We start from the raw sequence: 45,818 nt of genomic DNA, 5'->3' as shown, positions 1-45,818 counted from the left end.
ACCAGTCCGCCCGCCCCGCCGCTACCACCCGCCAGACCGGAACCGGTCGGTTCGGAAAATCCGTTGCCGCCGTTGCCCAACAACCCGGCGTTGCCGCCTCGGCCGCCGGATAGCCCCGGCGCGCCGGACCCACCGGCACCGCCGGACCCGAACAACAACCCGCCGGGCCCGCCGGGCTGCCCGGTCCCCGGCGCACCATTGATTCCGTTGCCGATCAACGGGGCGCCCAATAACAATTCCGTGGGCGCGTTGATCGCCCCCCGCACGTCCTGCCAAACGGTTTGCAACGGTGAAGCATTCGCCGCCTCGGTTCCCCGATAGGCACCCGCCGCCCCGCGCAAGGTCTGCGTGAAGTGGTCATGGAACGCCACCGCCTGCGCACCGAGTCCCTGAAAATACCGGCCGTGGGCCGAGAACAGCGCCGCGATGGCCGCGGACACCTCATCCTCCGCCGCGGCCAGCACCCCCGTCGTCGAGACCGCCGCCGCGCGGGCCGCGCCGAGCGCCGACTCGATACCGGCCAAATCCGACGCGGCCGCCGCCACCATGTCCGGGGCCGCGATGACAAACGACATGTCGGTCCACCTACCCGCTAGCCCCGGTTGTCACTAGCCCGGCGGTCCTCCACCCGTCAGGTGCATGCAACGTAGCAGGAGGCCCGAGGGCAAGTTCGAGGTTTAGCTCAGGGTCGGCACCGCAACGACGCGGGCGGCAGCGCCCCCGCGACGAAGTAGCGCACCACGGCGGTGTCCACGCACTGGTCACCGTTGAACACCGCGGTGTGCTGGGTTCCGTCGTAGGTGATCAGCGGGGCGCCCAATTGGCGGGCCAGGTTCACGCCGGCCTGATACGGGGTGGCCGGGTCGTGCGTCGTGGAGACGACGACGACCTTGCCGGGCGCGGCGGGCGGCGCGACGTGCGGCCGTGAGGTGGCGGGCACCGGCCACAGCGCGCACAGGTCGCGGGGGGCGTTGCCGGTGAACTGTCCGTAGCTCAGGAACGGCGCCACCTGGCGCATCTTCTGGTCGGCGGCCACCCACGTCGCCGAGTCGGTCGGCGTCGGCGCGTCGACGCAACGCACGCCGTTGAACGCGTCTTGGTCGTTGGTGTAGTGCCCGCTTTTGTCCCGGCCTTCGTAATCGTCGGCGAGCAACAGCAAGTCACCGGCGTCGGTGCCGCGCGCCAGCCCGAGCAGGCCGCTGGTCAGGTACTTCCAGTGCTGCGGGGTGTAGAGCGCGTTGATGGTGCCGGTGGTCGCGTCGGCGTAGCTCAGGCCCCGCGGATCCGACGTCCGGCCCGGCCTGGCGACCAGCGGGTCGACCAGGGCGTGGTAGCGGCTGACGAACTGGGCCGGATCGGTACCCAGCGGGCAGCCCGCGGAGCGGGCACAGTCGGTGGCGTAGTCGTTGAAAGCCGTTTGAAATCCGGCCATTTGGTTGATGTTTTCGGCCACCGGGTCCACGGTCGGGTCGATGGCGCCGTCGAGCACCATCGACCGCACGTGGCTGCCGAACCCCTCGAGGTAGGCGGTGCCGATTTCGGTGCCGTAGCTGAACCCGAGGTAGTTGATCTGGTCGTCGCCCAGCGCCTGGCGGACCACGTCCATGTCGCGCGCGACGGATGCGGTGCCGGCGTTGGCGAGGAACCCGTCGCCCATCCGGCTCGCGCACTGCTGGGCCAGCTGCCGGTAGATCTGCTCGATGTGCGCCACGCCGGCCGGGCTGTAGTCGACCATCGGGTCGCGCCGGAATGCGTCGAAGTCGGCGTCGCTGCGGCAGCGCAACTGCGGGGTCGAGTGGCCCACCCCGCGCGGGTCGAACCCCACCAGGTCGAAATTGCGGGTGATGTCGCTGTTTTCCAGGTCCGACGCCATGCCGGCGACCATGTCCACCGCGGACGCGCCCGGCCCGCCCGGGTTGATGAATAGCGATCCCATCCGCCGGCCGGTCGCCGGAACCCGGATCACGGCCAACTTGGCTTGTGCGCCACCCGGATTCGCGTAGTCGATCGGGACGGACACGGTGGTGCACTGGGCGGTGGGGAGGTCGCTGGTGTCGGTCAGGAATTGGTTGCAGCTGCCCCAGTTCTGCGGCCTCGCCGCAGCGGCCGGCGGGGCCGGACTCGGCGTCTGGCCGGCGCCGGGCTCGGGGGTCGCGGCGGCCACCGGCAGCTGCGATCCCCCAACCAACAATCCGAACGACAGCAGCGCCGAGCTCAACGGTCTCAGGCGCGACATGGCTGTCAATATTTGCAGCCGCGGATACCCGTCACAGCGCGAAACGGTCACGCCTTGGTCTCGCCTCCGCGTGTCGCCACCCGTTCGCCGAACGTGCACTCAGCGCGAAAATCCGGCCGGGATCTCGCAGCCAGTGCACGCTCGGCGCTCCCATGCCTCCGAAACGCAAGCGATGACGCCACCGGGCGTGTCCTCCGCAGTGACCCGTACGTCGAGCCATCCCAACTCCGCCAGGGCTTCGCCGCGTCGGAGGTCGCGGTTGAATTGCCTTCGGTCGGTGCGATGGTGGTCACCCTCATACTCGACGGCCAGCTTGAGGTCCTGCCAACCCATATCGAGGACGGCGACCAACGCGCCGTATCCGTCGTAAACCGAGATTTGAGTTTGCGGCGCCGGAAATCCGGCTCGGATCAGAACGAGCCGGAGCCACGTCTCGCGGGGCGACTCCGCACCGGAATCGACGAGCGGCAGTGCGCTGTGGGCACGCCTGATGCCGCGGCGTCCCCGATAGCGTTCGGCGAGCATCTCGGCGTCGATCACTTTGAGATCCGTTGCGCGGGCAAGCGCGTCGATGGCCGCGACCGCCTTATCGATGGGATAACGGCAGGCGAGGTCGAGCGCGGTTCGCGCGGGCGTCGTTGCCGGGACGCCGGCGATAAATTGGATCTCGTCGTCGGCGACGCGGTCCGACCAAGTCCGGATACCGCCGGGCGGACGGCGGTAGGCGTAGAGCACTCGGCGGGGCGCGATCGTCGATCCACTTGGCCCCGTGCAGCGCCGACGCGGAGCGACCGGCGACAACCCCGCGTCGACGGGACCACAGCCACGCCGCACGAGCGCGCACGCCGGCGGTGAGCTTGGCGTCGGCACCGACGTAGACGTCGGGATGGATCGCCAAGAACCGGCTGCGCAGCGCGGACGGCGTCACGACGCCCGACGCGATGGCTTCGCTCCCAATGAAGGGCTCGTCCATGGTAGGAGTGTGCGGCACGCCTCCGACACGTTCGCCGAACGTGCACTCAGCGCGAAAAAACCGGCCGGGATCTCGCAGCCAGTGCACGCTCGGCGCTGCCGTGGCAGCGGCTAGCACTTGGCACCGCTCGGCGGCGGGTCGCCGCCGAGCAGATACTCCGTCACGTAGTCGTCGATGCAGCTGTCGCCCTGAAAGACCACCGTGTGCTGGGTTCCGTTGAAGGTCAGCAGGGATCCGCGCAACTCGTTCGCCAGGTCTACCCCGGCCTTGTATGGCGTCGCCGGGTCGTGCGTGGTCGACACCACCACGGTCGGCGCCAGGCCGGGCGCCGAGATGGCGTGCGGCTTGCTGGTGGGCGGCACCGGCCAGAACGCGCAGGTGCCCAGCGGGGCGTCGCCGGTGAACTGGCCGTAGCTCATGAAGGGGGCGATCTCCCGGGACCGGCGATCCTCGTCGATGACCTTGGTGCGGTCCGTAATCGGCGGCTGGTCAACGCAATTGATCGCCACCCGCGCGTCGGTGGCGTTCGTGTAATGCCCCTTCGGGTCGCGGCGCATGTACATGTCGGCCAGCGCCAGCATGGTGTCCCCGCGGTGGTCCACCAACTCGGACAGGCCGTCGGTCAGGTGGCGCCACAGCGACGGCGAGTACAGCGCCATGATGGTGCCCACGATGGCGTCGGCATAACTCAGGCCGCGCGGGTCCTTCGTGGGGATCGGCCGGCCCACCATCGTGTTGTTCGGGTCGACCATCGGGTCGACCAAGCTGTGGTAGACGGCGACGGCCTTGGCCGGGTCGGTGCCCAGCGGGCACGTCGGCTGCTTGGCGCAGTCCGTCGCGTAGTCGTTGAACGCGTCCTGAAATCCCTTGGCCTGACGCAGGTCTGCCTCGATCTGGTCGGCGTTGGGGTCGACGGCGCCGTCGAGGATCATCGCCCGCACCTTGGTGGGATAGGCCTCGGCGTAGGCGGAGCCGATCCGGGTGCCGTACGAGTAGCCGAGGTAGGTCAGCTTGTCGTCACCCAGCGCCGCGCGGATGGCGTCCAGGTCGCGGGCGACGTTGACGGTCCCCGCGTTGGCCAGGAAGTTCTTCCCCATCTTGTCGACGCAACGGGCGACGAACTGCTTGGTCTCGTCCTCGATGTGGGCCACCCCGGCGGGGCTGTAGTCGACATTCGGCTCGGTGCGTAGCCGGTCGTTGTCGGCGTCCGAGTTGCACCAGATCGCCGGCCTGGACGAGCCGACGCCGCGCGGGTCGAAGCCGACCAGGTCGAACCGTTCCCGGATGCGTTTGGGCAGCGACTGGACCACGCTCAGGGCGGCCTCGATGCCGGACTCGCCGGGACCTCCGGGATTGATCACCAGCGAACCGATTTTGTCGCCCGTCGCGGGAAACCGAATCATTGCCAGGGTTGCGACGTCCCCGTTGAGGTGGTCGTAGTCGACGGGCACGGCGAGCCGGCCGCACATCGCGCCGCTGGGGATCTTGGCCTTGGGGTTCGACGAGCGGCACGGGGTCCATTCGACCGCCTGACCCAGCTTGGGGGCCTTCATGAGGGCGCGTCCGTTGACCACGCGGAGGCAGCCCGCAACCGTCAGCGCCACGGCAGCGATCGCCGTCCAGACCAGCAGCGTGCGCGCGATCCTGTCGCGGCGAGACACTCTCATGCTCACCTATGCTGCCAGAGCCAACCTGAGATTCTGATGAGCGGTTCCCGCGCTTAACTACCCGGCGGCCGTGAGCAGTTCTTCCATCGCCACCGCGAAGTCGTCGGCCATCTCCCACAGGTCCGGCAGCAACTCAGGGCACGAGATCAGCCCGACGTCCAGCGTCCCGCTCAGCGACATCACCGTGATGTTGAGCCCCGAACCGTGAAAGATCGGGCCCAGCGGATACATCGCCTTGACCTCACACCCCAGCAGATACAGCGGAACCTGCGGGCCCGGGACGTTGGAGACCACCAGGTTGTGCACCGGCGCGCTCTCGGTCAACCGGGAGCTGGCGTACAGCCGCATCGCGATGCCGAACACGGCGGGGGCGGCGAACTGCGACCAGTCCTGCAGCAGGGAGGCCCCGATGGCCGAACTATGTTGCTTGGCAACCGAATTCGCTTCGGCGATGGCCTTCAGGCGCTCGACCGGATCGGCGATGTCGGTGTGCAGGCTGGAGAACATGGCCGAAACCTGGTTGCGGCCGGGGCGATCGGTCTTGCCGTGCACCGAGACCGGCACCGAGGCCACCAGCGGCGAGTCGGGCAGGGCGTTGCGCTCGGCCAGATACTGCCGCAGCACCCCGGACACCAGGGCCATCACCACGTCGTTGACCTTCATGCCGAAGTGGTTCTTCACCTTCTTGACGTCTTCGAGGTCCAGCTGGGCGTAGGCGACGTTGCGGTGACCGGTGATGCTGGCGTTGAAGGCCGTCCGCGGCGCGGCGAACGGGCGCGCCATCGCCTGGCCCTCGACGGCCTTACGCACCGTGGCGACCACCGAGGACACGGTTTGGGGCAAGACGTTGGCCAGCTGCAGTGGGCGGCGGGCGAAGCGGACCAACCCGCCCGCGGCGATCTGCCAGCCGCTGCCGCCGCCGACGCCGTCGACCGGATCCGGCGCGGGCGCGTCGGCCTCAGTGGCACACAGCTGCGACATCAGGTTTGCCCCGGTGACCCCGTCGACCCCGGAGTGGTGCACCTTGGTCATCACCGCCAAGCGGCCGTCCCCGTGGCAATCGGTGCCCGCAACGCCTTCGATGACCCACATCTCCCACAGCGGCCGGCCCCGGTCCAGCGGCAGCGACGCGATGTGGCCGCAGATCTCCGACAACTCGGTGCGGCCGCCCGGCGGCGGCAATCCGATGCGGTGCAGGTGGCGGTCGACGTCGAAGTGCTCGTCGTCCACCCACACTGGGTGATCGAGGTTCAGCGGGCTGTTGGCGAGCTTCTCGCGGAACTGCGGCATCGCCTTGAGGCGCAGCGCCAACGCGTCGCGCAGTCGGTCGAAGGTGTAGCCACGCGGCATCGTCGAGGTGTCGAGCTCCATGATCGAGCAAACATGCATGGGCTGCGAGGGGGTCTCCAGGTAGAGGAAACTGGCGTCGAGTCCGCTGAGCCGCTGCATGGCCGCCAATGGTATGTCTCACACCACACGGACGGTGCAATTGCCCTGAACAAATGGCAGAATAGTGCGAGTCAGACGAACCCGGGGACCTCAACGGCCACGAGGATCGACCAGACCACTACCAGGGACAATGATGTCTGAGCAGAACGTTTATGGTGCAAACTCGCCCGCGCCCGTCAAGGCGCCAACCAAGATCCGCACCCACCACCTGCAGAAAATGAAGGCCGAGGGCCACAAGTGGGCCATGCTCACGGCCTACGACTATTCGACCGCCAGGATCTTCGACGACGCCGGCATCCCGGTGCTGTTGGTCGGTGATTCGGCCGCCAACGTCGTCTACGGCTACGACACCACGGTGCCCGTGTCGGTCGACGAACTCATCCCGCTGGTCCGCGGCGTGGCGCGCGGGGCCCAGCACGCGATGGTCGTCGCCGACCTGCCGTTCGGCAGCTACGAAGCCGGCCCGGCCGCCGCGCTGGCCGCCGCCACCCGGTTCCTGAAGGAGGGCGGCGCGCACGCCGTCAAGCTCGAGGGCGGTGAGCGGGTGGCCGATCAGATCGCCTGCCTGACCGCGGCGGGCATCCCGGTGATGGCGCACATCGGCTTCACCCCGCAGAGCGTGAACAGCCTCGGCGGGTTCCGGGTGCAGGGCCGCGGCGACGCCGCCGAACAAACCGTGCACGACGCGATCGCCGTCGCCGAAGCCGGCGCGTTCTCGGTGGTGATGGAAATGGTGCCGGCCGAACTGGCCACCCAGATCACCGGCAAGCTCACCATCCCGACCATCGGGATCGGCGCCGGCCCCAACTGCGACGCCCAGGTCCTGGTGTGGCAGGACATGGCCGGTCTCAGCGGCGGCAAGCCCGCCCGCTTCGTCAAGCGGTTCGCCGACATCGGTGCCGAGTTGCGCCGGGCCGCAGTGCAATACGCGGAGGAAGTGGCCGGCGGCGTCTTCCCCGCCGAGGAGCACTGCTTCTGACCTGCGCCACGCGACCGACCCGCTCAAGGTTCGCCAAGGGCTGACGGTCGCGGGTTTCTGCCCGCTCAATAGTCGATCCTGTCCAGACAAGGTTTTGCTGAAATCCCTTGTCTGACAGGCAGCGTACGATTTGTTCTATACACAATCACGACTCCGCGGGCGGGGGGTTGAACACATAGTCGGCACTTGTGGTGGCTTCGTGCACCGCCGAACGGTCCTGAAGTTGCCGCTGCTACTGGCAGGAGGCACCGCCCTGGCCCGAGCACCCCGCGCCGCCGCCCAGCCTCCCGTCGGCGCGCCGGATTCAAGTCGCTGGTCCCCCGACCGCGCCAACCGCTGGTACCAGGCGCAGGGCTGGCTCGTCGGCGCGAACTTCGTCACGTCGAACGCCATCAATCAACTCGAGATGTTTCAGGCCGACACCTACGACCCGGGACGCATCGACACCGAGCTGGGCTGGGCGCAGGTCCACGGGTTCACCACGATCCGGGTCTTCCTGCACGATCAGCTCTGGACCCAGGATGCCCGGGGATTCCAAGTCCGCCTTGCCCAGTTCGTCGACATCGCCGCGCGGCACGGCATCAAACCGCTGTTCGTCCTGTTCGACTCCTGCTGGGATCCGTTCCCGCACGCGGGCAGACAACGCGAACCGACGCCGGGCGTGCACAACTCCGGCTGGGTGCAAAGTCCGGGCGCCGACCGCCTGGGCGACAGCGGCTACCGCCGTGTCCTGCGCGGCTACGTCACGTCGGTGCTGACCCAATTCCGCAACGACGACCGGGTTTTGGGCTGGGATTTGTGGAACGAGCCCGACAATCCCTCCCGCTACTACCGCTCGGTCGAAAGGGACGACAAGCTCAACCTCGTCGCGGACCTGCTTCCGCAGGTGTTCGCCTGGGCGCGCTCGGTCGACCCCCGCCAACCGTTGACGAGCGGCGTGTGGGACGGCGAACCCGAAGAGGACGCCGCCCTGCGCGAGACCATCCGCGGCATTCAGCTCGACAACTCTGACGTGATCACGTTCCACAGCTACGGCGAGCCCGCCGACTTCGAGGCCCGCTTCGCGGAGCTCGCCCCGCTGGGACGGCCGATCCTGTGCACCGAGTACCTGGCCCGGTCCCTGGGCAGCACCGTGGAGGGCATCCTGCCAATTGCCAAGGCGCATAACGTCGCTGCGATCAATTGGGGGCTGGTCGCCGGGAAGACTCAGACCTACTTCCCCTGGGACTCGTGGGAGCACCCCTACCCGGGGCCCCCGGACGTCTGGTTCCACGACCTACTCGGAGGCGATGGGCGGCCGTACCGGGAGAGCGAAAGCCAAACGATCCGTCAGCTGGCCGGCCTGGCGATGCACCTCAGCCCCTGAGGAGGGGAACGGCCGCTTGAGCGCGCCCCCCGATGTGGCACCCTATGGGTGCCCGTCCTCCCGCCTCAATGGAGTCGAGAATGCCTGTGAAAGCGCCCAACACCTCGCGCCATCTCGAGGTGGAGCGCAAGTTCGACGTCGTGGAGTCCACGGTGTCGCCGTCGTTCGAAGGCCTCGCCGCGGTCGATCATGTCGACAAGTCGCCGATCGAGTCGCTGGACGCGACCTACTTCGACACCCCGGCGCATGACCTGGCGCGCAACAAGATCACCCTGCGGCGTCGCACCGGCGGTCACGACGCGGGCTGGCATTTGAAGTTGCCGGCCGGCCCCGAAGCCCGCACCGAGGTGCGCGCGCCCCTGGACGCATCGGAGCACGACGTGCCCGGCGAGCTGCGCGACATCGTGCTGGCGATCGTCCGCGAGCGGCCGCTCGAACCGGTCGCGCGCATCAGCACCGAGCGCGAAACCCAGGTGCTGTACGGCTCGGACGGGGCGGCGCTGGCGGAATTCAGCAACGACCGCGTCACCGCGTGGGCGGCCGGCAGCTCCGAGGCGCCTCCCGCCGAGCAGGAATGGCGCGAGTGGGAACTCGAGTTGGTCGAAAACAACGGGGCGGCCGACACGGAGCTGTTGGGCCGGCTGAGCAATCGGCTACTCGACGCCGGCGCCGCGCCCGCCGGTCACGGCTCCAAGCTGGCCCGCGTGCTCGGCGAAACGGCGCGGCCGGACGAGACGCAGCAGCCCGCCGACCCGGTACACCGGGCCGTCGCGGAGCAGGTCGCCGAGCTGCTGGTGTGGGATCGCGCGGTACGGACCGACGCCGACGATGCCGTGCACCAAATGCGGGTGACCATCCGGAAGATCCGCAGTCTGCTGGCCGACTCGCAGGACGCGGCCGAATCGTCCGGCATCGCCTGGATTCAGGACGAATTGCGCGAACTCGCCACCGTGCTGGGCGTGGCCCGCGACGCCGAGGTGCTCGCCGAGCGCTACCAGCGGGCGCTGGACAAGCTGCCGCCGGAGCTGGTGCGGGGCCGCATCCGCGAGCGCCTCGTGGAGGGGGCCCGTCGCCGCTACCAGACCGGGCAGCGGCGATCGCTGATCGCGATGCGCTCGCAGCGCTACTTTCGCCTGCTCGATGCCCTCGACGCGTGGGTCGCCGAAATCCCCGCCGCCGCTGCTGGCGACGAGGCGGCGCCGGTGACCATCGAAGCGGCCTACCAGAAGGTGCGCAAGGCCGCGAAGGCAGCGGCCGCGGTGGAACCCGGGGCCGAAGCCGAGTTGGACCTCGCGCTGCACCGAATTCGCAAGCGCGCCAAGCGCCTTCGCTATACCGCCGCGGCGACCGGCGCCACGCGGGTGTCCGAGCAGGCGAAGGTCATCCAGACGCTGCTGGGCGACCACCAGGACAGCGTGGTCAGCCGCGAACACCTGGGTCACCAGGCCGAGGCCGCGCACACCGCCGGCGAGGACACCTTCACCTACGGGCTGCTGTATCAGCAGGAGGCCGACCTGGCCGAGCGGTGCCGCCAGCAGCTCGACGAGGCGCTGCGCAAGCTCGCCAAGGCGGTCCGCTAAGCCCCGGTCGGGGCGGACGAGTTGGCCTGTAAGCCGGATTCTGTTCCCCGCCGCCGCGGCATAAGCAACGGCGGCGGAGCGGCGACCATCCATCTGGACACACCGTCGCCGGGTGCCTCGAGCGGCCTACCCGCAGGCTCGGGCGAGCAACCCTCGAACGCCTGCGCGGCCGCACCAGGTGCGGCCTTCTTGGCCTTGCTTCGGGTGGGGTTTGCCTAGCCACTCCGGTCACCCGGAATGCTGGTGCGCTCTTACCGCACCGTTTCACCCTTACCACCGCGAGGGTGGCGGTTTGTTTTCTGTGGCACTTTCCCGCGAGTCACCTCGGATTGCCGTTAGCAATCACCCTGCTCTGTGAAGTCCGGACTTTCCTCGACTCGACGCCGGCTTTACCGACGCGAGCCGCGGCCGCCCGGCCAACTCGTCCGCGACGCTCCACGGTACCCGCTGCGCAACCTGCTGACCAGCACCTCACTAGCGGCTTTGACGATGGAGCAATTTATCAATCATTGCTAATTAAGTGTGTTGGTGCCACGCTGGCCGCATGACAGATACCGAAGGATTCGTCGATCAGTCGGTGACGGGTCTCGCGGAGCCGCAACCGATGTACAAGGCGCTGCGCGAATCGACCCCGGTGTTCCGCTCCCCGCAGGCGGTGGTGCTCAGCCGCCTCGCCGACATCGAGATGGCGCTCAAGCACACCGAACTGTTCTCGTCGAACATGGACGCCGTCGACCTCGGCAACATCCGGCCGATGATCCCGTTGCAGATCGACCCGCCCGAACACGCCAAGTACCGCCGCATCCTCGATCCCCTGTTCACCCCACGCGAGATGGCCCGGCGCGAACCCGGCGTCACCGAGCTGGTGAACCAGATGATCGACCGCTTCGCCGGTCGGGGCGAGTGCGACTTCCACGAGGAGTTCGCGGTCCCCTTGCCCTGCACCGTCTTCCTGCAGTTGCTCGGCCTGCCGCTGGAGGACCTCGACAAATTCCTGGTGTGGAAGGACCACATCATCCGGCCGGAGGGCGACTCGGGCTTCGACCGCCGCCACGAGACCAGCGCTCCCACTGCGCAACAGATCTACGAATACTTCGACCGTGCGATCGACGACCACATCGCCAGCCCGCGCGACGACGTGCTGTCCGCGATGATCGCGGCCACCTTTAAAGAGGACGGTGGGCCACTCTCGCGCGAGGAGCTGCTCGACATCTGCTTCCTGTTCCTCATCGCGGGGCTGGACACGGTCACCGACTCGCTCGACTGCTTCTTCGTGTACCTGGCACGCCATCCCGACCACCGTCACCAGCTCGTCGAGCAGCCCGACATCCTGCCGGGCGCCATCGAGGAGCTGTTGCGCTGGGAGACACCGGTTCCCGGGGTGGCCCGGGTGGCCACGCAGGACACCGAGGTGGGCGGCTGCCCCATCAGCAAGGGCGAGCGGGTCAGCCCGCTGCTCGGCGCGGCCAACACCGACCCCGCCGAGTTCGCCGATCCCGACCTGGTGGATTTCACCCGCAACCCCAACCGGCACCGCGCGTTCGGCGGCGGGCCGCACCGCTGCCTCGGGTCCCACCTCGCGCGCATGGAGCTGCGGGTGGCGCTGCGCGAATTCCACCGGCGCATACCGGATTACGAGATCAAGCCCGGCACACAGTTGACGTACACCGCGGCGCTGCGCTCGGTGGAGTCGCTGCCGCTGGTGTTCCCGGTGTCATGACCCGCGTGGTCCTCGACCCCGACCGCTGCACCGGGCACGGCCGCTGCTACACCCTGGCGCCGGACGTGTTCGACGCCGACGAGGTCGGTCATTGCGTCGTGCTCGTTCAGGACGTCTCGGGCGACCTCGAGGCGCAGGCCGTCGCCGGCGAGCAGAACTGCCCAGAGCGGGCGATCACGCTGTCCCGGTAGGGATTAGGCGAAGCAGACCACGCTGCGCGCGCCCCGGCCCGCGGTCATGTCGGTGAACGCGGTCTCGACGTCGTCGATGCCGATCCGCCGGGTCACCAACGCCTCCAGGTCGAGCCTGCCGCGCCGGGCGAGCTCGACGAGCACCGGGATGTCGCGCACCGGATCGCTGGCCCCGTAGACGCTGCCCTGCACCATCTTGCCGTCGGCCATCAACGACAGCGCGGGGAACGTCACCTCCTCGGCGATCCCGGCGGCGCCCACCAAGGTGACCTTGCCGCCGCGGCGGGTGGCCTCGTAGGCCAACCGCATCGTGGCGGGCTTGCCCACCACCTCGATCCCGTGGTCGACGCCGGCGCCCCCGGTGAGATCGCGCACCGCGGTGACGAGGTCGACCTCGCCGGCGTCGACGGTGTCGGTCGCCCCGTTGGCCGCAGCGGCCGGCAGCTGGCCGGCCGCCCGGTCGGCGGCGATGATGCGCGCGGCGCCGGCCAGCCGGGCCCCCTGGATGGCGGCCAAACCCACGCCGCCGCAACCGATCACGAGCACGCTGTCCCCCGGCCGCACGGCTGCCGTGCGCATCACCGCGCCGACGCCGGTGGTGACGCCGCAACCGAGCAGGGCGGCGTGGTCGAACGGCAGCGACTCGTCGACCGGCACCACCGCCGCGGCCGGCAGCAGCGTCTCCTCGGCCAGCGACCCGACACCCATGCCGGGCCACACGGGGCCGCCGGCACTTTCCGCGTACGGACCGCCGTAGGCGTGGTCATAGCCGTGCACGCACAGCTGGGCCTCGCCGCGCAGGCAATGCGGGCAGGAGCGGCACGGCACGTTCCAGGTCAGCACGACGTGGTCACCCGGGCTGACCGACGTGACGCCGGCGCCCACCTCGGCGACGACGCCGGCGCCCTCGTGCCCGAGCGTCGACGGCAACAGCGTCGGTATCGCGCCGTCGCGCAGCGACAGGTCGCTGTGGCACACGCCGCTGGCGCGCAATTGCACCCGCACCTCGGTGTCGCCGAGGGGCCGCAGCGCGAGCTCCTCCACCGCGGTGGGCCGCCCGACCTCGCGCAGCACGATGGCTTTCACGGGGTCCACACTGTGATGCAGGTCATAGCGACCTACGATGGCTGGACAACCGCACCGGGTCAAGGGAGACGGGCATGACGGGATCATCGACGATCGCGCGCGACAGCCAAACGGCAGGTGACGATCCGGTTTTGACGATCGGCGGCCAAGGCCAGGCCGGTGCCGCCGGAAGCTACGCGGTGCGCAACCCCGCGCGGCCGAACGAGGTCGTCGGCCACGCCCCCGCCGCCGACCGCGCCCAACTCGACGGCGCGGTGGCGGCGGCACGGCGGGCGGCGCCCGGCTGGCGCGCGCTGGGTGTCGCCGAGCGCGTCGCCGCCCTGACGGCCGCGGCGGCCACCGCCGCCGAACAGCTCGCCGCCGGCGACGGCGCGCGGCTGTACACCCGCGAGCACGGAAAGGTGCTGAGCGAGGCCAACTTCGAGATCAGCACCGGTCCCGGGCTCGCCGCCCTGATCGGGTCGATGGCCGAGGCCGCGGTCGCGCCCGAGCAGGTCGACCCGAACGCCACCTATCCGCGCCTGCACCGGGAGCCGTTCGGCGTGGCCGCGCTGGTGCTCCCGTTCAACTGGCCGCTCGCGCTGACGATGACGAAGCTGGCGTCGGCGCTGAGCGCGGGCAATACCGCCGTCGTGAAGGTGCCGCCAAGTTGCCCGCTGGCGGCGCTGCGGCTGGCCGGGGCGCTGGCCGCGGCGCTGCCGCCCGGCGTGGTCAATGTGCTCGCCGGGCCCGGCAGCGAGCTCGCCCAGGCGCTGGTCACCCATCCGGGCATCGACCTCATCTCGCTGACCGGCGGCGTCGCCACCGGGCGCGCCGTGATGGCGGCGGCCGCCGCGCGCCTCACCCCGGTGCTGCTCGAACTCGGCGGCAATGACGCCGCGATCATCGCCCCCGACATCGAGGTCACCGACGAGCTGGTCGAGCGGCTGATGACCGCGACCTACACCACCGGCGGCCAGGTTTGCATGGCGATCAAGCGGCTGTATGCGCCCGCGGAACGGGTCGGCGAGCTGGCCGAGGCGCTCCTCGCCCGCTGCGAACGCGAGGTGATCGGCGACGGCCTCGCCGACGAGACCACCCTCGGCCCGCTGCACACCGCCGCCGGCCGCGACCGGATCGTGGCGCTCGTCGGTGAGGCCGGGTCGCGGGGCGCGACGGTGCGCACCGGCGGGCGGATCCGCGAGGAGGACGCCGCCTCGGGCGGGTATTTCGCGCTGCCGACCGTGGTCACCCGACTGTCGCCGGACTCGCGGCTGGCCACCGAGGAGCAGTTCGGCCCGGTGCTGCCCCTGTTCGCGTACGATGCCGTCGAGGACGCCGTAACCGCTGCCAACGCAACGGAATTCGGTCTCACCGCGTCGATCTGGACCGGCGACGACGAGCTTGCCGATCGCGTCACCGGCCAGCTCGTCGCGGGCACGGTCAGCGTCAACTGCCACGGCCTGGCCGCCCAGGACCCGCGGCTGCCCTTCGGCGGCTGCGGCCAGTCCGGCCTCGGCCGCGAGCTCGGCGTGGACGGCATCCGCGCGTTCACGCAGCCGCGGACGTTCGTCCGGCATCCTGTCCCGAGTTAGCCAGGTGCCCGCGTGTGCGGTGACGGCTTCGCGCGTGCGGTGCGGGCGCAAAATCCGTCGATTTTGCGCCCTGGGGTGACACCGGAAGCCCAGGCCGCACACTCACACGACCGGGACATATAACAGCCCATCTCCTCGCCCGACAGCGATCCCCCGGGTGATCGAGAGGAAAAGCGTACCGCGGGGCGGCCTTTCGGTCCCCGCTTCGCGACGCGAGTACTGTAACTCCGATGGCCGCCGCCCCGTCGAATGAGCGGATGATCGCCGGCCTCGCCGCGGCTTCCGTCTCGCTTGGGGTGGCCGAGCTGGTGGGCATCCCCTTCGACGCGCGCGCCAATGCGCGTACCGCCGTCTCCGCTGTGGCGGTCGACCTGACACCCGGGCCCATCAAAGAGTGGGCAATTCAGACACTGGGCTCCTTCGACAAACCGTTCCTTGCGGTCGTCGTGCTCGTAGTCATCGCCACCATCGCCGCCATCGCCGGGACCCTGGAAACCCGCCGCCGCCCGATCGGCAGCGCCGTGATCGCGGCGGCGGGCGTCCTCGGATGCCTGGCGGTGCTGTCGCGGCCGGGCGCGACCGCACTCGACACGATCCCCACCGTCACGGGTGCGGCCTGCGGTGTCGCGGCCCTACGCTTGCTGACCCGTCGCTTCTGGCCCGAACCGACAGAGCCGGAAGGCGCAGCGGCCCACGACGAGCCGGACGCCGCCAGGCGCAGGTTGGTCAGCTACGGACTGCTCGGACTCGGAGTAGTCAGCGGCGTGGCGGGTGCCGTCATCACGCGATTGGTCCACTCGGTGGCCGCCGATCGCACCACCTTCGCGCTCCCCCGACCGCATACTCCGGCGCCACCGATACCCGCCGACGTGCAACCGAACGGCGTTGCGCTACCGAGCTTCGTCACCCCCAGCGCCGACTTCTACCGGGTGGACACCGCACTGGTCGTTCCCCAACTCAGCCGCGGCGATTGGCGGCTGCGCATTCACGGCATGGTGGATCACGAAACCACCTACAGCTTCGACGATCTCGCCCGCTTCGACGTCATTGAAACGGTGGCGACGTTGACCTGCGTATCGAATCCCGTTGGGGGCAACCTGATTTCGACCGGAGTCTGGACGGGCTACCGGCTGGCCGATCTGCTGGCCGCGGCCGGGGTGCACGCGGATGCCGACATGGTGCTGTCGACGTCGATCGACGGCTTCACCGTCGGCACGCCCGTGCACGCGCTCACCGATGGTCGCGCCGCACTCCTGGCCGTCGGCCTCAACGATCAACCGCTGCCGATCGAGCACGGCTACCCGGCCCGGCTGGTCGTGCCCGGGCTGTACGGGTACGTGTCGGCAACCAAATGGGTCGTCGAGATGGAGGTGACCCGCTTCGACCGAGCGAAGGCGTACTGGACTCGGCAGGGCTGGGCCCCGCGCGCACCCCACGATTCTGTGCCCACGCGACACCGCCAAACACCACCGGCCCCATCGGCACCCGCTGGCCGCTCTTCGGCACGTCGATCCGCGATTCCGTCTTGACGGGTGCGCGCGGTGGAGGTCCTCATCGACGACGGCGGCTGGCAGCCCGCGCAGCAGGGCGCGAGCTATTCCAACGACACGTGGCGCTTATGGAGCTTTGCCTGGCAGGCGAAAACCCCCGGGAAACACACCATCACCGTGCGCGCCACCGACAACACCGGGGCCGTCCAAACCGCCGATCAGGTCGGTAGCGTGCCGGACGGCGCCACCGGCTGGCACACGGTGGACTTCACCGTCGCGTAGGCCGGAAGCGCTAGCTCGACGAGAGTCTCCGCCAACTGAAGGCCGCGATCACCAGGCCGATCAGCAGCGTGATCGGGCCGATGATGGACCAGGTCGTGGTGTTGCTCATCGGGCTGCCGCCCAGCACTCCGAATCCCTGGAGCGCCCAGATCAGGCCGACCAGCGCGACGAGCAACCCCAACGCCAACGTAACGACGAAAGTCCTTCGCATACAGGGATGCTAAGCCCCCTAGCGGCTCGCGGCGACTATCGCGCGGTGCGGATGACGAAGGCGTCTGTGCTCTCGTCGTAGCCGACCGTTTCGTCGACGAACAGTTCGCCCACCGGGTGGCCGTCCTCGGCGACCGCGAGGAAGGTCGCTTCCTCCTGGTCGTATGTCACCGAACCCTGCACGAACATCGCCGCGACCTCATGCCCGTCGGCACCGAAGACGACCAGCTTCAAGCCCCCTGCATTCTTGACGTACTGCGCCGCCTCGGCGCGTGTGATGGCCATCGCTGGGAGTCCTTTCCGATGATGGTTTTAGATGGAGTCCGGCATAGACCGGTCCGTCTTGGCGGAGTCCGTCATCATCTGATCATCACGCCGCGCCCGCCCGCTGTCATGGGTACCGGACCACCTGATTGCGCGCATCCCGAAAAACTGTCACCGTCTCGCGCCGCAAGTGCTCCTACGAGTGTGAATGGTCCATCAGGGACCGAGGGCCACCGAGGAGAGACGAATGAAGATCGACCGAAACAGCCACGACGACGAGAGCCGTTGTGAGTCGGTGTTTCGCCAGCGGTGGCGCGACCGCCAGTCTGCCGCGGCACGCCCCGGTGAACTGATCAGGCAGCAGGGGTGGATCGACGCGGGACTTGTCGCACTCTGGGTGCTCACGACGGCGGGCGCCGTGGCCGCCGGCACGATCAGCGTTGCGCAGACCGACACGCTGCCGGCCGTCGCGCAAGACTCCTCGGTGACAGCGGCCCGTGGGAGCGGGCCACCGCCCGCCCAGGGCACTGCCGCGCAGTTCCGGGATCCTTCCGGCACAACCCAGCGCGCGGTCGTCGTCGAGGTGACCGCCACCGATGTGAGGGCCCGGTTGGACCGGCCCGTTCCGGCGCCAGCTGGTGAACTTATCGTTCCGACGGGTCGGCAGCGGCTGATCAGCGTGTTACTGCCGGGGCTCCGATGAAGTTCCGTCGGCGGTCGATCCCGTTTATCGCGCAAGCCGAAATGGCCGACTGTGGTGCCGCCGCGCTTGCCATGGCGCTGGGCTATCACGGCCGCCACGTTTCGCTGGCCGAGACGCACGAGGCCACCGGGACCGGGCGTGACGGTGTCGACGCCCTGTCAATTAGCGCGGGCGCCTCGTCCCGCTGCCCCGAAGGCCCCCGCTAAGTCGCCACGCCTGCCGGGGCCCGGACGCTCGCTACTCACCCAACGTCGAGTTGTTGGGGCCGAAACACGTTGGGGCCCACCACAAGTCGACGCTCGAGCCCGCGGCGGCGAGGTCCGCAAGATTCCACGAAAAAAGGTGTCACCCTTCGACGGGCCCGGCGCTCTTATCTATGAGCGGGCCCGCCCGGGCCACGCCGTCAACACATCACACAAAAGGAAAGATCACATGAGTATCAATCACGACAAAATCGCGCTGCGCCGCCAGAGCATCCGCACCCTGACCGCCGACGAGCTGCGCATCGCCCACGGCGGTGCCGTTGCCGGCACCGGAAACGGCACTGGCACGCGCACCGCGCACACCAAGACGAAGGCGTGAGCTGCCCAAAGCACGTCTAAATCGTCGCCACCGCCCCGTAACCGACGCAACGGTTATGGGGCGGTGGTCGCTTGTTACCCGGCCACTTACCAAACGGATAGGAAACCCTTCCCTTGCGGGAGCGGAATCTGGCTTCCACGGTAATTACGCAATCATCGACCGTCCCCGAGCATTTCAGTCATGACTTTCATGACCACACTTCCGAAGAACCGCGTTATCAGCGACACCGACCTCGCCCGCGCCGCGGCTGCCGGCGATCGCGCGGCGTTGGCCGCGATCTACAACCGTTACGCGTCCCCTCTGCACGCCTATTGCGTGGGCCTGATGCGCGATCGTCACGCGGCCTCCGACTGCGTGCAGGAGGTCTTCTGCATCGCGACCACAGAATTGCCGAAGCTGCGTAACCCGGACAAGCTGAGGCCGTGGCTGTACGCCATCGCCCGTCGCAGCGCGCTGCGGGCCCTGTCCGAACGCCGCCGTGAGGCCGCGTCTGACGAGCTGCCCGACAACGCGGCGACCGGCCCGGGGCCGTTTACCCTGACGGCCCAGAAGGAACTTCGTCAACTGATCGCCCAGGCGGCCGCCGGATTGTCCGAGCGCGACCGCCACGTGCTGGAGCTGGCCTACCGCCGCGGCGTGACCGGAACCGAGCTCGCCCACACGCTGGGCATGAGCTACGACTCCACCAAGAAGCTCCTGCAGCGGCTGCGCGACACCATCGAACGCTCGTTGGGTGCCCTGTTGGTGGCCCGCCACCACCAGAACGGATGCCCCCGGCTCGCCGCGGACCTGTCCGGCTGGGACCAACAGCTCACTGTCCTGATGAGGAAACGCATTGCGCGCCATATCGAGTCGTGCTCCACATGCGACGAATACCGCCGCAGTGTTCTCAACGCGGTCGCTGTGCTCGGTGGCGGGGTGCTCGACAAGGTGTCCTAGTCACTTTTGTTGCGTACGCCGGTCGCGCAACATGGAGCGGTTGACCGCCCCGAGCCGGATGGCCGCGTTGGCCAGCCGGACTCGGCGATCTCCCTCCGCGGTGATGCCGAACTTGTCGTACAGGTGTTGCAGATGTTGCTTGACGGCTGCCTCCGTGACGAATAGCTCCTGGGCCATCCGGCGAACCGATGCGGGTTCGGGAAACGGGTCATCGGAGACGAAGGGACGGCACAAGACCTTGAGGACCTCGAATTCGCGCGGGGTCATGCGGGGCGGTCGCAAGATGGACTTGCCGGTTTCGGTTTCTTGATCGGCCGATGCTTCGTCGGCCCCCCTTGTCATCCAGAAGACCAGCCGCGAACTGCCGAGCCGCAATTCGTCTCCAGACCGCAGGATCCGTTCCGCAGCGATCTTTTCTCCGTTGACGTAGGTGCCATTGCGGCTACCCAGATCCCGCACGGACCAGGCCTGCCCGAAGTTCTCCAAAACGGCGTGTAGGCGTGACACGGTGGTGTCGTGTTCGAGCGACACGGCATTGGTCGAGGCCTTGCCGAGGGTCACTCGTTCGCCACTCAGGGCGATCAGCTCCCGCCCTGACGGTTTCCAAACCTCCAAGTGGGAAGACATATTGACCCCTCCTATCAGGCCAATTCTGACCCTGCGACGCAGACCTTGGCCGGAGAACCGTCCACCGAGCCGAAATCGCGCGCTTTAGCTCCTGGCTGCCGAGATTCACCCCCAGTATCGCAAGTCTGTCGGCACCGAATCCGTCATCGTCCGACCACCACCCCCACCGACCTGCGTCGATCGCGTCACCGCTTCAAACGATGAGGTAGTCGACTACGCGTGTGATGCGTGGCCGGGCCCTCGAAACTTTGTGCTGAGTAGTTCACCGACGACGTCTGGAGGGCCACCATGACTATCGCGGTTGACGCGTCGATCTGCCCGAGCGTCTTTGGTGCCGGCCTGCCGACGGTTGATTATGAGCATTGCCAGAGCCCCGACGAGGCCCACGACATCATCAGCGCGGCGCGACTCCGAGCGCCGATCGCGATCGGCCCGCACGGGCCAGAACTGCTGACCTATGAACTGGTGCGAACCGTGCTGCGCGATCCACGCTTCCGCGTGCCTCAAGGCATGTTCCTTGCCTCCCAAGGCATCACCAGCGGGCCGTTGTGGGAGCGAGTCGCGACGAACCTGATCAGTCTCGATGGTCCCGAGCACCACCGGCTGCGCCGACTGGTTTCCAAAGCCTTCACCCCGCGAGCCACCGCGCGACTGCGCACCACGATCGTCGAGGTGATCACCGAACTGGTGGATCGCCACACCGCGACGGGGCGCTGCGAGGTGGTCACCGACATCGCCCGGCGGTTCCCGGTCCCGATCATCTGCGCGCTGTTGGGCGCCCCGGCCGAGGATTGGGAGCTGTTCTCGAACTGGACCGACGACATCTTCAAGGCCTTCAGCTGGGATGTCGCCGCCCACCAGCGGGCCATCCTGGCGGCGTGGGACGAACTCGACGATTACATCGACGACATGATGGCCCAGCGGCGGCACCGGCTGACCGACGACCTGATCTCCGAACTGATCCGCGCCGAGGACGACGGCGATCGCCTCAGCGCTGGCGATCTACGGATGTTGGCGGCGGGCCTGCTGATGGCCGGCACCGACACCACCCGCAACCAGCTGGCCGCCTCGGTGCACGTGCTGTGCGACCACCCCGACCAGTGGGCCCTGCTGGCCCGGCATCCGGAATTGGCGAACAACGCCGTCGAAGAGACGATGCGGCATTCACCGATCGCCGTCGGCACCCTCCGCACCGCCCGTGAGGACGTCGAGATCGCCGGGGTCATGATTCCGGCCGGCACGCTGGTCGTCGCCAACACAGGCGCCGCGAACCGCGACCCCGCCGTCTACGACGACCCCGACCGCCTCGACATCACCCGACAGGACGCGCCGCCGATGCAGACGTTCGGCGCCGGGATGCACTACTGCCTCGGCGCGAACCTGGCTCGACTCGAGCTCGCCGAAGCCTTGGCGGTCATGACGCAGCGCATGCCCAACGCCCACCGCACCGGCCCCGCGCCCTGGAAGCCCCTCACCGGAATCGCCGGACCGATCACGCTGCCAATCGCATTCGACCCGTGCCCCGGAGAACCAGCCGCCGTCATGGCATCGCCTCAGCCCGCTTTAGATGCCCCTGAAATACTCGCCTGGTAGCGATGGTCTCGGAGGCCGCGGTAGACATCGTCGTCGTGCCATTCGTGCGCGCGGCCGCAGCAGAAAAAACTACTGCCGCAGAGGCACACCGAAAGCCCAGGCAGCACACTCAGGCCGACGCAACTTTGCTTTCATTGCATAGATAGCATTGACAGCGCCGGAAACCGGCGACGATAGTCGTCAGGTATGGCGCTGCTGCCAGACCCCGATCCCCGGCGGCGACAGCACATCGTGATCTCCGTCGACGACCACGTCGTCGAGCCGCCCGACATGTTCGCGGGGCGGCTCCCCGCCGCGCTGGCCGAGCGTGCCCCGAGGGTCGCCGAGACCGACGACGGGCGGCAGGTGTGGCGCTACGAGGGCCGCGAGTACCCCAACATCGGCCTCAACGCGGTGATCGGCCGGCCCCGCGAGGAATGGAGCATGGACGCCGCCCGGTTCGACGAAATGCGGCCGGGCTGTTGGGATATCGACGCCCGGATCGACGACATGGACCTCGCCGGCATCTGGGCCTCGGTCAACTTCCCGTCCCTGATCGCCGGGTTCGCCGGGACCGTGTTCTGGAAGAGCGACGACCCGGAGCTGGGGCTGGCAACGCTGCGGGCCTGGAACGACTGGCACCTCGAGGTGTGGGCCGGCAGCTACCCGGACCGGATCATCCCGCTGCAGCTGCCCTGGCTCGCCGACCCGCAGCTCGCGCCCGACGAGGTCCGCCGCAACGCCGCCCGCGGCTTCAAGGCGGTGAGCTTCCCGGAGCTGCCCGCCCAATGCGGCCTGCCGAGCCTGCACAGCGGCGCGTGGGAGCCGTTCTTCGCCGCCTGCCAGGAGACCGGCACGGTGGTGTGCCTGCACACCGGATCCGCCCAGTGGGCGCCAATCCCCGCCCCGGACACGCCCTTTGAGACCATCACCACCTTGTTCCCGGTGAACGGCCTGGTCGCCTGCGCCGACATGCTGTGGTCGGGCATCCCGGTGCGGTACCCGGAGCTGAACATCACCCTGGCCGAGGGCGGCCTGGGCTGGGCGGCCATGCTCGGTGACCGCGCCGATTACGTTCTGGCGCACTCGGCTTCGGGTCACGAGGGCGGGGCGTGGCGGAGCGATCTGCTGCCCAGCGAGGTGCTGCGGCGCAACTTCTGGTTCTGCTCGATCGACGACCCGCACGCGTTCGGCGCGCTCGAGGCGATCGGGGCCGACCGCATCCTCGTCGAAAGCGATTACCCGCACGCCGACTCGACCTGGCCCGACACCCAACAGGTGGTGGCGCGCAACGTCGCCGGCCTGTCGGACCACGACGCGGCCCGCATCACCCACCGCAACGCCGCTCAACTGTTCCGCCACCCGCTGCCCGCCGAGGGGTGGCTGGCCGCTTCGGCCACAGCGTAGGAGGCCCGCATGCTCGACCTGCTCATCCGCGACGCCCAGATCGTCGACGGCACCGGCGCGCCCGCGCGGCGCGGCGACGTCGGCCTCAGCGACGGCCGCATCGTCGTCGTCGGTGACGTCGACGACCCGGCCGCGAAAACCATTGACGCCCAAGGCCTGACGCTGGCGCCGGGCTTCGTCGACCTGCACACCCATTACGACGCGCAGCTGTTCTGGGACCCGACCGCCAGCCCGTCGGTGCAGCACGGCGTCACCACGGTCTTCGGCGGCAACTGCGGCTTCACGCTGGCGCCGGCGGCCGCCAAGCAGCATGACTACCTCACCCGGATGCTGGCGCGGGTGGAAGGGATGCCGCTCGACGCGCTGCGCGCCGGCCTCGACTGGGGATGGGCGTCGTTCGGTGACTGGCTCGACCGCCTCGAGGGCCGCATCGCCGTCAATGCCGGCTTCCTGGTGGGTCATTCGGCGCTGCGGCTGGCGGCGATGGGCGGCGACGCCGTCGGCGGCCAGGCCACCCCGGAACAGATCGACACGATGGTCGCGGTGCTGCACGACGCCCTGGCCGCCGGCGGCCTGGGGCTGTCCACCAGCCAGTCGCCGACCCACAACGACGGGTCCGGCCAGCCGGTGCCGTCGCGCAGCGCGACGAAGGAAGAACTGGTGGCGCTGGCGGCCGGGTTGCGCGACCATCCGGGCACCACGCTCGAGGCGATCATCGCCGGGTGCCTGTCCGGCTTCACCGACGACGACATCGCGCTGCTCACCGACATGTCGGTGGCCGCCGACCGCCCGCTGAACTGGAACCTGCTGGGCGTCTCGGCGGCCAACCCGGCCGGGCACGAAAAGCAGTTGCGCGCCTCGGAAGTCGCGGCGGCGCGCGGCGGCCGGGTCGTGGCGCTCACCCTGCCGCAGGCCATGAAGATCCGGCTCTCGTTCCTCTCCGGCTTCGTGCTCGACGGGCTGCCCGGCTGGCGCGCCACGATGCACCTGCCGGTGCCCGACCGGCTTGTCGCCCTTGCCGATCCGGAGGTGCGCCGGCGCCTCGCCGAGGGCGCATCCTCGAAGGAGGCGGGCATGCTGCGCGGCCTGGCGCAATGGGACCGGCTGGTCATCGTCGAGACGTTCGCCCCCGAGAACGCCGGCGCCACCGGGCGCAGCGTCGGCGAGGTCGCCGCCACCCGGGGCCGCGAGCCCTTCGACACGCTGCTGGACGTCGTGATCGCCGACGAGCTGCGCACCGGCCTGTCGCCGCCGCTGACCGGCGACGACGCGGCCGACTGGAAGATGCGCGCCGAGTTGTGGCGGCATCCCGGCGCCGTGATCGGCGGCTCCGACGCGGGCGCCCACCTCGACATGATGTGCGGCGCGATCTACACGACGTCGCTGCTGAGCAAGGGCGTGCGCGAGCACCGGGTGGTGACGCTCGAGGAAGCGATCCGGCTGATCACCGACGTGCCGGCCCGCTTCTACGCGCTGACCGAACGCGGCCGCATCCAACCCGGCTGGCACGCCGACCTGGTCATGTTCGACCCCGCGACCGTCGACCACGGCCCTGAGCGCACGCGCTACGACCTGCCGTCGGGTGCGCCCCGGTTGGTCGCCGACGCCTATGGGATCTCCTCGGTGTGGGTCGGCGGTGTCGAGGTCTGCCGCGACGGCGCCGCCACCGGCGCCCTGCCCGGCACCGTGCTGCGATCCGGGCGCGACACCGAGACGGTGCCGGCGTCGTGACGATCAACGAATTCGACCCGGCCGAGCTGCAGGGCGGGCTGCTCATGCAGGTCGAGAACGTGCACGAGCGGCTGCGCGAGGCGCAGGCCCGCCACCGCGTGCTGGTGGGCAATCCCTTCGCCGAGGTCAGCGCCGCGCAGGTCGGCGAGCTCGGCGTGACGGTGCTCGGGTACGAGGAGTGCCAGACCGTGCTCACCCACCCCGACACCTTCTCGTCGTCGATCTACGACCAGATCATGGGCCCGGTCATGGGCCGCACCCTGCTCGAGCGCGAGGGAGCCGAGCATCGGGCCAGCCGGGCCCTGGTGTCGCCGTCGTTCCGCACCGCGCTGCTGGAGCGGTGGCGCACCGAACTCGTCGAGCTGGTGGTCCACGAGCTCATCGACCGGTTCGCGCCGCGCGGGCGGGCCGAGCTGGCCCGCGAGTTCACCTTCGCGTTTCCGGTCCAGGTCATCGCGCGCATCATGGGCCTGCCGCGGGAGGACTACCCGCGCTTCCAGCGGCTGTCGATCGAGTTGCTCAACGTGGTCTACGACTGGGATCGCGGGCTCGCCGCGTCGACGGAGCTGAAGGCCTACCTGGCCGAGATCCTCGCCGAGCGGCGGCGCCACCCGCAGGACGACCTGATCAGCACGCTGGCGGAGTCCGAGATCGACGGCGCCCGCCTGACCGACGCCGAGATCTTCGCGTTCCTGCTGCTGATCCTGCCCGCCGGCGTCGAGACGACCTACCGCGCGTCGGGCAACCTGCTGGTCGCCCTGCTGACCGAGCCGGCCCTACTGGCCGAGCTGCGCGCGGACCGCGGCATGCTCCGTGGAGCCTTCGAGGAAGCGCTGCGCTGGGAGCCGCCGATCACCACGGTGGTGCGACGGGCGGTCCGCGACTGCGAGCTCGGCGGGGTCGCGATCCCGGCGGGCACGACCGTCAGCGTCAGCGTGGCGGCCGCCAACCGCGACCCGGCGCGCTACCCGGACCCGGACCGCTTCGACCCCACCCGCAAGAACATCGCGCACCTGACCTTCGGGGGCGGCCCGCACCTGTGCCTGGGCATGCACCTGGCGCGGATGGAGGGGACGGTGGCCATCAATGCGCTGCTCGACCGGCTGCCGGACCTGCGGCTCGACCCGAGCGCCCCGACGCCGCACGTCGTCGGCGTGGCGTTCCGCTCGCCGGCGGCGCTGCCGGTCGAGTTCAGTGCGGCGTGAGGTCGGCTATTTCCGGGCCAGTGCGTGCCAGGCCATGTCGGCGACCGCCTCGCAATAGCGATCGTCGATCGGGGCGTCGGAGTACAGGGCGCGAACGTTCAACGGCGCCAGGACGATCTGCACGGCGGCCAGGGTGTTGACATCGTCCCGCAGATCGCCACGCTTCCTGGCCCGGTCGACGACCTCGCGCACCACGGCAAAACGCGCCTCCCACACCATCATTCGCGTCTCTTCGTCGTGCGGTCCACGACGGTCCATGACCAGCGCGCGCATAAACGCGCGGCCCGCCGGGCTGTTGATCCGATCGGCCAGCTTGCAGGCCAACGCCAGCAGGTCCCCGTGCAGCGAGCCGGTGTCGGCTATCGAACTGTAGGCCTCCGCATCGGCCAGGGCCGCAGCAACGATGAGTCGCTGCCGGGTTCCCCAGAAACGGTGGATCATCGCGGGATCGAGGTGATGGCGCTCCGCCAAGGCCTCGATGCTGAACCGCTCGACACCCCAGCGGGACAACTCATCGAGCGCCGCCGCCATCACCCGCGCGCGTACGTCCGCGGGAAGAGATTCCTCGGATGGTTGAGACGGCTGCATCGATCGCTTCCTTATACCCGCCTAAAGATAGCCTGTCTGGTTTACCAGCCTCACCGAAGACGCTCCATCCGAATAGAACTCTGCGATGCTCAACGACGCCAGGTCAAGATGCAGCCGGTACAGAATGCCGGGCCCGGCGTCCAGCGCCAGCCGCAGCAGCATCTTGATCGGGGTCACGTGCGACACCACCAGCACCGTGGCGCCCTGATGCGCGGCGACGATCCGTTCGCGCACCCGCAGCACCCGATCGCGCACCGCGTCGAAGCTTTCGCCGCCCGGCGGCTTCGTCCTGGTGTCACGCAGCCAGCGGCGATGCAACTCCGGATCGCGCTCTGCCGCTTCGGCGAACGTCAGCCCCTCCCACGCCCCGAAATCGGTCTCGATCAAGTCCTCGTCGACGGCCACGTCCAGGCCCAGCGCCTTGGCGGCGGTCGCGGCGGTGTCATAGGCCCGCTGCAGCGGCGAGGAGATCACCGCGGCGATCCCGCCCCGCTGCGCCATGTAGTGCGCCGCCGCCTCGGCCTGTTGACGGCCGGCCTCGGTCAGCGCCGGGTTGCCGCGCCCGGAGTAGCGGCGCTGCGCCGATAATTCGGTCTGTCCGTGCCGCAGCAACAGCAGCCTCGTCGGGGTGCCGCGCGCCCCGGTCCATCCGGGAGACGTCTTGACCTCGGCCGCCGCGTTTCTCGCGGACTCGGCGGCCGGCGGGTCGGAATTTTCGGCGTCGCCATCGGCGACCGCCGCGGCATCCATCGCCTCGTTGGCCAACCGATCCGCGTGCGAGTTGCGGTCCCGCGGAATCCACGTGTAGCCGACCCGGTCGAAACGGGCTGCCAACTTTCGGGCCTGGGAATGGAGTTCGACAAGGTCGGGGTGTTTGACCTTCCACCGGCCGGACATCTGCTCCACCAACAGCTTCGAATCCAGGAAGACCTCGGCCTCGGTGGCGCCCACTTTGAGCGCGTCGTCCAAACCGGCAATCAGCCCACGGTATTCGGCGACGTTGTTGGTCGCGACGCCGATGGCCTGCTTGGCCTCGGCCAGCACGGTCGAGCGGTCCGCGCTGCGCACCACCGCGCCATACCCGGCCGGCCCGGGGTTGCCGCGGGAGCCGCCGTCGGCCTCGATGACGACTTTCACTTCTCGAATCCCTTGACCCGCAGCAGAATGGCGCCGCATTCCGGGCAACGCACCAGCTCGTCCTCGGGGGCGGCGGAAATGCGGGACAGTTCACCGCGGCCGATCTCGATCCGGCAGGCCCCGCACCGATGCCCGAGCAACGGCCCGGCACCCGGGCCTCCGCCGGCGCGCTGGCGCTCGTACACGGCGGACAGCGCGGGATCCAGCCCCGCGGCGAGCGTGTCGCGCCGCGACGAATGGGCCTCGCGGGCCTCGTCGATCTCGGCGAGTGCGGCGTCGAGAGCCTGCTGGGCGGCGGTCAACTCGGACTGCAGGCCCCGGACCGCATCCTCCTCGGAGGTCACCTGCGCCTGCAGCTCCTCGCGGCGCTCCATCACCTCCAGCAGGGAATCCTCCAGACTGCTTTGCCGCCGCAGCAGGGTCTCCAGCTCGTGCTGCAGGTCCGACAGTTGCTTGGCATCCGTGGCGCCCGATTTGAGCATCGCGCGATCCCGGTCCTCGCGCTGCCGCACCGCGTCGATCTCCGCCTCGAATCGCGACACCTGGGCGTCCAAGTCCTCGAGGGCAATTCGCAGCGCTCCGAGCCGGTCGCCGGCGGCGTTGTGCTCGGACTGGATCCGCTCCATCGCCTCTCGTTGCGGCAGGTGGGCGGTCCGGTGCGCGATGCGCGACAGCTCCGCATCCAGCTTCGATAATTCGAGTAGCGAAAGTTGCTGCGCCACCTCGGCTTTCATGGCCGTCCTCCCCCGTCGTCGTAACCCAGATCCCACGGGTCGGTGCGGATGGCGCACACCCGCACGGCCAGCGCCGCCCCGAAACGCGACCGCAATACGCCCGCGGCCTGCTCGCACCAGGGGAATTCGCTTGCCCAGTGCGCCACGTCGACCAGGGCCACACCCGAGGCCCGGCGGTGCTCGTCGGCCGGATGGTGCCGAAGATCGGCGGTGACATAGGCCTGCACGCCCGCGGCCGCCGCGGCGCCCAGCAGCGAGTCCCCAGCGCCGCCGCACACGGCGACCCGCGACACCGGCAGGTCCGGGTCCCCCGCCGCGCGCACGCCCCACGAAGTCCGCGGCAATGCGGCACCGACGCGGGACACGAAGTCGCGCAGCGGTTCCGGCCGCGCCAGCCTGCCGATGCGGCCCAGCCCGGCGTCGCTCGGCGGGGGCAGCAGCGCGAGGATGTCGAACGCTGGCTCCTCGTACGGATGGGCGGCGCGCATCGCCGCCAGCACCGCGCCCCGCACGCGGGCGGGAGCGATCACCTCGAACCGGTCCTCGGCCACCCGTTCGACGCTGCCGACGCTGCCGATTGCGGGAGTGGCCCCTTCGTGCGGCAGGAACTGGCCGATGCCGCTGACGCTCCAGCTGCAGTGCGAGTAGTCGCCGATGTGCCCGGCGCCGGCCTCGAACACGGCCTGCTGCACCGCTTCCGCGTTCTCGCGGGGCACGTAGACGACCCACTTGTCGAGATCGCCCGCCGCCGCGAGCGGTTCGAGCACCTCCTCGACGGTGAGGCCGAGGGCGTCGGCGAGCGCGTCGGACACGCCCGGCGATGCGGAGTCGGCGTTGGTGTGCGCGGTGAACAGCGAACGCCCGGTTCGGATCAGGCGGTGCACCAGCGCGCCCTTCGGGGTGCTCGCCGCCACCGTGTCGACGCCGCGCAGCAGCAACGGGTGATGGGCCAGCAGCAGGCCGCCCTCGGGAACTTCGTCGACGACGGCCGGCGTCGCGTCGACGGCGACGGTCACGGAGTCCAGCGCATCGTCGGGGTCGCCGCAGACCAGGCCGACCGAATCCCACGACTGCGCAAGGCGCGGCGGGTAGGCCTCGTCCAGCGCCTCGATCACGTCGGCAAGGCGCACGGTCACCGCGGCACCCCGGCGATCGCGTCGACCAGCAGCGGCCACTCGGGGCGCACCGCCGCCCGCAGGTACCGTTCGTCCAGGCCGACGAACGTGTCGCAGCGGCGCACGGCAATCCACTTGCGCTCCAGTCTATTTCGCAGCGAGGCGGCGTCCGGACGCCCGAACAGGACGAACGGGGCCCGGCCGTCGACCACGTCGGCGCCCACCGACTCCAGGCCGGCCACCATCTCCGCGCGCAACCGGGTCAACCGCACCGCACCGGCCGCCGCTTCCGCGACGGCCCGCGGATCACTACAGGCCGCGATGGCCGTCAGTTGCAGCGTCCCCACCGGCCAGTGCGCGCGCCGCGCCGTCAGCCGCGCCAGCAGCTCCGGGGCGCCCAGCGCGTAGCCCACCCGCAGCCCGGCCAGCGCCCACGTCTTGGTCAGGCTGCGCAGCACCAGCACGTCGGGCAGCGGGTCGCCGGCCAGCGACTCCGGTTCGCCGGGGACCGCATCGGCGAACGCCTCGTCGACCACCAGGATGCGGCCGGGCCGGCGCAACGCCAGCAGCTGCGCGCGGGAGTGCAGCACCGAGGTGGGGTTGGTCGGGTTGCCCACCACCACCAGATCGGCGTCGTCGGGCACGCGCGCGTCGTCGAGGCGGAACGGCGGCTCGAGCACGACATGCTCGACGGGCACCCCGGCCGCGCCCAGCGCCACGGCGGGCTCGGTGAACGCGGGCGCCACGATCGCCGCCCGCGCCGGGCGCAGGTGGGGCAGCAACGCGAACCCTTCCGCCGCGCCGGCCAGCGGCAGCACCTCGTCGCGGGTGCGGCCGTGTCGCGCGGCGACCGCGTCCTGGGCGCGGTGCACGTCCCGCAGGCCCGGGTAGCTCGCCAGGTCCGGCAGCCGCTCGGCCAGCCGCCGCGTCAGCCACTCCGGCGGTTGCGCGTGCCGGACGTTGACGGCGAAATCGAGCATCCCGGGCGCCACGGCCTGATCGCCGTGATAGCGGGCCGCAGGCGGGCTCGGGTTCAGAGTCGCCATCCGTGAAACACTAGTGGGCCGCCGCGGGCGCGTGGCGGGAACGCCGTCGCACTCCGAAACTGGCCATCGAGGACAATGGTGAGGTGACAGGCACGATCGCGGGCACACCGCAGCTGGTGATCTTTGATCTCGACGGCACGCTGACCGACTCGGCGGAAGGCATCGTGGCCAGCTTCCTGCACGCGCTCGACCACGTCGGAGCCGCCGTACCCGAGGGCGACCTGACCGCGCATATCGTCGGCCCGCCGATGGACGACACCTTCCGCACGATGTTCGGCGACTCCGCCGAGGAGGCGATCACCGCCTTCCGGGCCGAGTACGGCGCCCGCGGCTGGGCGATGAACACGCTGTTCGACGGCATCGAGCCGTTGCTGGCCGACCTGCGCGCCGCCGGCGTCCGGCTGGCCGTGGCCACCTCGAAGCTGGAGCCGACGGCGCGGCGCATCCTCGCCCATTTCGGGCTGGACCAGCATTTCGAGGTCATCGCCGGCGCGGCCCCCGACGGCTCGCGCAAGAGCAAGGAGGAGGTGCTGGCCCACGCGCTGGACCAGCTCCAACCGCTGCCCGAGCGGGTGCTGATGGTCGGCGACCGCAGCCACGACGTGCACGGCGCGGCCGCGCACGGCATCGACACCGTGGTGGTCGGCTGGGGCTACGGGCGCGACGACTTTCATGAGGGGTTCAGCGTCACCGGCGTGACGCACGCCGCGACCGTCGACGAGCTCCGGAGGGCCCTCGGTGTCTGAACCGTTGCACGTCACCTTCGTCTGCACCGGCAACATCTGCCGCTCCCCGATGGCCGAGAAGGTCTTCGCCGACCAACTGCAGCGGCGCGGGCTGGGCGACGCGGTGCGGGTGACCAGCGCCGGCACCGGCAACTGGCACGTCGGCAGTTGCGCCGACGACCGCGCCACCCGGGTGCTGCGCGCCCACGGCTATCCCACCGCCCACTGCGCCGCCCAGCTGAACGACGAGCACCTGGCGGCCGACCTGGTGGTGGCTTTGGGACGCAACCACGTTCGGATGCTGCGGCAGCTCGGCGTCGACGAGGAGCGGATCCGGATGCTGCGGTCGTTCGACCCGCGCTCGGGCGCCCACGCTCTCGACGTGGAGGATCCGTACTACGGCGACCCCGAGGACTTCGAGGACGTGTTGGCCGTCATCGAGGCCGCCCTGCCCGGCCTGCACGCCTGGGTCGACGAGCGGCTCACGGAGAACGGACACGGGTGATGCGCCGCCTGGCATTCCTGCTGCGGCCCGGCTGGATAGCGCTGGCCCTGGTGGTGATCGCCTTCACCTACCTGTGTTTCATGGTGCTGGCGCCCTGGCAGCTCGGGAAGAACACCCGGACATCCCGGGAGAATCACCAGATCGAATACTCCCTCAACACCGCGCCGGTGCCGGTGCAAACGCTGCTGCCACAGCAGGATTCGTCGGCCCCGGGCGCGCAGTGGCGCAGGGTCACGGCGACCGGCCACTATCTGCCCGACGTGCAGGTGCTGGCCCGCCTGCGGGTGGTGGAGGGGGATCAGGCGTTCGAGGTGCTGGCACCGTTCGTCGTCGACGACGGGCCCACCGTGCTGGTGGACCGCGGCTACGTGCGGCCCGAAGCCGGCTCGCACGTCCCGGCGTTCCCCCGCCCGCCGGCGGAGAGGGTGACCGTCACGGCCCGGCTGCGCGACTCCGAGCCCACCGTGACGGGCAAGGATCCGTTCGTCAGAGACGGTGTGCAGCAGGTGTATTCGATCAACACCGAGCAGGTCGCGGCGCTGACCAAGGTCCCGCTGGCCGGGTCGTATCTGCAGTTGGTCGAGGACCAGCCCGGCGGCCTCGGCGTGATCGGCATCCCGCACCTGGACGCCGGGCCGTTCCTGTCGTATGGCATCCAATGGATTTCGTTCGGCATCCTGGCGCCGATCGGGTTGGGCTACTTCATCTATTCCGAGATTCGCGTCCGGCGCCGCGAGAAGCAAGCGGCGACGCCCGAGACCCCGAAGACCGTCGAGGACAAACTCGCCGACCGCTACGGCCGGCGCCGATAGGCCGCTTTTACTGTGCGCGCAGGGTTTTCCACTGTGCGCAACCCACCGATGCACACGCGACGGACAGCGCGGCGGCGGCCTGCACCGCCCGCGACAAGGCCACCGCGCGGCGCAGATCGGCCACCGCGGGCTGCCGGCCGTCGCCGAGGGTGGGCCGGATCTGCAGCTCGTGGCGATACTGGGTGGGTCCGCCGAGCCGAACCCCCAGCGCCCCGGCGAAGGCCGCCTCGACCACACCGGCGTTGGGGCTGGGATGCCGGGCCGCGTCGCGGCGCCAGGCGCGCAGCGCGCCCGCCGGGGATCCACCGACGAGGGGAGCGCACAGCACCACCAGCGCCGCGGTCGCCCGCGCGGCGGCATAGTTGGCCAGATCATCCAATCGCGCTGCGGCCCAACCGAATCGGAGATAACGCGGAGAGCGGTGGCCGATCATCGAATCCAGCGTGTTGATGGCGCGATAGGACAACACCGCGGGCGCCCCGCCCGCCGCCGCCCACAGCAGCGGTGCCACCTGGGCGTCGGAGGTGTTCTCCGCGACCGATTCCAGCGCGGCGCGCGTCAGGCCAGCGGCGTCGAGGCGCGCCGGGTCACGCCCGCACAGCGACGGCAGCAGTCGTCGGGCGGCGCCAACGTCGTCGCGCTCCAGCAGCTGCGACATCTCCAGGCCGGTGCGCGCCAGCGACGTTCCGCCCAGGCATACCCACGTGGCGGCGGCGGTGGCGGCGACGGGCCGGCGGGCCCCGGCGGCGCCCAGCAGCGCCACCACACCGACCAGCACACCGACGTGCAGCCCGCCGGCGACCTTGGAGTCGCGGTAGGTGAATCGCTCCAGCGCCGCGGCCGCCCGGCCGAACAGCGCGACCGGGTGCCCCCGTTTCGGGTCGCTCAGGGCGAGGTCGGCCGCGTACCCGGCCAGCACGGCGACGACCCGGGTCACCCGGGCAGCGTCTCACACCCGCCCCGGCAGGGGCCGGGCTAGATGGCCAATATGGCCGCCACGATCACGACGACGACCAGCAGGCCGACCACCCACCACAGCAAGACGTCGGGGTCGGCCGGCGGCGACAGGCTGGCCGGGCGCGCCAGCGGCCGCGGGTTACCAGGTTGAGTACTCATCGCTCACGTCTGCCCACTTTTGGGCGGAAATAACGTCCGAGCGTGATGTACTCGACTCCATGACGGGTAATCCGCGATGAAGCGGCCCGCCACCCGGATCGCGGATCTGCTGAACCCGGCGGCGGTGTTGTTGCCCGCGGCGAACGTGATCATGCAGCTGTCCCTGCCCGGCGTCGGTTACGGCGTGCTGGAAAGCCCGGTGGACAGCGGCAACGTCTACAAGCATCCGTTCAAGCGCGCCCGCACCACCGGGACCTACCTGGCGGTGGCGGCCATCGGGACCGAGTCCGACCGGGCCCTGATCCGCGGCGCCGTGGACGTCGCGCACCGGCAGGTTCGCTCGTCATCGTCAAGCCCGGTGTCCTACAACGCCTTCGACCCCAAGCTGCAGCTGTGGGTGGCGTCCTGCCTGTACCGCTATTTCGTCGAGCAGCACGAGTTTTTGCACGGCCCGCTGGATGACACCTCCGCCGACGCCGTCTACCGCGACGCCAAGCGGTTGGGCACGACGCTGCAGGTGCCCGAGCGGATGTGGCCGCCGGACCGCGCCGCGTTCGACGACTACTGGAAGCGCTCCCTCGACGAGCTGCGCATCGACCCGCCGGTGCGCGAGCACCTGCGCGGGGTGGCCTCGCTGGCGTTCCTGCCGTGGCCGCTGCGGGTCCTGGCGGGTCCGTTCAACCTGTTCGCGACGACGGGATTCCTGGCCCCCGAGTTCCGGGCGATGATGCAGCTGGACTGGTCGCAGGGCCAGCAGCGCCGGTTCGAGTGGCTGCTGGCCGCCCTGCGGCTGGCCGACCGGTTCATCCCGCACCGGGCGTGGCTCTTCGGGTATCAGATTTACCTGTGGGACATGCGCTTTCGGGCGCGCAGGGGCTGGCGGATCGTCTAACGCGTAACCCCCACCGCCGAGCGTGAAACCGGCGACGCCCACGCGGCGTGTCGCGTCGTGAGATTCACGCTCGGCGAGCGTATTTCAGCGCATCGTCGCGAAGAACGCGCGGACGTCGTCGACGAACAGCTCCGGTTGCTCGAACGCGGCGAAGTGGCCGCCGCGCGGCAAGTCCGTCCAGTGCGTGATGTTGTACACCGGCTCGCACCAGCTTCGCGGCGCCTTCAGCAGCTCGCCTGGGAAAGCGCTGACGCCGGTAGGCAATTCGACCCGGTCCATCTGACCAAAGACCCGGAAGCTTTCCCAGTACAGCCGGGCCGACGACGCGCCGGTGGCGGTGACCCAGTACACCATCAAGTTGTCCAGCAACTCGTCGCGGCTGAACACGTTCTCGGGGTGCCCGTCGCAATCGGCCCACGCCCAGAACTTCTCCACGATCCACGCCAGCTGCCCCACCGGCGAATCGACCAGCCCGTAGCCCAGCGTTTGCGGCCGGGTGGACTGCTGCTTGGAATAGCCGGTGCCCCACTTGCGGTGCTCGGCCATCGCGGCCAGCGCGCGCTGCTCCTCGGGGGTGGGGTTGGCCAGCGACTCCTTGGTGGGCCGCCCGATCGGCATGTTCAGGTGAATGGCCGCGCAGTGGCCGCCGTTTCGCCCCATCTGCGTGGTGACGGCGGCGCCCCAGTCGCCGCCCTGCGCGCCGTAGCGCTCGTAGCCGAGGCGCAGCATCAGCGTGTCCCACGCGTCGGCGATCTTTTCGACGCCCCATCCGGTGCGGGTAGGTTTGCCGGAGAAGCCGTACCCCGGAAGGGACGGGCACACGACGTGAAAGGCGTCCTCGGCGCGCCCGGACGACGGCTTGGTCAGCGGCTCAATCACCTTGTGGAACTCCACGATTGAGCCCGGCCAACCGTGGGTGATCACCAGTGGGAAGGCGTCGTCGTGCGGCGAGCGCTGGTGGATGAAGTGAATGTCGAGCCCGTCGATGTCGGTGGTGAACTGATCGAAGCGGTTGAGCGCGGCCTCACGCGATCGCCAGTCATATTCGCCGGCCCAGTAGTCGGCCAGCTCGCGGGTGTAACCCAGCGGGATGCCCTGGCTCCAGTCGTCGACGCATTCGGCCTCGGGCCAACGCGTGCGCTGCAGGCGCGAGCGCAGATCTTCCAGGACGTCGTCGACGACGTCGATGCGAAACGGCTCCACGGGTTGCTCGTTCACGCCCCTGAGGTTGCCACACCGGGTTTGCGCGACAAATAGCCGCCGCGCGCAACGCGACAACTCGGCGCGCCTTCAAGAATCCGCCAAGGCCCCCGTTGCAGCATTGTCAAGATAACCAGGAATGCGCAGGGACCGGGATGGTGGCAGGCTTCGGATGGCAACTGGTATCCAGCGGACATGCGACCCGGCCAGGCGACCCCGGCCGGTCAAAAGTCGGGGACGGCGGTGCCGGCATTTACCGTCAGCCCCGCGAAATTCCCGGCTGCCGCATGGTTGCTCTTCGCCGGATTTGCCGTCTTCCTGATCGCAGGCTTCCTACCCGCGAGGGCCTCCGGTGCGGCGCACTTTACCGTCGGCCATCAATTGGGGAATTTGTTGATGACCGCCGTCGGCATTGGTTTGGTCTGGGCAACATTCACAACACCGCGCCCGCGGCCGTTGTCACTTATCACGCTGACCGTCCTTACCTCCGTTGAGGCATTCGGCTCGAGCGCTGTCCTTCTCGGCTTGAAATCGCTGTCCGTATCAGCCGGAATTGGCGTGTATGTGTCCGGGGCGGCCGTCGGTCTCTTGGTCGCGGGCGTGATCATGGCCTGGATCGCCGTGTCAAAGGCGCGACGCCCCTAGGCCTTACCTCTGAGTGGGCGCGGACGGTATCGAACCGCCGACCGCTGGTGTGTAAAACCAGAGCTCTACCACTGAGCTACGCGCCCTTGAAAGACGGGGGTCCGCCGCAGGCTACACGCCGACGGGCCGACCGCCCAAACATCAGGCCTGCAAAGCCGCCAGCGCGCCGAGCCAGAGCCGCTGGTCGCGGGACTCGCCGGGCTGCTTCATCTCGGCGAAACGAATTATCCCGGATCGGTCGATGACGAAGGTACCGCGATTGGGGTAGCCGGCGTCGGCGTTGAACACGCCGTAGGCCTGGCTGACCTCGCCGTGCGGCCAGAAATCCGACAGCACCGGGAACATGAACCCGCTCTCGAGCGACCAGATCTTGTGCGTGGGCGGCGGGCCCACCGAGATCGCCATCGCCACGCTGTCGTCGTTCTCGAACTGCGGCAGGTGATCGCGCAGCTGATCCAGCTCGCCCTGGCAGATCCCGGTGAACGCCAGCGGGAAGAACACCAGCAGGACGTTCTTGGCGCCGCGAAACGAGCTCAGGGTGACGGGCTGCTGATTCTGGTCGCGCAAGGTGAAGTCGGGGGCGGTGGTGCCGACGGGCAGCATCAACGCTTCCCGGTCCGCGACTTGGGCTGCACCAGCTGGCTGGCACTCCAGTCGCCGAGGTTTACCGACGAGGTCGGCATCAGGCCGGCGGTGGGGGCCGCCTCGGCGATCTCCGCGGGCAGCACGTGGCCGGGCCTGCCGGTCTTGGGCGTCAGGACCCAGATCACGCCGTCCTCGGCCAGCGGCCCGATCGCGTCCATCAGGGTGTCCACCAGGTCGCCGTCGCCGTCGCGCCACCACAGCAGCACGACGTCGATGACCTCGTCGCTGTCCTCGTCGAGCAACTCGCTGCCGCAGGCTTCCTCGACCGCGGCCCGGATGTCGTCGTTGGAGTCCTCGTCCCAGCCCCACTCCTGCACGACTTGGTCCCGTTGGATGCCCAGTTTGCGAGCGAAGCTCGAGGCGTCATCCGCCGCGACCACCGTGGACCCTCCTTATAACGTCCGCGCACCGTGCGATGGGGATTATCGTCGCACAGCCAGAACGCGGGCCGTACCCGTGCCTCATCAGCTGCCTCAGAAGGATGCCAGGCAGAGTTTCAGCGCCTTCGTCTTGGTGTCGTTGAGCTGGTCGACCCGCCTGTTGAATTCCCCGATCGACGCGTGCGTGCCGATCGCGTTGGCCACCCCGCGCGCCGCGTCGACATAGGCGTTGAACGCGTCCTTCAGCTGCTGCGACAGCGCATCGTTGAAGCTGTTGGACACCGTGGTGGCGCTGTCGTTCAGGGCGCCGATCGCCGGGCCCTCGGCCGGGCCGGTGCTGCGGCCCCCGTTGAACGCCGCGACGTAGGCGTTCACCTTGTCGATCGCGTCCTTGGCCGACGTGGCCAGCGTGTCGCACGACGTGCGCACGGCCCTGGTCGTCAGCGACTGCTGCCGCTGTGATTCCTTGACACGCGACGTCGCCGAGGAGGCCGACACCGACGCGGACACCGATTGCCGGTAGGCCGGGGCGACGTTGGTATCGGGCGTGGCCGTGCCGTTGGTGACGCTGGTACACCCGACGATCCCCATGACCAGCACCGCGACACAGCCGAGCGCCAGCGCGCCCCGCCTCGGGAAATCCCCCACGTGCACGGGAGGGACGGCACGCCATCCGATGAGCACGGTTGCTGACGTTACCGGGTCCCGATTGCGGGCGCGGCTACCCGCCCGAAACGCCGGTGCGGCACGATAGGAGGACAAGACGCAACCGATTACAGGAGCGGAAGTTGACCACGGAGTTCGCGCGCCACGATCTGGCCAAATCCCCCAGCAGCGCAAGCGAACCCGACCGCGTTCGGGTGATCCGCGAGGGTGTCGCTTCCTACCTGCCTGACATCGACCCCGACGAGACCTCGGAGTGGCTCGAGTCCTTCGACGAGCTGCTGGAGCGCTCGGGTCCGGCGCGGGCGCGCTACCTGATGCTGCGGCTGCTGGAGCGGTCCCGTGAGAAGCGGGTCACCATCCCGGCGCTGACGTCGACCGACTACGTCAACACCATCCCCACCGAACTGGAGCCCTGGTTCCCCGGCGACGAGGACGTCGAACGCCGCTTCCGGGCGTGGATCCGGTGGAACGCCGCGATCATGGTGCACCGCGCCCAGCGCCCGGGAATCGGCGTGGGCGGCCACATTTCGACCTACGCCTCGTCGGCGGCGCTGTACGAGGTCGGCTTCAATCACTTCTTCCGCGGCAAGTCGCATCCCGGCGGCGGCGACCAGGTGTTCATCCAGGGCCACGCCTCCCCCGGCATCTACGCGCGCGCCTTCCTCGAAGGCCGGCTCAGCGAGGACCGGCTCGACGGCTTCCGCCAGGAGCACAGCCACGCCGGCGGCGGGTTGCCTTCCTACCCGCACCCGCGGCTGATGCCCGACTTCTGGGAATTCCCCACCGTGTCGATGGGCCTGGGACCGCTCAACGCGATCTATCAGGCCCGGTTCAACCATTACCTGCACGACCGGGGCATCAAGGACACCTCCGATCAGCACGTGTGGTGCTTTTTGGGCGACGGCGAGATGGACGAGCCGGAGAGCCGCGGGCTGGCCCACGTGGGGGCGCTCGAGGGCCTGGACAACCTGACCTTCGTGATCAACTGCAACCTGCAGCGCCTCGACGGCCCGGTGCGCGGCAACGGCAAGATCATCCAGGAGCTGGAGTCGTTCTTCCGCGGCGCCGGCTGGAACGTCATCAAGGTGGTCTGGGGCCGCGAGTGGGACGCGCTGCTGCACGCCGACAAGGACGGCGCCCTGGTCAACCTGATGAACACCACGCCCGACGGCGACTACCAGACCTACAAGGCCAACGACGGCGCGTACGTGCGCGACCACTTCTTCGGCCGCGATCCGCGCACCAAGGCGCTCGTCGAGCAGATGACCGACTCCGAGATCTGGAACCTCAAGCGCGGCGGGCACGACTACCGCAAGGTCTACGCCGCCTACCGCGCCGCCATCGATCACAAGGGCCAGCCGACGGTGATCCTGGCCAAGACCATCAAGGGCTACTCGCTGGGCGCGCACTTCCAGGGCCGCAACGCCACCCACCAGATGAAAAAGCTTGCGCTGGAAGACCTTAAGCACTTCCGTGATTCCATGCGGATCCCGATCAGCGACGCGCAGCTGGACGAGAACCCCTACCTTCCGCCCTACTACCACCCCGGCTCCGACACCCCGGAGATCCGGTACATGCTGGACCGTCGCCGGACCCTCGGCGGCTTTCTGCCCGAACGGCGCACCAAGGCCAAGGCGCTCAAGCTCCCCAGCCGCGACATCTACGCCGCCCTGAAGAAGGGATCGGGGACCCAGGAGGTCGCCACCACCATGGCGACCGTGCGGACGTTCAAGGAAGTGTTGCGGGACAAGGAGATTGGGCCCCGCATCGTGCCGATCATTCCCGACGAGGCGCGCACGTTCGGGATGGACTCGTGGTTCCCGTCGCTCAAGATCTACAACCGCCTCGGCCAGCTCTACACCGCCGTCGACGCCGACCTGATGCTGGCCTACAAGGAAAGCGAAATCGGCCAGATCCTGCACGAGGGCATCAACGAGGCGGGGTCGGTGGGCTCCTTCATCGCGGCCGGCACGTCGTACGCGACGCATAACGAGCCGATGATCCCGATCTACATCTTCTACTCGATGTTCGGGTTCCAGCGCACCGGCGACGGCCTCTGGGCGGCCGCCGACCAGATGGCGCGCGGTTTCCTGCTCGGGGCGACGGCGGGGCGCACCACGCTGACCGGCGAGGGGCTGCAGCACGCCGACGGTCACTCGCTGCTGCTGGCCGCCACCAACCCGGCGGTGGTGTCCTACGACCCGGCGTTCGCCTTCGAGATCGCCTACATCGTGGAGAGCGGGCTGGCCCGCATGTTCGGGGAGAACCCGGAGAACGTGTTCTTCTACATCACCATCTACAACGAGCCGTACCCGCAGCCGCCGGAGCCCGAGAACTTCGATCCCGAGGGCGTGCTGCGCGGCATCTACCGCTACCGCGCCGCCGCCGAGCAGCGCACGAACAAGGCGCAGATCCTGGCCTCGGGCGTGGCCATGCCGTCGGCACTGCAGGCCTCCGACATGCTCGCCGCCGAGTGGGACGTCGCCGCCGACGTGTGGTCGGTGACCAGCTGGGGCGAGCTCAACCGCGACGGCGTCTGCGTCGAGCGGGCCAGGCTGCGCCACCCGGACCAGCCGGCCGCCACGCCGTACGTGACCCGGGCGCTCGAGGGGGCCACCGGCCCGGTGATCGCCGTGTCGGACTGGATGCGGGGGGTGCCCGAGCAGATCCGGCAGTGGGTGCCGAACACCTTCGTCACGCTGGGCACCGACGGCTTCGGCTTTTCCGACACCCGGCCCGCCGCGCGGCGCTACTTCAACACCGACGCCGAGTCGCAGGTGGTCGCGGTGCTCGAGGCGCTGGCGCGCGACGGGGAGATCGACCCGTCGGTGCCGCACGCGGCCGCCCGCCAGTACCGCATCGACGACGTGCTGGCCGCGCCCGAGCAGACATCCGACCCCGGCGTGGCCTGAGACCGCCTGCCGGCGCACGCGCCGGCCAAACACCCCCGCCGCCTTGGCGAAAAGTTCCAAATTCTGGCGTAGGTTTTAGGGCGTGAGCGACAACGCCTTCGCCGGTCCCTTCGCGTCGGCCCGACCCAGGTCGCCGCTGGAACTGCTGGACCACGTGCCGGAGTCGGTGCTGCGCCGGCTGAAGCAGTACTCCGGGCGGCTGGCCACCGAAGCCGTCGCGGTCATGCAGGACCGGCTGCCGTTCTTCGCCGACCTGGAAGCCTCCCAGCGGGCCAGCGTGGCGCTGGTGGTGCAGACCGCGATCAACAACTTCGTCGAGTGGATGCAGGACCCGCACAGCAACGTCAGCTACACCGCGCGGGCCTTCGAGCTGGTGCCCCAGGACCTGGCCCGCCGGATCGCGCTGCGGCACAGCGTGGACATGGTGCGCGTGACGATGGAGTTCTTCGAGGAGGTGCTGCCGCTGGTGGCCCGCTCCGAGGAGCAGCTGACCGCCCTGACGGTCGGCGTCCTGAAGTACAGCCGCGACCTGGCGTTCACCGCCGCCTCGTCCTACGCGGAGGCCGCCGAGGCGCGCGGCACCTGGGACAGCCGGATGGAGGCCAGCGTCGTCGACGCGGTGGTGCGCGGCGACACCGGCCCGGAGCTGCTGTCCCGCGCCGCGGCGCTGAACTGGGACACCACCGCGCCCGCGACGGTCGTGGTCGGGATCCCGGGGCCCGGGCGGGACGAGCCGGACGGCGAGGCCGGCAGCCAGCGGGCCAGCCAGGAAGTCCGCGACATCGCCGCGCGCCACGGCCGGGCGGCGCTCACCGACGTGCACGGCACCTGGCTGGTGGCGATCGTGTCCGGCCATTTGTCACTGACCGATAAATTCCTGGGTGACCTGCTGAACGCGTTTTCCGACGGCCCGGTGGTCATCGGGCCCACGGCGCCCATGCTGACCGCGGCCTACCACAGCGCCAGCGAGGCGATCTCCGGGATGAACGCCGTCGCCGGCTGGCGCGGTGCGCCGCGGCCCGTGCTGGCCCGGGAGCTGCTGCCCGAACGGGCCCTGATGGGTGACGCGTCGGCGATCGTGGCGCTGCACACCGACGTGATGGGGCCGCTGGCCGACGCCGGGCCGACGCTGATCGAAACTCTTGACGCTTACTTAGATTGCGGCGGCGCAATTGAGGCTTGCGCCAGAAAGTTGTTCGTTCATCCAAACACGGTGCGCTACCGGCTCAAGCGCGTCACCGACTTCACCGGGCGCGATCCCACCCAGCCGCGCGACGCATACGTGCTGCGTGTGGCCTCGACGGTCGGCCAGCTCAACTACCCGGCGGCCGCGTCCGGCGTTGCCGCCACCACCTTGCCGCCGGTTCCCCTGCCGGTCAGGAGCGGTACCACGGGCTATTCCGAGCGGCAGTGATTTAGCCAACAGATCGCGGGGCGGTATCAAAAACATAGCTTACGGAGCGGTTTTGTATGGTGTATACAAAAACCTAAGACGAGGTTCATAATCTGTTACACCCGCCAAAACCGTTTCCACAGTGTTCTCTTAGACACGTGATCGCATTACTTGCGCCCGGACAAGGGTCGCAGACGGAGGGGATGCTGTCGCCATGGCTGGAGCTGCCAGGCGCCGCCGACCAGCTCGCGCTGTGGTCGAAGGCCAGTGGCCTGGACCTGGTGCGGCTGGGCACCACCGCGTCGACCGAGGAAATCACCGACACCGCGGTGACGCAGCCGCTGGTCGTCGCAAACACGCTGCTCGCGCACCAGGAGCTGACCAAGCGTGGCCTGCTCGCCGGCGGCGACCTTGTTGTCGCGGGGCACTCCGTCGGGGAGATCGCGGCCTACGCGATCGCCGGCGTGCTGGCCGCCGATGACGCCGTCGCGTTGGCCGCCACCCGTGGCGCCGAAATGGCCAAGGCCTGCGCGCTCGAGCCGACCGGCATGTCCGCGGTGCTCGGCGGTGACGAGGCCGAAGTGCTGAGCCGCCTCGAGGATCTCGAGCTGTTCCCCGCCAACCGCAACGCGCCGGGCCAGATCGTGGCCGCGGGCCCGCTGTCGTCGCTGGAAAAGCTCGCCGAAGACCCGCCGGCCAAGGCGCGGGTGCGGGCGCTCGGCGTGGCCGGTGCGTTCCACACCAAATACATGGCTCCCGCTCTGGACGGCTACGCCGCGGCGGCGGCCGCCGTGGTGACCTCCGAGCCCACCGCCACGCTGCTGTCCAACCGCGACGGCAAGCCCGTCGCCTCGGCCGCGGCCGCGATGGACACCCTGGTCGCTCAGCTGACCCAGCCGGTGCGCTGGGACCTGTGCACCGAGACGCTGCGTGAACACAACGTGACGGCGATCGTGGAGTTCCCTCCGGCGGGGACGCTCACCGGCATCGCCAAGCGCGAACTTCGGGGGGTTACGACGCGTGCCGTCAAGTCACCCGCAGATCTGGACGAGTTGGCAAACCTCTAAACCGCCGGCTCGTGCCAGGACAATAACAATTGCAAACGTCAATCCGATTTGCACACAACATATTACGAAGGGATAGACCGTGGCCGTCAGTCAGGAAGAAATCATCGCCGGTATCGCCGAGATCATCGAAGAGGTGACCGGTATCGAGCCCTCCGAGGTCACCCCGGAGAAGTCGTTCGTCGACGACCTGGACATCGACTCGCTGTCGATGGTGGAGATCGCCGTGCAGACCGAGGACAAGTACGGCGTCAAGATCCCCGACGAGGACCTCGCCGGTCTGCGCACCGTCGGTGACGTCGTCTCGTACATCCAGAAGCTCGAGGAAGAGAACCCCGAGGCCGCCGAGGCGCTGCGCGCCAAGCTGGAGACTGAGAACCCCGACGCGGTTGCCAACGTCAAGGCGAGGCTGGAAGCGGACAGCAAGTGACCAAGCCTTCCACTGCTAACGGCGGTTACCCCAGCGTTGTGGTAACCGCCGTCACGGCGACGACATCGGTCGCGCCGGACATCGAGAGCACGTGGAAGGGCTTGTTGGCCGGCGAAAGCGGCATCCGCGTGCTCGAGGACGAGTTCGTCACCAAGTGGGACCTGCCCGTCAAGATCGGTGGACACCTCAAGGAGCCCGTCGATAACCACATGGGCAGGCTCGACCTGCGCCGCATGTCCTACGTGCAGCGGATGAGCAAGTTGCTCAGCGGTCAGCTTTGGGAGACCGCGGGCAATCCCGAGGTCGATCCGGACCGCTTCACCGTCGTGGTCGGCACCGGCCTGGGTGGCGCCGAACGGGTCATCGAGAGCTATGACCTGATGAACGAGGGCGGGCCCCGCAAGGTGTCTCCGCTCGCCGTTCAGATGATCATGCCCAACGGCGCAGCTGCGGTGGTGGGTCTGCAGCTCGGGGCCCGCGCCGGGGTCATGACCCCGGTGTCGGCCTGTTCGTCGGGCTCGGAAGCGATTGCGCACGCGTGGCGTCAAATCGTCATGGGCGACGCCGACGTCGCCGTGTGCGGCGGCGTCGAGGGTCCCATCGAGGCGCTGCCCATCGCGGCGTTCTCGATGATGCGGGCCATGTCGACCCGCAACGACGAGCCCGAGCGTGCCTCGCGCCCGTTCGACAAGGACCGCGACGGCTTCGTGTTCGGCGAGGCCGGGGCGCTGATGGTCATCGAGACCGAGGAGCACGCCAAGGCCCGCGGCGCCAAGCCGCTGGCCCGGCTGATGGGTGCCGGCATCACGTCGGACGCCTTCCACATGGTGGCCCCCGCGGCGGACGGCGTGCGTGCCGGTCGCGCAATGACGCGGTCGCTGGAGCTGGCGGGCTTGTCCGCCAAGGACATTGACCACATCAACGCGCACGGGACGGCGACGCCGATCGGTGACTCCGCGGAGGCCAACGCCATCCGGGTCGCCGGTTGCGAGCACGCCGCGGTCTACGCGCCAAAGTCGGCGCTGGGCCACTCCATCGGCGCAGTCGGTGCGCTGGAATCTGTTTTGACGGTATTGAGCCTTCGGGACGGCGTGATACCGCCCACCCTCAACTATGAGACACCCGATCCTGAGATCGATCTTGATGTGGTCGCGGGCGAACCCCGCTACGGCGAATACCGTTACGCGATCAACAACTCGTTCGGGTTCGGCGGCCACAACGTGGCGCTCGCATTCGGGCGCTACTAGAGCCCGACAGCACGGAAGGAACTTTCGCAAGACCCATGACAGAGCTGGTTACCGGGAAAACGCTCCCGAATGTCGTCGTCACCGGGATAGCCATGACGACCGCTCTGGCGACCGACGCCGAGAACACCTGGAAGTTGTTGCAGGACGGCCAAAGTGGCATCCGCGTCCTCGACGACCCGTTCGTCGAGGAGTTCGACCTCCCGGTTCGCATCGGCGGACACCTGCTGGAGGAGTTTGACAGTCAGCTGACGCGCATCGAGCTGCGCCGGACGGGCTACCTGCAACGGATGTCGACCATCCTGGGTCGACGGGTGTGGGAGAACGCCGGATCGCCCGAGGTCGACACCAACCGGCTGATGGTCTCCATCGGTACCGGGATGGGTTCGTCGGAGGAAATGGTCTTCAGCTACGACGACATGCGGACCCGTGGCCTCAGGGCCGTCTCGCCGCTGGGCGTGCAGAAGTACATGCCCAACGGCGCAGCCGCGGCCGTGGGTCTGGAGCGGCACGCCAAAGCCGGTGTGATCACGCCGATTTCGGCGTGCGCGTCAGGTTCCGAGGGCATCGCTCAGGCGTGGCGCAACATCGTGTTCGGCGAGGCCGACATCGCCATCTGCGGCGGCGTCGAGACCAGGATCGAGGCCGTCCCGATCGCGGCGTTCGCCCAGATGCGCATCGTGATGTCCACCAAGAACGACGACCCGGTGGGCGCGTGCCGCCCGTTCGACCGGGA

At 69.3% G+C, this 45,818-nt stretch carries 44 protein-coding genes, 1 tRNA gene, 1 other RNA gene and 3 pseudogenes; 27 read left to right on the top strand and 22 right to left on the bottom strand.

What is annotated here, in order from left to right; all coding sequences use genetic code 11:
* The 5 genes and pseudogenes from A5787_RS02320 to A5787_RS02300 all read right to left on the bottom strand — a co-directional run.
* A partial coding sequence (locus A5787_RS02320; RefSeq protein WP_156763723.1) for a PE family protein occupies positions 1-575 on the bottom strand: 575 nt, incomplete at its 3' end.
* 107 nt (positions 576-682) lie between these two features.
* Positions 683-2,245 carry an alpha/beta hydrolase gene (locus A5787_RS02315; RefSeq protein ID WP_156763725.1) on the bottom strand — a complete coding sequence of 521 codons (1,563 nt, stop codon included), beginning with the start codon at positions 2,243-2,245 and terminating at the stop codon, positions 683-685.
* Positions 2,246-2,335: 90 nt separating this feature from the next.
* A pseudogene (locus tag A5787_RS02310) lies at positions 2,336-3,209 on the bottom strand (hypothetical protein).
* A gap of 110 nt (positions 3,210-3,319) precedes the next feature.
* A complete protein-coding gene (locus tag A5787_RS02305; protein WP_156763722.1) occupies positions 3,320-4,882 on the bottom strand; it encodes an alpha/beta hydrolase in 1,563 nt (520 codons plus the stop codon).
* A 51-nt stretch (positions 4,883-4,933) separates the two neighbouring features.
* Entirely contained in the window at positions 4,934-6,325 is a 1,392-nt protein-coding gene (locus tag A5787_RS02300) for a wax ester/triacylglycerol synthase family O-acyltransferase (protein WP_066960997.1), read from the bottom strand.
* A 133-nt stretch (positions 6,326-6,458) separates the two neighbouring features.
* Between A5787_RS02300 and panB the strand changes: the two genes are divergently transcribed.
* The 3 genes from panB to A5787_RS02285 all read left to right on the top strand — a co-directional run bounded on the left by panB (position 6,459) and on the right by A5787_RS02285 (position 10,250).
* On the top strand, positions 6,459-7,304 hold the full coding sequence (gene panB, locus A5787_RS02295; RefSeq protein WP_066961015.1) for a 3-methyl-2-oxobutanoate hydroxymethyltransferase: 846 nt from the start codon (positions 6,459-6,461) through the stop codon (positions 7,302-7,304).
* A 199-nt stretch (positions 7,305-7,503) separates the two neighbouring features.
* The gene (locus A5787_RS02290) at positions 7,504-8,670 is read left to right on the top strand and encodes a cellulase family glycosylhydrolase (RefSeq protein WP_066960995.1); all 1,167 of its coding nucleotides are present in this window, start codon (positions 7,504-7,506) and stop codon (positions 8,668-8,670) included.
* A gap of 80 nt (positions 8,671-8,750) precedes the next feature.
* Complete coding sequence (locus A5787_RS02285) at positions 8,751-10,250, top strand: CYTH and CHAD domain-containing protein (RefSeq protein WP_066960992.1); 1,500 nt, start codon at positions 8,751-8,753, stop codon at positions 10,248-10,250.
* A 13-nt stretch (positions 10,251-10,263) separates the two neighbouring features.
* Here A5787_RS02285 and rnpB read toward each other — a convergent pair.
* An RNA gene (rnpB, locus tag A5787_RS02280) (RNase P RNA component class A) lies at positions 10,264-10,674 on the bottom strand.
* Positions 10,675-10,794: 120 nt separating this feature from the next.
* Here rnpB and A5787_RS02275 point away from each other — a divergent pair.
* Positions 10,795-11,970, top strand: coding sequence for a cytochrome P450 (locus A5787_RS02275; RefSeq protein ID WP_066960990.1), 1,176 nt, complete (start codon positions 10,795-10,797; stop codon positions 11,968-11,970).
* Positions 11,967-12,161: a ferredoxin gene (locus A5787_RS02270; RefSeq protein WP_066960987.1), complete on the top strand. Its 195-nt coding sequence runs from the start codon at positions 11,967-11,969 to the stop codon at positions 12,159-12,161. The genes A5787_RS02275 and A5787_RS02270 overlap by 4 nt, the downstream gene beginning before the upstream one ends.
* 3 nt (positions 12,162-12,164) lie before the next feature.
* On the opposite strand, the gene A5787_RS02265 is transcribed toward A5787_RS02270, so the two are convergent.
* Positions 12,165-13,247: a Zn-dependent alcohol dehydrogenase gene (locus A5787_RS02265; RefSeq protein WP_066960984.1), complete on the bottom strand. Its 1,083-nt coding sequence runs from the start codon at positions 13,245-13,247 to the stop codon at positions 12,165-12,167.
* A 74-nt stretch (positions 13,248-13,321) separates the two neighbouring features.
* Here A5787_RS02265 and A5787_RS02260 point away from each other — a divergent pair, with 74 nt between their 5' ends.
* The 3 genes and pseudogenes from A5787_RS02260 to A5787_RS27960 all read left to right on the top strand — a co-directional run.
* Positions 13,322-14,821, top strand: coding sequence for an aldehyde dehydrogenase family protein (locus tag A5787_RS02260; protein WP_066960981.1), 1,500 nt, complete (start codon positions 13,322-13,324; stop codon positions 14,819-14,821).
* A gap of 230 nt (positions 14,822-15,051) precedes the next feature.
* Complete coding sequence (locus tag A5787_RS28730) at positions 15,052-16,350, top strand: molybdopterin-dependent oxidoreductase (RefSeq protein WP_369829072.1); 1,299 nt, start codon at positions 15,052-15,054, stop codon at positions 16,348-16,350.
* A gap of 3 nt (positions 16,351-16,353) precedes the next feature.
* Positions 16,354-16,593 (top strand): annotated as a pseudogene (locus A5787_RS27960) (oxidoreductase); the annotation flags it as partial.
* A gap of 10 nt (positions 16,594-16,603) precedes the next feature.
* Here the strand turns inward: A5787_RS27960 and A5787_RS02250 are convergent.
* Together A5787_RS02250 and A5787_RS02245 are read right to left on the bottom strand one after the other, a co-directional pair.
* Complete coding sequence (locus A5787_RS02250; RefSeq protein WP_066960978.1) at positions 16,604-16,804, bottom strand: hypothetical protein; 201 nt, start codon at positions 16,802-16,804, stop codon at positions 16,604-16,606.
* A 35-nt stretch (positions 16,805-16,839) separates the two neighbouring features.
* On the bottom strand, positions 16,840-17,088 hold the full coding sequence (locus tag A5787_RS02245; protein ID WP_066960975.1) for a hypothetical protein: 249 nt from the start codon (positions 17,086-17,088) through the stop codon (positions 16,840-16,842).
* 226 nt (positions 17,089-17,314) lie between these two features.
* Here A5787_RS02245 and A5787_RS02240 point away from each other — a divergent pair, with 226 nt between their 5' ends.
* From A5787_RS02240 to A5787_RS02230, 4 genes are all read left to right on the top strand, one after another.
* Positions 17,315-17,770: a hypothetical protein gene (locus tag A5787_RS02240; RefSeq protein ID WP_066960972.1), complete on the top strand. Its 456-nt coding sequence runs from the start codon at positions 17,315-17,317 to the stop codon at positions 17,768-17,770.
* Complete coding sequence (locus A5787_RS02235) at positions 17,767-17,976, top strand: cysteine peptidase family C39 domain-containing protein (RefSeq protein WP_066960969.1); 210 nt, start codon at positions 17,767-17,769, stop codon at positions 17,974-17,976. Before A5787_RS02240 ends, A5787_RS02235 begins: the two co-directional genes overlap by 4 nt.
* Before the next feature lie 226 nt (positions 17,977-18,202).
* Positions 18,203-18,352 carry a hypothetical protein gene (locus A5787_RS27160; protein ID WP_156763721.1) on the top strand — a complete coding sequence of 50 codons (150 nt, stop codon included), beginning with the start codon at positions 18,203-18,205 and terminating at the stop codon, positions 18,350-18,352.
* A gap of 180 nt (positions 18,353-18,532) precedes the next feature.
* Positions 18,533-19,291, top strand: coding sequence for an RNA polymerase sigma factor (locus A5787_RS02230; protein ID WP_066960966.1), 759 nt, complete (start codon positions 18,533-18,535; stop codon positions 19,289-19,291).
* On the opposite strand, the gene A5787_RS02225 is transcribed toward A5787_RS02230, so the two are convergent.
* A complete protein-coding gene (locus A5787_RS02225; protein WP_066960964.1) occupies positions 19,292-19,918 on the bottom strand; it encodes an FHA domain-containing protein in 627 nt (208 codons plus the stop codon).
* Positions 19,919-20,206: 288 nt separating this feature from the next.
* Between A5787_RS02225 and A5787_RS02220 the strand changes: the two genes are divergently transcribed.
* The 4 genes from A5787_RS02220 (at position 20,207) to A5787_RS02205 (ending at position 25,833) form a co-directional block, all read left to right on the top strand.
* A complete protein-coding gene (locus A5787_RS02220; protein ID WP_066960961.1) occupies positions 20,207-21,511 on the top strand; it encodes a cytochrome P450 in 1,305 nt (434 codons plus the stop codon).
* 186 nt (positions 21,512-21,697) lie between these two features.
* On the top strand, positions 21,698-22,897 hold the full coding sequence (locus A5787_RS02215; protein ID WP_066960958.1) for an amidohydrolase family protein: 1,200 nt from the start codon (positions 21,698-21,700) through the stop codon (positions 22,895-22,897).
* A 9-nt stretch (positions 22,898-22,906) separates the two neighbouring features.
* Positions 22,907-24,628: an amidohydrolase family protein gene (locus A5787_RS02210; RefSeq protein ID WP_066960955.1), complete on the top strand. Its 1,722-nt coding sequence runs from the start codon at positions 22,907-22,909 to the stop codon at positions 24,626-24,628.
* Positions 24,625-25,833, top strand: a complete 1,209-nt coding sequence (locus A5787_RS02205; protein WP_231993770.1) for a cytochrome P450 — start codon at positions 24,625-24,627, stop codon at positions 25,831-25,833. The genes A5787_RS02210 and A5787_RS02205 overlap by 4 nt, the downstream gene beginning before the upstream one ends.
* 6 nt (positions 25,834-25,839) lie before the next feature.
* Here A5787_RS02205 and A5787_RS02200 read toward each other — a convergent pair whose 3' ends face one another.
* From A5787_RS02200 to cobC, 5 genes are read right to left on the bottom strand one after another with little or no spacing between them, the layout of a single operon-like run.
* Positions 25,840-26,421, bottom strand: a complete 582-nt coding sequence (locus A5787_RS02200; RefSeq protein WP_066960952.1) for a TetR-like C-terminal domain-containing protein — start codon at positions 26,419-26,421, stop codon at positions 25,840-25,842.
* A 21-nt stretch (positions 26,422-26,442) separates the two neighbouring features.
* Positions 26,443-27,558 (bottom strand): bifunctional RNase H/acid phosphatase, encoded by a 1,116-nt coding sequence (locus A5787_RS02195; RefSeq protein ID WP_066960949.1) that lies wholly within the window; start codon positions 27,556-27,558, stop codon positions 26,443-26,445.
* Entirely contained in the window at positions 27,555-28,292 is a 738-nt protein-coding gene (locus tag A5787_RS02190; RefSeq protein ID WP_066960946.1) for a zinc ribbon domain-containing protein, read from the bottom strand. The genes A5787_RS02195 and A5787_RS02190 overlap by 4 nt, the downstream gene beginning before the upstream one ends.
* Positions 28,289-29,428, bottom strand: coding sequence for a Nif3-like dinuclear metal center hexameric protein (locus A5787_RS02185; protein WP_066960943.1), 1,140 nt, complete (start codon positions 29,426-29,428; stop codon positions 28,289-28,291). The genes A5787_RS02190 and A5787_RS02185 overlap by 4 nt, the downstream gene beginning before the upstream one ends.
* Entirely contained in the window at positions 29,425-30,453 is a 1,029-nt protein-coding gene (gene cobC, locus A5787_RS02180; RefSeq protein ID WP_066960940.1) for an Rv2231c family pyridoxal phosphate-dependent protein CobC, read from the bottom strand. The genes A5787_RS02185 and cobC overlap by 4 nt, the downstream gene beginning before the upstream one ends.
* An 83-nt stretch (positions 30,454-30,536) precedes the next feature.
* Between cobC and A5787_RS02175 the strand changes: the two genes are divergently transcribed.
* From A5787_RS02175 to A5787_RS02165, 3 genes are read left to right on the top strand one after another with little or no spacing between them, the layout of a single operon-like run.
* Complete coding sequence (locus A5787_RS02175; protein WP_231993768.1) at positions 30,537-31,199, top strand: HAD-IA family hydrolase; 663 nt, start codon at positions 30,537-30,539, stop codon at positions 31,197-31,199.
* Complete coding sequence (locus A5787_RS02170; RefSeq protein ID WP_066960937.1) at positions 31,192-31,683, top strand: low molecular weight protein-tyrosine-phosphatase; 492 nt, start codon at positions 31,192-31,194, stop codon at positions 31,681-31,683. Before A5787_RS02175 ends, A5787_RS02170 begins: the two co-directional genes overlap by 8 nt.
* Positions 31,683-32,495, top strand: coding sequence for an SURF1 family protein (locus A5787_RS02165; protein ID WP_066960935.1), 813 nt, complete (start codon positions 31,683-31,685; stop codon positions 32,493-32,495). The genes A5787_RS02170 and A5787_RS02165 overlap by 1 nt, the downstream gene beginning before the upstream one ends.
* A gap of 7 nt (positions 32,496-32,502) precedes the next feature.
* Here A5787_RS02165 and A5787_RS02160 read toward each other — a convergent pair whose 3' ends face one another.
* Positions 32,503-33,432, bottom strand: a complete 930-nt coding sequence (locus A5787_RS02160; RefSeq protein ID WP_066960932.1) for a cobalamin biosynthesis protein — start codon at positions 33,430-33,432, stop codon at positions 32,503-32,505.
* A gap of 38 nt (positions 33,433-33,470) precedes the next feature.
* A complete protein-coding gene (locus A5787_RS27155) occupies positions 33,471-33,611 on the bottom strand; it encodes a hypothetical protein (protein WP_156763720.1) in 141 nt (46 codons plus the stop codon).
* A gap of 76 nt (positions 33,612-33,687) precedes the next feature.
* Between A5787_RS27155 and A5787_RS02155 the strand changes: the two genes are divergently transcribed.
* Positions 33,688-34,503 carry an oxygenase MpaB family protein gene (locus A5787_RS02155; RefSeq protein ID WP_066960929.1) on the top strand — a complete coding sequence of 272 codons (816 nt, stop codon included), beginning with the start codon at positions 33,688-33,690 and terminating at the stop codon, positions 34,501-34,503.
* Between the two features lie 84 nt (positions 34,504-34,587).
* Here the strand turns inward: A5787_RS02155 and A5787_RS02150 are convergent, their stop codons facing one another.
* Positions 34,588-35,706: an epoxide hydrolase family protein gene (locus tag A5787_RS02150; RefSeq protein ID WP_066961006.1), complete on the bottom strand. Its 1,119-nt coding sequence runs from the start codon at positions 35,704-35,706 to the stop codon at positions 34,588-34,590.
* Between the two features lie 192 nt (positions 35,707-35,898).
* Between A5787_RS02150 and A5787_RS02145 the strand changes: the two genes are divergently transcribed.
* On the top strand, positions 35,899-36,348 hold the full coding sequence (locus A5787_RS02145; protein WP_066960927.1) for a hypothetical protein: 450 nt from the start codon (positions 35,899-35,901) through the stop codon (positions 36,346-36,348).
* Between the two features lie 14 nt (positions 36,349-36,362).
* Here the strand turns inward: A5787_RS02145 and A5787_RS02140 are convergent.
* The 4 genes from A5787_RS02140 to A5787_RS02125 all read right to left on the bottom strand — a co-directional run bounded on the left by A5787_RS02140 (position 36,363) and on the right by A5787_RS02125 (position 38,057).
* Positions 36,363-36,434 (bottom strand) — tRNA-Val (locus tag A5787_RS02140).
* Between the two features lie 55 nt (positions 36,435-36,489).
* Entirely contained in the window at positions 36,490-36,951 is a 462-nt protein-coding gene (locus A5787_RS02135) for a peroxiredoxin (RefSeq protein WP_066960924.1), read from the bottom strand.
* Positions 36,951-37,373: a DUF3052 domain-containing protein gene (locus A5787_RS02130; RefSeq protein WP_066960921.1), complete on the bottom strand. Its 423-nt coding sequence runs from the start codon at positions 37,371-37,373 to the stop codon at positions 36,951-36,953. Before A5787_RS02130 ends, A5787_RS02135 begins: the two co-directional genes overlap by 1 nt.
* Before the next feature lie 93 nt (positions 37,374-37,466).
* Positions 37,467-38,057, bottom strand: a complete 591-nt coding sequence (locus A5787_RS02125) for a hypothetical protein (protein ID WP_066960918.1) — start codon at positions 38,055-38,057, stop codon at positions 37,467-37,469.
* A gap of 104 nt (positions 38,058-38,161) precedes the next feature.
* Here A5787_RS02125 and aceE point away from each other — a divergent pair, with 104 nt between their 5' ends.
* The 6 genes and pseudogenes from aceE to kasB form a co-directional block, all read left to right on the top strand.
* Positions 38,162-40,951 (top strand): pyruvate dehydrogenase (acetyl-transferring), homodimeric type, encoded by a 2,790-nt coding sequence (gene aceE, locus A5787_RS02120; protein ID WP_066960915.1) that lies wholly within the window; start codon positions 38,162-38,164, stop codon positions 40,949-40,951.
* 82 nt (positions 40,952-41,033) lie between these two features.
* Positions 41,034-42,365, top strand: coding sequence for a CdaR family transcriptional regulator (locus tag A5787_RS02115; RefSeq protein WP_066960912.1), 1,332 nt, complete (start codon positions 41,034-41,036; stop codon positions 42,363-42,365).
* Positions 42,366-42,502: 137 nt separating this feature from the next.
* On the top strand, positions 42,503-43,411 hold the full coding sequence (locus A5787_RS02110) for an ACP S-malonyltransferase (protein ID WP_066960909.1): 909 nt from the start codon (positions 42,503-42,505) through the stop codon (positions 43,409-43,411).
* 79 nt (positions 43,412-43,490) lie between these two features.
* Complete coding sequence (acpM, locus tag A5787_RS02105; RefSeq protein ID WP_066960905.1) at positions 43,491-43,838, top strand: meromycolate extension acyl carrier protein AcpM; 348 nt, start codon at positions 43,491-43,493, stop codon at positions 43,836-43,838.
* Positions 43,835-45,085, top strand: coding sequence for a 3-oxoacyl-ACP synthase KasA (gene kasA / locus A5787_RS02100; protein ID WP_066960900.1), 1,251 nt, complete (start codon positions 43,835-43,837; stop codon positions 45,083-45,085). The genes acpM and kasA overlap by 4 nt, the downstream gene beginning before the upstream one ends.
* Before the next feature lie 35 nt (positions 45,086-45,120).
* Positions 45,121-45,818, top strand: a pseudogene (gene kasB / locus A5787_RS02095) (3-oxoacyl-ACP synthase KasB); the annotation flags it as partial.

The sequence above is a fragment of the Mycobacterium sp. 852002-50816_SCH5313054-b genome, from assembly GCF_001667185.1.
GTDB lineage: Bacteria > Actinomycetota > Actinomycetes > Mycobacteriales > Mycobacteriaceae > Mycobacterium.
Note: the sequence above shows the minus strand (reverse complement) of the source record. Positions and strands in the feature narration are given on the sequence as shown.

Bases quoted from the DNA above. Each gene is read 5' to 3' on its own strand.
- A5787_RS02300 (WP_066960997.1), bottom strand. From the start codon at position 6,325: ATGCAGCGGCTCAGCGGACTCGACGCCAGTTTCCTCTACCTGGAGACC.
- panB (WP_066961015.1), top strand. From the start codon at position 6,459: ATGTCTGAGCAGAACGTTTATGGTGCAAACTCGCCCGCGCCCGTCAAG.
- A5787_RS02285 (WP_066960992.1), top strand. From the start codon at position 8,751: ATGCCTGTGAAAGCGCCCAACACCTCGCGCCATCTCGAGGTGGAGCGC.
- A5787_RS02275 (WP_066960990.1), top strand. From the start codon at position 10,795: ATGACAGATACCGAAGGATTCGTCGATCAGTCGGTGACGGGTCTCGCG.
- A5787_RS02270 (WP_066960987.1), top strand. From the start codon at position 11,967: ATGACCCGCGTGGTCCTCGACCCCGACCGCTGCACCGGGCACGGCCGC.
- A5787_RS02260 (WP_066960981.1), top strand. From the start codon at position 13,322: ATGACGGGATCATCGACGATCGCGCGCGACAGCCAAACGGCAGGTGAC.
- A5787_RS28730 (WP_369829072.1), top strand. From the start codon at position 15,052: ATGGCCGCCGCCCCGTCGAATGAGCGGATGATCGCCGGCCTCGCCGCG.
- A5787_RS02250 (WP_066960978.1), bottom strand. From the start codon at position 16,804: ATGCGAAGGACTTTCGTCGTTACGTTGGCGTTGGGGTTGCTCGTCGCG.
- A5787_RS02245 (WP_066960975.1), bottom strand. From the start codon at position 17,088: ATGGCCATCACACGCGCCGAGGCGGCGCAGTACGTCAAGAATGCAGGG.
- A5787_RS02240 (WP_066960972.1), top strand. From the start codon at position 17,315: ATGAAGATCGACCGAAACAGCCACGACGACGAGAGCCGTTGTGAGTCG.
- A5787_RS02235 (WP_066960969.1), top strand. From the start codon at position 17,767: ATGAAGTTCCGTCGGCGGTCGATCCCGTTTATCGCGCAAGCCGAAATG.
- A5787_RS27160 (WP_156763721.1), top strand. From the start codon at position 18,203: ATGAGTATCAATCACGACAAAATCGCGCTGCGCCGCCAGAGCATCCGC.
- A5787_RS02230 (WP_066960966.1), top strand. From the start codon at position 18,533: ATGACTTTCATGACCACACTTCCGAAGAACCGCGTTATCAGCGACACC.
- A5787_RS02225 (WP_066960964.1), bottom strand. From the start codon at position 19,918: ATGTCTTCCCACTTGGAGGTTTGGAAACCGTCAGGGCGGGAGCTGATC.
- A5787_RS02220 (WP_066960961.1), top strand. From the start codon at position 20,207: ATGACTATCGCGGTTGACGCGTCGATCTGCCCGAGCGTCTTTGGTGCC.
- A5787_RS02215 (WP_066960958.1), top strand. From the start codon at position 21,698: ATGGCGCTGCTGCCAGACCCCGATCCCCGGCGGCGACAGCACATCGTG.
- A5787_RS02210 (WP_066960955.1), top strand. From the start codon at position 22,907: ATGCTCGACCTGCTCATCCGCGACGCCCAGATCGTCGACGGCACCGGC.
- A5787_RS02200 (WP_066960952.1), bottom strand. From the start codon at position 26,421: ATGCAGCCGTCTCAACCATCCGAGGAATCTCTTCCCGCGGACGTACGC.
- A5787_RS02190 (WP_066960946.1), bottom strand. From the start codon at position 28,292: ATGAAAGCCGAGGTGGCGCAGCAACTTTCGCTACTCGAATTATCGAAG.
- cobC (WP_066960940.1), bottom strand. From the start codon at position 30,453: ATGGCGACTCTGAACCCGAGCCCGCCTGCGGCCCGCTATCACGGCGAT.
- A5787_RS02165 (WP_066960935.1), top strand. From the start codon at position 31,683: ATGCGCCGCCTGGCATTCCTGCTGCGGCCCGGCTGGATAGCGCTGGCC.
- A5787_RS27155 (WP_156763720.1), bottom strand. From the start codon at position 33,611: ATGAGTACTCAACCTGGTAACCCGCGGCCGCTGGCGCGCCCGGCCAGC.
- A5787_RS02155 (WP_066960929.1), top strand. From the start codon at position 33,688: ATGAAGCGGCCCGCCACCCGGATCGCGGATCTGCTGAACCCGGCGGCG.
- A5787_RS02145 (WP_066960927.1), top strand. From the start codon at position 35,899: ATGCGACCCGGCCAGGCGACCCCGGCCGGTCAAAAGTCGGGGACGGCG.
- A5787_RS02135 (WP_066960924.1), bottom strand. From the start codon at position 36,951: ATGCTGCCCGTCGGCACCACCGCCCCCGACTTCACCTTGCGCGACCAG.